Annotated in this window: 57 protein-coding genes, 1 tRNA gene and 1 riboswitch (2 of these 59 cut by a window edge); of the genes, 11 read left to right on the top strand and 47 right to left on the bottom strand. The window is 69.9% G+C overall.

The annotated features are described in order from the left end of the window. The 20 genes from argH to ACFY5A_RS18410 form a co-directional block, all read right to left on the bottom strand. On the bottom strand, positions 1–688 hold the start of the coding sequence (argH, locus tag ACFY5A_RS18505; protein WP_387236421.1) for an argininosuccinate lyase. Its footprint begins 743 nt before the window's first position; only the first 688 of its 1,431 coding nucleotides appear in the window; it begins with the start codon at positions 686–688; the stop codon falls past the left edge of the window. After that, complete coding sequence (gene argF, locus ACFY5A_RS18500; protein WP_341941770.1) at positions 688–1,623, bottom strand: ornithine carbamoyltransferase; 936 nt, start codon at positions 1,621–1,623, stop codon at positions 688–690. Before argF ends, argH begins: the two co-directional genes overlap by 1 nt. Continuing rightward, complete coding sequence (locus ACFY5A_RS18495; RefSeq protein WP_387236418.1) at positions 1,620–2,831, bottom strand: acetylornithine transaminase; 1,212 nt, start codon at positions 2,829–2,831, stop codon at positions 1,620–1,622. The genes argF and ACFY5A_RS18495 overlap by 4 nt, the downstream gene beginning before the upstream one ends. After that, positions 2,828–3,745, bottom strand: a complete 918-nt coding sequence (gene argB, locus ACFY5A_RS18490; RefSeq protein ID WP_105672379.1) for an acetylglutamate kinase — start codon at positions 3,743–3,745, stop codon at positions 2,828–2,830. Before argB ends, ACFY5A_RS18495 begins: the two co-directional genes overlap by 4 nt. Further along, the gene (argJ, locus tag ACFY5A_RS18485) at positions 3,742–4,899 is read right to left on the bottom strand and encodes a bifunctional glutamate N-acetyltransferase/amino-acid acetyltransferase ArgJ (protein ID WP_387236415.1); all 1,158 of its coding nucleotides are present in this window, start codon (positions 4,897–4,899) and stop codon (positions 3,742–3,744) included. Before argJ ends, argB begins: the two co-directional genes overlap by 4 nt. Continuing rightward, entirely contained in the window at positions 4,896–5,948 is a 1,053-nt protein-coding gene (gene argC, locus ACFY5A_RS18480; RefSeq protein ID WP_387236412.1) for an N-acetyl-gamma-glutamyl-phosphate reductase, read from the bottom strand. Before argC ends, argJ begins: the two co-directional genes overlap by 4 nt. 221 nt (positions 5,949–6,169) lie before the next feature. Then, positions 6,170–8,308, bottom strand: coding sequence for a bifunctional hydroxymethylpyrimidine kinase/phosphomethylpyrimidine kinase (locus ACFY5A_RS18475; protein ID WP_387236409.1), 2,139 nt, complete (start codon positions 8,306–8,308; stop codon positions 6,170–6,172). Continuing rightward, positions 8,305–9,153, bottom strand: coding sequence for a hydroxyethylthiazole kinase (thiM, locus tag ACFY5A_RS18470; RefSeq protein WP_387236406.1), 849 nt, complete (start codon positions 9,151–9,153; stop codon positions 8,305–8,307). The genes ACFY5A_RS18475 and thiM overlap by 4 nt, the downstream gene beginning before the upstream one ends. Then, positions 9,143–9,237, bottom strand: a riboswitch (TPP riboswitch). Its footprint overlaps the gene before it by 11 nt. Before the next feature lie 23 nt (positions 9,238–9,260). Beyond that, positions 9,261–10,226 carry an NAD-dependent epimerase/dehydratase family protein gene (locus tag ACFY5A_RS18465; protein WP_387236403.1) on the bottom strand — a complete coding sequence of 322 codons (966 nt, stop codon included), beginning with the start codon at positions 10,224–10,226 and terminating at the stop codon, positions 9,261–9,263. An 82-nt stretch (positions 10,227–10,308) separates the two neighbouring features. Then, the gene (locus ACFY5A_RS18460; RefSeq protein ID WP_341941763.1) at positions 10,309–11,025 is read right to left on the bottom strand and encodes a DUF402 domain-containing protein; all 717 of its coding nucleotides are present in this window, start codon (positions 11,023–11,025) and stop codon (positions 10,309–10,311) included. Between the two features lie 37 nt (positions 11,026–11,062). Beyond that, complete coding sequence (pheT, locus tag ACFY5A_RS18455; RefSeq protein ID WP_387236400.1) at positions 11,063–13,567, bottom strand: phenylalanine--tRNA ligase subunit beta; 2,505 nt, start codon at positions 13,565–13,567, stop codon at positions 11,063–11,065. Continuing rightward, on the bottom strand, positions 13,567–14,607 hold the full coding sequence (gene pheS, locus ACFY5A_RS18450; RefSeq protein WP_386954562.1) for a phenylalanine--tRNA ligase subunit alpha: 1,041 nt from the start codon (positions 14,605–14,607) through the stop codon (positions 13,567–13,569). The genes pheT and pheS overlap by 1 nt, the downstream gene beginning before the upstream one ends. Positions 14,608–14,649: 42 nt before the next feature. After that, complete coding sequence (locus tag ACFY5A_RS18445) at positions 14,650–15,576, bottom strand: amino acid ABC transporter permease (RefSeq protein WP_387236397.1); 927 nt, start codon at positions 15,574–15,576, stop codon at positions 14,650–14,652. Then, positions 15,573–16,220 (bottom strand): amino acid ABC transporter permease, encoded by a 648-nt coding sequence (locus ACFY5A_RS18440; RefSeq protein WP_341941759.1) that lies wholly within the window; start codon positions 16,218–16,220, stop codon positions 15,573–15,575. Before ACFY5A_RS18440 ends, ACFY5A_RS18445 begins: the two co-directional genes overlap by 4 nt. 80 nt (positions 16,221–16,300) lie before the next feature. Then, positions 16,301–17,218 carry a glutamate ABC transporter substrate-binding protein gene (locus tag ACFY5A_RS18435; RefSeq protein WP_387236394.1) on the bottom strand — a complete coding sequence of 306 codons (918 nt, stop codon included), beginning with the start codon at positions 17,216–17,218 and terminating at the stop codon, positions 16,301–16,303. A 40-nt stretch (positions 17,219–17,258) separates the two neighbouring features. Continuing rightward, entirely contained in the window at positions 17,259–18,005 is a 747-nt protein-coding gene (locus ACFY5A_RS18430; RefSeq protein ID WP_105672391.1) for an amino acid ABC transporter ATP-binding protein, read from the bottom strand. Between the two features lie 236 nt (positions 18,006–18,241). Further along, positions 18,242–19,204 carry a TAXI family TRAP transporter solute-binding subunit gene (locus ACFY5A_RS18425; RefSeq protein ID WP_341941757.1) on the bottom strand — a complete coding sequence of 321 codons (963 nt, stop codon included), beginning with the start codon at positions 19,202–19,204 and terminating at the stop codon, positions 18,242–18,244. Then, a complete protein-coding gene (locus ACFY5A_RS18420; protein ID WP_341941756.1) occupies positions 19,201–20,577 on the bottom strand; it encodes a HAMP domain-containing sensor histidine kinase in 1,377 nt (458 codons plus the stop codon). The genes ACFY5A_RS18425 and ACFY5A_RS18420 overlap by 4 nt, the downstream gene beginning before the upstream one ends. A 3-nt stretch (positions 20,578–20,580) precedes the next feature. Then, positions 20,581–21,249, bottom strand: a complete 669-nt coding sequence (locus ACFY5A_RS18415; RefSeq protein WP_105672394.1) for a response regulator transcription factor — start codon at positions 21,247–21,249, stop codon at positions 20,581–20,583. A gap of 53 nt (positions 21,250–21,302) precedes the next feature. Next, positions 21,303–22,115, bottom strand: coding sequence for an RNA methyltransferase (locus ACFY5A_RS18410; protein ID WP_105672429.1), 813 nt, complete (start codon positions 22,113–22,115; stop codon positions 21,303–21,305). Between the two features lie 57 nt (positions 22,116–22,172). On the opposite strand from ACFY5A_RS18410, the gene ACFY5A_RS18405 reads away from it, so the two are divergent. Further along, positions 22,173–22,625, top strand: coding sequence for a DUF2809 domain-containing protein (locus tag ACFY5A_RS18405; RefSeq protein ID WP_387236389.1), 453 nt, complete (start codon positions 22,173–22,175; stop codon positions 22,623–22,625). Between the two features lie 8 nt (positions 22,626–22,633). Here the strand turns inward: ACFY5A_RS18405 and rplT are convergent, their stop codons facing one another. From rplT to infC, 3 genes are all read right to left on the bottom strand, one after another. Further along, positions 22,634–23,020, bottom strand: coding sequence for a 50S ribosomal protein L20 (gene rplT / locus ACFY5A_RS18400; protein WP_017202428.1), 387 nt, complete (start codon positions 23,018–23,020; stop codon positions 22,634–22,636). Positions 23,021–23,053: 33 nt separating this feature from the next. Further along, on the bottom strand, positions 23,054–23,248 hold the full coding sequence (gene rpmI / locus ACFY5A_RS18395; protein ID WP_060927878.1) for a 50S ribosomal protein L35: 195 nt from the start codon (positions 23,246–23,248) through the stop codon (positions 23,054–23,056). Between the two features lie 73 nt (positions 23,249–23,321). After that, positions 23,322–24,020: a translation initiation factor IF-3 gene (infC, locus tag ACFY5A_RS18390; RefSeq protein ID WP_374197869.1), complete on the bottom strand. Its 699-nt coding sequence runs from the start codon at positions 24,018–24,020 to the stop codon at positions 23,322–23,324. A 179-nt stretch (positions 24,021–24,199) separates the two neighbouring features. Here infC and ACFY5A_RS18385 point away from each other — a divergent pair, with 179 nt between their 5' ends. Continuing rightward, positions 24,200–24,598, top strand: coding sequence for a DUF1844 domain-containing protein (locus ACFY5A_RS18385; protein ID WP_387236386.1), 399 nt, complete (start codon positions 24,200–24,202; stop codon positions 24,596–24,598). A 253-nt stretch (positions 24,599–24,851) separates the two neighbouring features. Here the strand turns inward: ACFY5A_RS18385 and ACFY5A_RS18380 are convergent, their stop codons facing one another. From ACFY5A_RS18380 to ACFY5A_RS18355, 6 genes are all read right to left on the bottom strand, one after another. Continuing rightward, positions 24,852–25,649 (bottom strand): SseB family protein, encoded by a 798-nt coding sequence (locus tag ACFY5A_RS18380; protein ID WP_387236383.1) that lies wholly within the window; start codon positions 25,647–25,649, stop codon positions 24,852–24,854. Next, positions 25,633–26,379, bottom strand: a complete 747-nt coding sequence (gene priA, locus ACFY5A_RS18375; protein WP_105672398.1) for a bifunctional 1-(5-phosphoribosyl)-5-((5-phosphoribosylamino)methylideneamino)imidazole-4-carboxamide isomerase/phosphoribosylanthranilate isomerase PriA — start codon at positions 26,377–26,379, stop codon at positions 25,633–25,635. The genes ACFY5A_RS18380 and priA overlap by 17 nt, the downstream gene beginning before the upstream one ends. 100 nt (positions 26,380–26,479) lie before the next feature. Beyond that, entirely contained in the window at positions 26,480–27,115 is a 636-nt protein-coding gene (hisH, locus tag ACFY5A_RS18370; protein WP_105672399.1) for an imidazole glycerol phosphate synthase subunit HisH, read from the bottom strand. After that, entirely contained in the window at positions 27,112–27,723 is a 612-nt protein-coding gene (gene hisB / locus ACFY5A_RS18365) for an imidazoleglycerol-phosphate dehydratase HisB (RefSeq protein ID WP_105672400.1), read from the bottom strand. Before hisB ends, hisH begins: the two co-directional genes overlap by 4 nt. Beyond that, a complete protein-coding gene (locus ACFY5A_RS18360) occupies positions 27,720–28,814 on the bottom strand; it encodes a histidinol-phosphate transaminase (protein WP_387236379.1) in 1,095 nt (364 codons plus the stop codon). Before ACFY5A_RS18360 ends, hisB begins: the two co-directional genes overlap by 4 nt. Before the next feature lie 93 nt (positions 28,815–28,907). After that, positions 28,908–29,270 carry a LysM peptidoglycan-binding domain-containing protein gene (locus ACFY5A_RS18355; RefSeq protein ID WP_341941752.1) on the bottom strand — a complete coding sequence of 121 codons (363 nt, stop codon included), beginning with the start codon at positions 29,268–29,270 and terminating at the stop codon, positions 28,908–28,910. Positions 29,271–29,561: 291 nt separating this feature from the next. Here ACFY5A_RS18355 and lexA point away from each other — a divergent pair, with 291 nt between their 5' ends. Beyond that, positions 29,562–30,248 carry a transcriptional repressor LexA gene (lexA, locus tag ACFY5A_RS18350; protein WP_105672403.1) on the top strand — a complete coding sequence of 229 codons (687 nt, stop codon included), beginning with the start codon at positions 29,562–29,564 and terminating at the stop codon, positions 30,246–30,248. A 73-nt stretch (positions 30,249–30,321) separates the two neighbouring features. Here lexA and metE read toward each other — a convergent pair whose 3' ends face one another. After that, positions 30,322–32,634 carry a 5-methyltetrahydropteroyltriglutamate--homocysteine S-methyltransferase gene (gene metE / locus ACFY5A_RS18345; protein ID WP_387236376.1) on the bottom strand — a complete coding sequence of 771 codons (2,313 nt, stop codon included), beginning with the start codon at positions 32,632–32,634 and terminating at the stop codon, positions 30,322–30,324. A gap of 29 nt (positions 32,635–32,663) precedes the next feature. Next, positions 32,664–33,605: a methylenetetrahydrofolate reductase gene (locus ACFY5A_RS18340; protein ID WP_105672405.1), complete on the bottom strand. Its 942-nt coding sequence runs from the start codon at positions 33,603–33,605 to the stop codon at positions 32,664–32,666. Positions 33,606–33,799: 194 nt separating this feature from the next. Between ACFY5A_RS18340 and ACFY5A_RS18335 the strand changes: the two genes are divergently transcribed. Further along, on the top strand, positions 33,800–35,635 hold the full coding sequence (locus ACFY5A_RS18335; protein WP_387236373.1) for a prolyl oligopeptidase family serine peptidase: 1,836 nt from the start codon (positions 33,800–33,802) through the stop codon (positions 35,633–35,635). Here ACFY5A_RS18335 and smpB read toward each other — a convergent pair whose 3' ends face one another. The 3 genes from smpB to ftsE are packed head-to-tail and all read right to left on the bottom strand — an operon-like array spanning position 35,636 to position 38,145. Then, positions 35,636–36,112, bottom strand: a complete 477-nt coding sequence (smpB, locus tag ACFY5A_RS18330; RefSeq protein ID WP_387236370.1) for an SsrA-binding protein SmpB — start codon at positions 36,110–36,112, stop codon at positions 35,636–35,638. A 51-nt stretch (positions 36,113–36,163) separates the two neighbouring features. Further along, positions 36,164–37,081, bottom strand: a complete 918-nt coding sequence (gene ftsX, locus ACFY5A_RS18325; protein ID WP_341941749.1) for a permease-like cell division protein FtsX — start codon at positions 37,079–37,081, stop codon at positions 36,164–36,166. After that, positions 37,078–38,145, bottom strand: coding sequence for a cell division ATP-binding protein FtsE (gene ftsE, locus ACFY5A_RS18320; RefSeq protein WP_341941748.1), 1,068 nt, complete (start codon positions 38,143–38,145; stop codon positions 37,078–37,080). The genes ftsX and ftsE overlap by 4 nt, the downstream gene beginning before the upstream one ends. A gap of 139 nt (positions 38,146–38,284) precedes the next feature. Between ftsE and ACFY5A_RS18315 the strand changes: the two genes are divergently transcribed. After that, on the top strand, positions 38,285–39,784 hold the full coding sequence (locus ACFY5A_RS18315) for a DUF2510 domain-containing protein (RefSeq protein WP_387236365.1): 1,500 nt from the start codon (positions 38,285–38,287) through the stop codon (positions 39,782–39,784). 19 nt (positions 39,785–39,803) lie between these two features. Continuing rightward, on the top strand, positions 39,804–40,868 hold the full coding sequence (locus ACFY5A_RS18310) for a DUF2510 domain-containing protein (protein ID WP_387236362.1): 1,065 nt from the start codon (positions 39,804–39,806) through the stop codon (positions 40,866–40,868). 6 nt (positions 40,869–40,874) lie between these two features. On the opposite strand, the gene prfB is transcribed toward ACFY5A_RS18310, so the two are convergent. Further along, positions 40,875–41,984: a peptide chain release factor 2 gene (gene prfB, locus ACFY5A_RS18305; protein ID WP_105672410.1), complete on the bottom strand. Its 1,110-nt coding sequence runs from the start codon at positions 41,982–41,984 to the stop codon at positions 40,875–40,877. 38 nt (positions 41,985–42,022) lie between these two features. On the opposite strand from prfB, the gene ACFY5A_RS18300 reads away from it, so the two are divergent. Then, positions 42,023–43,285: an MFS transporter gene (locus ACFY5A_RS18300; RefSeq protein WP_341941745.1), complete on the top strand. Its 1,263-nt coding sequence runs from the start codon at positions 42,023–42,025 to the stop codon at positions 43,283–43,285. 20 nt (positions 43,286–43,305) lie between these two features. Here the strand turns inward: ACFY5A_RS18300 and ACFY5A_RS18295 are convergent, their stop codons facing one another. Genes ACFY5A_RS18295 through ACFY5A_RS18265 form a run of 7 tightly spaced genes read right to left on the bottom strand, consistent with a single transcriptional unit; the run spans position 43,306 to position 47,741 of the window. Further along, entirely contained in the window at positions 43,306–43,725 is a 420-nt protein-coding gene (locus tag ACFY5A_RS18295; RefSeq protein ID WP_341941744.1) for a pilus assembly protein TadG-related protein, read from the bottom strand. After that, complete coding sequence (locus tag ACFY5A_RS18290) at positions 43,725–44,159, bottom strand: TadE family protein (RefSeq protein ID WP_341941743.1); 435 nt, start codon at positions 44,157–44,159, stop codon at positions 43,725–43,727. Before ACFY5A_RS18290 ends, ACFY5A_RS18295 begins: the two co-directional genes overlap by 1 nt. Then, the gene (locus ACFY5A_RS18285; RefSeq protein WP_341942561.1) at positions 44,149–44,532 is read right to left on the bottom strand and encodes a TadE/TadG family type IV pilus assembly protein; all 384 of its coding nucleotides are present in this window, start codon (positions 44,530–44,532) and stop codon (positions 44,149–44,151) included. The genes ACFY5A_RS18290 and ACFY5A_RS18285 overlap by 11 nt, the downstream gene beginning before the upstream one ends. A 7-nt stretch (positions 44,533–44,539) precedes the next feature. Then, a complete protein-coding gene (locus tag ACFY5A_RS18280) occupies positions 44,540–44,737 on the bottom strand; it encodes a hypothetical protein (RefSeq protein WP_341941742.1) in 198 nt (65 codons plus the stop codon). A gap of 21 nt (positions 44,738–44,758) precedes the next feature. Then, positions 44,759–45,697: a type II secretion system F family protein gene (locus ACFY5A_RS18275; protein ID WP_387236357.1), complete on the bottom strand. Its 939-nt coding sequence runs from the start codon at positions 45,695–45,697 to the stop codon at positions 44,759–44,761. Continuing rightward, positions 45,694–46,551, bottom strand: coding sequence for a type II secretion system F family protein (locus ACFY5A_RS18270; protein ID WP_387236354.1), 858 nt, complete (start codon positions 46,549–46,551; stop codon positions 45,694–45,696). Before ACFY5A_RS18270 ends, ACFY5A_RS18275 begins: the two co-directional genes overlap by 4 nt. Beyond that, the gene (locus ACFY5A_RS18265; RefSeq protein WP_387236351.1) at positions 46,548–47,741 is read right to left on the bottom strand and encodes a CpaF family protein; all 1,194 of its coding nucleotides are present in this window, start codon (positions 47,739–47,741) and stop codon (positions 46,548–46,550) included. Before ACFY5A_RS18265 ends, ACFY5A_RS18270 begins: the two co-directional genes overlap by 4 nt. Before the next feature lie 111 nt (positions 47,742–47,852). On the opposite strand from ACFY5A_RS18265, the gene ACFY5A_RS18260 reads away from it, so the two are divergent. Both ACFY5A_RS18260 and ACFY5A_RS18255 read left to right on the top strand, forming a co-directional pair. Then, a tRNA-Leu gene (locus tag ACFY5A_RS18260) sits at positions 47,853–47,934 on the top strand. Positions 47,935–48,009: 75 nt separating this feature from the next. After that, positions 48,010–48,753 (top strand): DedA family protein, encoded by a 744-nt coding sequence (locus tag ACFY5A_RS18255; RefSeq protein WP_341941720.1) that lies wholly within the window; start codon positions 48,010–48,012, stop codon positions 48,751–48,753. An 11-nt stretch (positions 48,754–48,764) separates the two neighbouring features. Here the strand turns inward: ACFY5A_RS18255 and ACFY5A_RS18250 are convergent, their stop codons facing one another. Beyond that, entirely contained in the window at positions 48,765–49,613 is an 849-nt protein-coding gene (locus ACFY5A_RS18250; RefSeq protein WP_341941719.1) for a Ku protein, read from the bottom strand. Positions 49,614–49,671: 58 nt separating this feature from the next. Between ACFY5A_RS18250 and ligD the strand changes: the two genes are divergently transcribed. Together ligD and ACFY5A_RS18240 are read left to right on the top strand one after the other, a co-directional pair. Further along, positions 49,672–51,621: a non-homologous end-joining DNA ligase gene (gene ligD / locus ACFY5A_RS18245; RefSeq protein ID WP_387236348.1), complete on the top strand. Its 1,950-nt coding sequence runs from the start codon at positions 49,672–49,674 to the stop codon at positions 51,619–51,621. Positions 51,622–51,681: 60 nt separating this feature from the next. Next, positions 51,682–52,038, top strand: a complete 357-nt coding sequence (locus tag ACFY5A_RS18240) for a DUF805 domain-containing protein (protein ID WP_223586176.1) — start codon at positions 51,682–51,684, stop codon at positions 52,036–52,038. Here ACFY5A_RS18240 and ACFY5A_RS18235 read toward each other — a convergent pair. The 4 genes from ACFY5A_RS18235 to murI all read right to left on the bottom strand — a co-directional run. Continuing rightward, the gene (locus ACFY5A_RS18235) at positions 52,035–52,955 is read right to left on the bottom strand and encodes a cation diffusion facilitator family transporter (protein WP_387236345.1); all 921 of its coding nucleotides are present in this window, start codon (positions 52,953–52,955) and stop codon (positions 52,035–52,037) included. The two genes, ACFY5A_RS18240 and ACFY5A_RS18235, sit on opposite strands and share 4 nt — an antisense overlap. Before the next feature lie 88 nt (positions 52,956–53,043). Then, complete coding sequence (gene rdgB, locus ACFY5A_RS18230; RefSeq protein WP_223586174.1) at positions 53,044–53,637, bottom strand: RdgB/HAM1 family non-canonical purine NTP pyrophosphatase; 594 nt, start codon at positions 53,635–53,637, stop codon at positions 53,044–53,046. Next, positions 53,637–54,371 (bottom strand): ribonuclease PH, encoded by a 735-nt coding sequence (gene rph, locus ACFY5A_RS18225; RefSeq protein ID WP_105675287.1) that lies wholly within the window; start codon positions 54,369–54,371, stop codon positions 53,637–53,639. The genes rdgB and rph overlap by 1 nt, the downstream gene beginning before the upstream one ends. 30 nt (positions 54,372–54,401) lie before the next feature. Beyond that, positions 54,402–54,707, bottom strand: the 3' end of a protein-coding gene (gene murI, locus ACFY5A_RS18220) for a glutamate racemase (RefSeq protein ID WP_105675289.1). It continues 531 nt past the right edge of the window; the window shows 306 of its 837 coding nt (coding positions 532–837); the start codon falls outside the window, past its right edge — the gene reads right to left on this strand; it ends in the stop codon at positions 54,402–54,404.

The following is a 54,707-nucleotide window of genomic DNA, read 5'->3' as shown; positions in this document are numbered from 1 at the left end:
CGAGTCCGAGCTCCGTCGCGACGAGCGCCGGGTCGAGGCCCAGGGTCGAACCCGCGAGCGCTCCGCCGCCGTACGGCGAGACGCCGGCGCGGCGACGCCAGTCGACGAGCCGCTCGAGCTCTCGCACCAGAGGCCAGCCGTGCGCCTGCAGGTGGTGGGCGAGGAGCACGGGCTGCGCGTGCTGCAGATGGGTGCGACCGGGGAGGATCGCATCGGGGTGCGCCTCGGCCTGGGCGACGAGCGCGTCGATCACGCGGAGGATGTCACGGGCGATCACCCGGGCGTGGTCGATCAGGTACATGCGCACGAGAGTCGCGATCTGGTCGTTCCGGCTGCGACCCGCTCGCAGGCGTCCGCCCAGCTCGGGCCCGAGCTCGGCGATCAGGGCCTGTTCCAGGGCGCCGTGCACGTCCTCGTCCGTCGGCTGCGGCCGCAGCGAGCCGTCCGCGACCTTGCGGGCCACGGCATCCAGTCCCTCGTGCATCCGCGTCGCCTCATCGGCTTCGAGGTACCCTGCGGCCTCGAGGGCCGTCGCATGCGCATGGGATCCGGCGATGTCGTACGGCGCGAGGATCCAGTCGAAGTGCGTCGAGCGGCTCAGCTCGACGAGCTCGGGAGAGGGACCGCTCGCGAACCGAGCTCCCCACAGGGCTCCCTCGTTCGTGCCCTCGTTCTTGTCCGCGCCCATCAGGCGGCCTCCCCGTTCTTGCGGAGCAGCCAGACCAGCAGCGCCTTCTGCGCGTGCAGGCGGTTCTCGGCCTCGTCCCACACGACGCTCTGCGGGCCGTCGATGACCTCGGAGTCGACCTCGTAGCCGCGGTCGGCGGGGAGGCAGTGGATGAAGATCGCCTCGGAGTCGGCGATCGTCATCGTCTCCGGCGTCACCTTGTAGCCCCCGAGATCGCGGATGCGCGCGAGCTTCTCCTCCTCCTTGCCCATCGACACCCACGTGTCGGTGACGACCACGTCGGCGCCGGCCGCCGCCTCCACCGGGTCCGTGTAGAGCGTGATCGAGCCGCCGGTCTCGGCGGCACGGCGGTCGGCGGCCTCGACGACGTCGGCGCGCGGCGCGTAGTCGGCCGGCGAGGCGATGCGCACGTGCATGCCCGCCGTGACGCACGCGAGCGCGTAGGAGTGCGCCATGTTGCTCTGCCCGTCGCCGAAGAACGTGAGGGTGAGACCCTTCAGCTCGCCCTTGTGCTCGCGGATCGTGAGGAGGTCGGCCAGCAGCTGGCAGGGGTGGAAGTCGTCGGAGAGCGCGTTGACCACCGGCACGCGGGTGCCGTTCGCCATCTCCTCGAGACCGGCCTGGGCGTAGGTGCGCCAGACGATCGCCGCGACCTGGCGCTCCAGCACCCGTGCGGTGTCGGAGGGGGTCTCCTTGCCGCCGAGCTGGCTGTTGGCCGTCGAGATGATCAGCGGGGAGCCGCCGAGATCCGCGATGCCGACCGCGAAGGACACGCGCGTGCGGGTGGACGACTTGTCGAAGATCACCGCGACGGTCTGCGGACCGGCGAGGCTCTTGTCCGCCCAGCGGTCCTTCTTCAGCTCCAGCGCGAGATCGAGGATCTCCGCCTGCTCGGCGGGGGTGAGGTCGTCGTCACGCAGCAGGTGGCGGGTCATGCGGGGGCCTTTCCGGAGTCGGTGAGGGATGCCTGGACGTCGGCGAGGGATGCCGTGAACAGCTCGCGGAACTCGGCGAGCTCGGCGGCGCCGATGGTGAGCGCCGGCGCGATGCGCACGGTCTCGGGGTTGGCGGCGTTCACGATGAGACCGCGCTCCTGGGCCGCGGCGACCACGGCGCCGGCGACGGGAGCGGTCAGCGCGACGCCGATGAGGAGACCGCGACCGCGGACGCCCTCGATCAGCGGGGAGTCGACGGCCTCGATGAGATCGCGCAGCTCAGCGCCCCGCAGCGCGGCGTTCTCGACGAGACCCGCGTCCTCGATCTCGGCGAGGACGGCATCGGCCACGGCGGTCGCCAGCGGGTTGCCGCCGAACGTCGAGCCGTGCGAACCGGGTGTGAAGAGCGCGCTCGCGGCCCCGTAGGTGACGAGGGCGCCGATCGGGAAGCCGCCGCCGATCCCCTTCGCGAGGGTGATCGCATCGGGCGTGATGCCCTCGTGGCTGAAGCCGAACCAGGCTCCGGTGCGCCCTGCGCCGGTCTGGATCTCGTCCACGATGAGCAGCGCGCCGTGCTTCAGGGTGAGCGAGCGCGCTGCGGCGAGGTACCCCTCGGGCAGCTCGACCACCCCGGCCTCTCCCTGGATGGGTTCGACGATGACCGCGGCGACGCGGTCGTCGATCGCGGCCTCGAGCGCCTCGATCGTCGCCGGGATGTGCTCGACGCCGCCGGGCATGGGCTCGAACGGCGCGCGCATCGACTCCTTCGCCGTCATGGCGAGAGAGCCCATCGTGCGCCCGTGGAAGCCGTTCTCCAGTGCGATGATGCGCGGCTTCTCCGCTCCGCCGTGCAGACGGGCGAGCTTGAAGGCCGCCTCGTTGGCCTCGGCGCCGGAGTTCGAGAAGAACACGCGGCCGTCGATGCCCGCACCTGCGAGCCGCTTCAGGCGTGCGGCGAGGGCGAGCTGCGACGGCGTGGCGAAGTAGTTCGACACGTGAGCGAGGGTCGCCGCCTGGCGGGACACGGCCTCGACGAACACGGGGTGCGCGTGGCCGAGAGAGGTCACCGCGATGCCCGCGAGGAAGTCCAGCAGGCGCTTGCCCTCGGAGTCCCACAGATACGAGCCCTCGCCGCGCGTGAGCATGGCGAGGCGGGGCCCCGCGTTGAGGACCAGATCGCTCGCCGCGTCATCCTGCCAGTTGCTCATGCCGTCGTCCCTGCGCTTCCCATGACCACTTCTGTTCCGATTCCCTTGCTGGTGAAGAGTTCGACGAGCACCGAGTGCGGCACCCGTCCGTCGATGATCGCCGCGGCGTCGACGCCGCCCTCGACCGCGTCCAGGCAGGCCCTCATCTTCGGGATCATCCCGGACTCCAGGCTCGGCAGCATCTCGACGAGCGCGTCCGATGTGAGGTGCGAGACGAGGGAGTCCCTGTTGGGCCAGTCGGCGTAGAGCCCCGGCACGTCGGTGAGGATGACGAGCTTGCGCGCCCCGAGCGCCACCGCGAGGGCGGCGGCGGCGGCATCCGCGTTGACGTTGAGCGACTGCCCGGGGTGGTCCAGATCGGGCGCGATCGACGACACGACCGGCACTCGCCCCGCGGCCAGGTGATCGAGCACGGGGGTCGGATCGACCTCGACGACATCGCCCACGCGACCCAGATCGACCTCCTCCCCCTCGATGATGACGCCGCGACGACGCCCGCCGAACAGACCGGCGTCCTCACCGCTGAGACCCGTCGCGATCGGGCCGTGGGAGTTGATCTTCGACACCAGCTGCGGGTTGACCTGGCCGGTGAGGACCATCCGCACGACGCTGATCGCCTCGGTGGTGGTGACCCGGTAGCCGCCCTTGAACTCGCTCGGGATGTCGAGACGATCGAGCATGTTCGAGATCTGCGGGCCCCCGCCGTGCACGACGACGGGCTGCACGCCGACGTAACGCAGGTACGCGATGTCCTGGGCGAACGCCTCCTGCAGCTCGTCGGAGACCATGGCGTTGCCGCCGTACTTGACGACGACGATCTGGTCGCGGAACTTCTTCAGCCACGGGAGGGATTCGATGAGGGTCTCGGCCTTGACCGCGGCGATCTCGGCCGGGGTGTCCTGGATGTCGGTCATGAGGCGTAGGCGCTGTTCTCGTGGACGTACTCGTGGGTGAGATCGTTCGTGAGGATGGATGCCGTGGCCTCGCCGACCTTGAGGTCGATGACGAGGTGGGTGGCCCGAGGGGTCAGGTCGACCTCATCGCGGGGACGGTCGGGGCCGCCCTCGCTGCACACGCGGACGCCGTTCATCCACACGTCGACGTCGTAGGGGTCGAACTGCGCGGCCGTGGTGCCGATCGCGGCGAGGACGCGCCCCCAGTTCGGGTCGTTGCCGAAGATCGCCGCCTTGAAGAGGTTGTTGCGGGCGACGGAGCGCCCGACCTCGACGGCGTCCTTCTCGGATGCCGCGTGCTGCACCTCGATCGTGATGTCGTGGCTCGCCCCCTCGGCGTCGCCCTGCAGCTTGACGGCGAGCTCCTGGCAGACCTCGGAGAGCGCGGCGGCGAAGTCGTCGAGGTCGGGGGCCACCTCGGACGCCCCGTTGGCGAGCAGCGTCACCTGGTCGTTGGTCGACATGCAGCCGTCGGAGTCGAGACGGTCGAACGTCTGACCGGTCGCCCGGCGCAGCGCCTCATCGGCCTCGAGCGGTTCGAGGACGGCATCCGTGGTGAGCACGACGAGCATGGTGGCGAGACCGGGGGCGAGCATCCCCGCGCCCTTCGCCATGCCGCCGATGGTCCAGCCGTCGCGGCTCACCACCGCGGTCTTGGCGACCGTGTCCGTGGTCATGATGGCCTGGGCGGCGGCGTCCCCTCCCTCGGAGGAGAGTTCGGCGATCGCCTGCGCGGTGCCGGCGAGGACCCTCGAGCGGAAGACCTCGTCACCGGTGCCGATGAGTCCGGTGGAGCACACGAGCACATCCCCCGCACTGACGCCGAGGAGCTCGGCCGCCTTCTCGGCGGTCTGGTGCGTGGTCTGGAAGCCGAAGCTGCCGGTGAAGCAGTTCGCCCCGCCCGAGTTCAGCACGACGGCCTCGACGACGCGGTCGGCGACGGCCTGCTGCGACCAGATGATGGGGTTGGCCTTGGCGCGGTTGCTCGTGAAGACGGCCGCTCCGACCTTGCGCGGGCCGCGGTTGACGACCACGGCGACGTCAGGCTTTCCCGTGCTCTTGAGGCCTGCGGCGACGCCGGCCGCCTCGAATCCTGCAGGTGCGGTGACACTCACGGTGCGACTCCGTTCACGGAGAGGGCGCGGTCTTCGGGGAAGCCGAGCGCGATGTTCATGGACTGGATGGCGGCACCGGCGGTGCCCTTGACGAGGTTGTCGACCGCGGTGACGACCGTGACGCGGTTCGCGGCGCGGTCGATCGCGAGTCCGATCAGCGCGGTGTTCGCCCCGAGCACGTCGGCCGTGCGCGGGAACTGCCCCTCGGGGAGCAGCTGGACGAAGGTCTCCCCCGCATAGGCGCTCTCCCACGCGTCGCGGATCTGCGCGTCGGTGACGCCCTCGGCGATCGGAGCGGTGGAGGTGGCGAGGATGCCGCGCGACATCGGGACGAGCACGGGCGTGAAGGAGATGCGGATGCCGTCGGCCTCTGCCCCGGACGCTGCGGCGAGCGCCTGCCTGATCTCCGGGATGTGGCGGTGCGTGCCGCCCACCGCGTAGGGGTTGGCGGTGCCGAGGATCTCGCTGCCGAGGAGGTTCGTCTTGAGGCTCTTGCCCGCGCCGGAGGGGCCGACCGCGAGCACGGAGACGATGTCTCCGGGATCGATCACTCCCGCGGCGACGCCGGGCGCCAGGCTGAGGCTCACGGTCGAGGCGTTGCATCCCGGTGCCGCGATGCGCGTGGCGCCGCGCAGGTTCGCCCGCTGCTTCCCCTCACCGACGGGCAGCTCGGGAACACCGTACGCCCACGGCTCGTGGAAGTCGCCGCCGTAGAAGGCGTCCCACGACTCCTTCGAGGTGAGCCGGTGGTCGGCGCCCGCGTCGATCACGAGCGGCACCGAGCCGAGCGCGTCGGTGTACTGCCCAGACTGCCCGTGCGGCAGGGCGAGGAACACGATGTCGTGCCCTGCCAGGATCTCGGGTGTCGTGTCCTGCAGCGTGAGATGGGCGAGCGAGCGCAGGTGGGGCTGATGCTGGATCAGCGGCTGCCCTGCGTTCGAGTGCGCGGTGACGGTGCGGATCTCGATGTCGGGATGGGCGGCCAGGAGGCGCAGAATCTCGCCGCCTGCGTAGCCGGATGCGCCGGAGACGGCGACGGAGTACGTCATGCTTCTACCTTAACGGTGGGAGGGTCGGAGGCCTGAGCGGCGACACCGGCACTCGACCGCCGTGCGTGCACAGGCAGGAGCGCGGGGTCGCCTAGAGTCGGCGGCCGCCGCGGCGTCGGCGCACAGCGATGACGCTCGGAGCGAGCGTCAGAGAAGCGGTGGCGGCCGAAGACATGTCGCGACAGTAGCGCGAGCGCCGCGGCATCCGCAAATCCTGCGCGTCACACGCCCTGCGGGATCGGCGCGGCGAAGAAGGCGAGCTCGTGCGCGCTCGCGATCTCGAAGGCGCGGAGCATCCTCCCTCTGCGCGAGGGCGACGATGCCGCCGCGGCCCGCGACACGTACGCGATCGCCGTCTCCGTCGCGGCTTCGAAACCGGGGTCGGCGTAGGTCGCGAGCCAGGACGCGTACGGATGCCGTGGATCGCGGGCGTACTCCCCGAACTCCCCCGCGTGCAGACGCCGACCGAGGTCGGTGTAGAGCCAGAAGCAGGGCAGGATCGCCGCGATGAGCTCGGCATAGTCGCCCCCGAAGGCGACGGAGCGCAGGTGATCGAGGTAGGCCGTCGTGGTCGGGGCGGGCGCGGCGGCGAACGTCTCCTGGCCGACGCCCGTCGCGGGGGTCAGCCAGGAGGCGTGCAGCTCGAGCTCCCCGACGATCGCCCCGTGTGCGGACTCCGCCCAGAACGCCTGCTCCGCCGACGACGGCGCCAGGCGGGACGCCTCCGCCAGCACTCTGGCGTACTCCCGCAAGTACAGCGCGTCCTGCGCGAGGTAGAACACGAAGGCATCGCGATCCAGCGTGCCGTCGGCGAGGGCACGGATGAACGGGAGCTCGTCGATGCCGGAACGGATGCCGGAGATGCCCTCCCACCAGTCCGCGCGGACCTCACCGGGGGTGGGTCGGGTGTCGAGACCACCGCGGGACCAGAGGCCTGCGAAGTGGTGCACCGGGCCGTGTCCGCGTCCGACACGGAGCGCATGGCTCTCACGCAGCGCCTCCCGCAGCCAGGTGCGCGCTCCGGCGACGGCATCCGCCGGGCTCTCCCCCCGCGCGAGCAGCGTAGCCAGCGCGGAGGACAGCGAGCAGCCGGTGCCGTGCGTGTGCGGGGTGTCGATGCGGGCGCCGGAGAACTCGCGCCGCACCCCGGCGCCGATCAGCGCGTCTGGGGTCTCCGCACCGGTGAGGTGCCCGCCCTTGACGAGCACCTGGGCGCCGATCTCGGCCGACAGCTCCTCCGCCGCGGCGAGTGCCTCCTCCCAACCTGTGATCCGACGGGAGGTGAGCACGGCGAGCTCGGTGAGATTGGGGGTGACGACGTCGGCACGGCTCAGCAGTCCGCGCAGCGCGTGCTCGGCCGCCGCGTCGAGCAGGCGGTCCCCGCTGGTGGCGACCATGACGGGATCGATCACGACGATCGGCGGGCGCACCCGGTCGAGCCAGTCAGCCACGGCGCCGATGACCTCCGCGTCGGCGAGCATGCCGATCTTCACGGCGTCCACGACGATGTCGGCGGAGATCGCGTCGAGCTGCGCGCGCAGGAACTCCGTCGGCGGCACGTGCACGGCGCTGACGCCCTGCGTGTTCTGCGCGGTGAGAGCGGTGAGGACGGCCATGCCGTATCCCCCGTTCGCCGCGATCGACTTCAGGTCCGCCTGGATGCCCGCCCCTCCCGACGGGTCGCTGCCGGCGATGCTGAGCACACGCGGCACCCCCGCTGCACGCCAGCGGCGGAGGAATCCTCGCGCCGCCGCTGCCGGATCATCGGCGGCGCACAGGGCCGACACGACCGCGAGACCGGCGGCGCCCGCCTCGCGCAGGGGCTCGGCGTCGTCGATGCCGACGCCGCCGATCGCCACGCACGGCAGCGGAGTGGCCGCAGCCACCGCCGCGAAGCCCTCGATGCCGAGTGCCGGCGGATGGTCGGGCTTGGTGCTGGTCGGTCGGATGACGCCGACGCCGAGGTAGTCCACTGTGCCCTCCGGCAGCTCTCCGAGTGCGGCGAGGTGCTCAGGGCTGTTCGCGGTGAGACCGATGAGGGCGTCGGGGCCGAGTGCGGCACGGGCGCGCAGCACCGAGGAGTCCCCCTGTCCGAGGTGCACGCCGTCGACGCGGGCGCCCGCGGTACGAGCGGCGAGCGCGGCGTCGAGACGATCGTTCACGACGAGGAGCGCTCGACCGTCGATCACCCGGGAGAGCTCGACGAGCTGCGCGGTCGTCTCGGCGTCCGTCGCCCGCTTGTCGCGCAGCTGCACGATGCGCACTCCCCCGTCGACGGCCATCCGCACGGTCTCGACGACGCCGCGTTCTCCGCACAGCCCCGGATCGGTGACGAGGTACAGGGAGAGGTCGGCGATCACAGCGCGCCACCCTCGACGCGCGCCGCTCCGGCGAGATCGTCAGGGTGCACGGCGGCGAGCGCATCGAGCAGTGCGACCGCGAAGCTGCCCGGGCCTGCGGATGCCGCAGCGGCGCGCTCGGCGGCGATCGTGTAGACGAGGCTGGCCGAGGCGACCGCCGTGAGCGCATCGGCTCCCGTGGTCCGTGCGGCCCCGAGGAACGCAGCCATGACGGCGCCGAGAGCGCAGCCGCCTCCCGTGACCCTGGTGAGCAGCTCGTGCCCGTTCGCGAGCCGCAGCACGCGCTCCCCGTCGGTGATCAGGTCCACCGGCCCCGACACCGCGACGATGCTGCCGAAGCGCGAGGAGAGCGCGACCGCGGCGTCGGCGGCGGCATCCGTGGTGTCGGTGGCGTCGACCCCTCGACCGCCTGCGCTGAGACCGGCCAGTGCCAGGATCTCCGAGGCGTTGCCGCGGATAGCCGTCGGGCGCAGCGCCACGAGCTCCTGCGCCAGCGCCGTGCGCACCGGGAGCGCGCCGATGGCGACGGGGTCGAGCACCCAGGGCGTGCCGGACGCCGCGGCTCCGGCCGCCGCCTCCAGGCTCGCCGCTCGCTGCTCGGGGTTCGGCGTGCCGAGATTCACGAGCAGGCCGGAGGCGACGCCGGCGAACATCCCGGCCTCGCCGACGATGTCGACCATCGCGGGGGCCGCGCCGACGGCGAGGAGCACGTTGGCCGTGAACCCGGTGACGACGGCGTTGGTGATGCAGTGCGTGAGAGGAGGCGTCTCTCGCAGCACCCCCAGCAGCGTGGCGGCCTCGGAGACGAGGTCGGAGGCGGATGCAGGACGCAGAAGATCGCTCATGCGACATTCCCTTCGCTAGTGCTAACTAGATCAGGTTCGACGGGTCTGTTCTCAGCCGCGGATGCGGCACCCCGTGTCACTGCTCGCAGTCTAGCGAAGAGCGCGGATCACCCGAGCTCGGCGAGCAGCTCCAGCTCCTGGGCCCGGGTGAGCCCCGCGCGCCGCTCGCGGTCGACGCCGCGTGCTCGTTCGTCCGCGAGAACCGCGTCCACGGTGTCCCCGAGCGGACGCAGCGTCCCGCCGTCGGAACGATAGGCGGCGTTCGAGCGCGTCATGAAACCGGTCATCTCCGCCGGCAGCCACAGCGGCAGCGAGCGCTCCCCCATCCAGTACTCGACACCGTGCTCCACGAGCCACTCCTCCTCGGCGGACACCGTGTCGCCGTCGTGCCCCGCCGCCGCGCGGAACAGTGCGAGCACCTCGCCGAGCGCATGCTCGTCGCCGACCGTGTTCACCGCACCGGTCGACGTCGTGGCGGCCACGTACGCCGCGAGGTCATCGACGTCGATCACCTGCGTCGTGCGCCCCTCGGTCGGTGGCAGCAGCACCGTGCCGTCGCCCGCGCGGTCGAACGCCGCGGCCCAGTATCCGAAGCGATCGCTGGGGTCGCCCGCGCCGACGATGAGTCCGGGGCGCACGATGAGCGTCCGGTCTGCGAGCGTGCGAACCGCGTCCTCCGCGGCGACCTTCTGCGGACCGTACTCGTACTCATCCCCCGGTTCCGCGGCGATGTGCAGCGGAGCGGACTCGTCGGCGCCGACCGTGACGTCGTCGGAGTAGGCGGACATCGACGAGACGTACGTCCAGCGTGCGGCTCTGTCTCCGAGCGCCGCGACGGCGGCGACGACATGGTCGGCACGGGAGGAGATGTCGATCACACGGTCCCAGTCACGCACGGCCGCCTCCGCGTACGCGTCGGGATCATCCCGGTCCGCCCGCACGAGAGCAGCCCCGCTCGGCCCCGTGCGTGTGCCACGGGCGAGGCACGTGACCTCGACGCCGTCGTCGATCAGCCGTCGCGCGATGCGCCCGGAGAGCCAGCCGGTTCCGCCGAGGATCAGAGCAGTCGTCATGCGTCCATGTCATCAGCATCCGCTTCCGCGCGGAAGCCCGTTCCGCCCAGAGCAGAGCACAGACACCGCAGCGGAGCCGACCTCAAGGGCGCCGCAGCTCCTCCAGGCCGCGAAGCTCGGGGAGGGTCCACGTCGGGTCGGGGCGCCACGCGACCCACTCCGGGTCGAAGGGCCAGTCGCCGTCGTGGAAGGACTGGATCGCGGCATCCGCATGCCTCTCGATCTGCGCGGCCTGCTCGCGGGTGAGGCGACCCTGCACGATCGCCGCGGCGACCTCGTCTTCGTCCTTGAGATGAACCGTGCGGTCCGCCGCGATCCAGACGTCGAGGATGTGATCCGAGGAGTAGGTGTCGCGGTCGGTGCGCAGATGGGCGTTCTCCAGATTCACGTACCAGCCGTCGAAGCGCCAGTCGCCGTCATCCGCGTGCGTCCAGAACAGGCACACCGACCAGGGTGCTCCGGCCGGAGCGATGCGCAGGCTGCCGCCGCCCCACCATGCCTCGACGATCCTCGTGCGGCCGTCGAGCCAGCGCCGCTCCAGCGGGATCGAGCGCACGCGCTCGCCCGTGACCGTCCCCTGAGCCTCCTGCAGCGTGCCGGAGGCGAGCCAGGCCACGAGCCCGCGCTCATCGTCGCGCACGACGCGCATGGGGCTGATCGTCGAGGGGTCTCCCGGCTGCCAGCCGGGCGCCCGGTAGTGCCAGTCGATCTGCTCTCCGGGCGCGAGGAACGGACCATCGCCGAGCGGGCGGACGCCCTCGGGAACGGCCGCCGGGGTGCTGTGCGGGAGGATGCTCATCCCGACACGCTACCCCGGCGCCGTACCGGAACCGGGCTCAGTCGCGCAGCGCGGCGCCGAACCGTTCCGCCGCGACCGCGACACCGGCGAGCTTGGCCTCCGTGGCCTCCGCCGCGGTCAGCGTGCGGTCGTCGGCGCGGAAGCGCAGCGCGAACGTGAGGCTCTTGGACCCCTCGGGAACGCCCTCGCCGCGGTAGTCGTCGACCAGGCGCAGGGACTCGAGCATGGGCCCCGCCCCTTCGATGAGAGCGGCACGGACATCCCCAGCGGGGACCTCCGCGGGCACCGTGAGCGAGACGTCCTGCGTCGCCGCGGGGAAGGTCGACAGCGAGGCCGCGACCGTTCCTCCCCCGGCGAGCGAGAGGATGCCGTCGAGATCGAGCTCGAGCACCGTCGCGCGACCGGGCAGGTCGGCGTCCTCGGAGACCGCCGGGTGCAGCTCGCCGACGTAGCCGACCTCCACATCCCCGATGCGGAGCGCACCGGCACGGCCGGGGTGGAGCGCGGCGCGCTGCGTCTGCACCACGTCGATCTCGACGCCCGCCGCCGCGGCGATCACGCGCACGGCGTCGAGGGCCTCGGAAAGACCGGCCGCCTCGGCCGCTCGGCCAGGCTGGCGCGCCGACACGTTGCCCGTGAACAGCGCCGCGACGTGACGGTGCTGCGGCGGGATCGACGCGTTCAGCTCTGCGAGCGTCTCGTCCGACGGACGCACGCCGAGCGGCGGCACCTCGTCGGTGCCGTAGACAACGCCGGGTTCGGGCAGGAAGACGACGCCGGTCTCGAAGATCGCGAGGTCCGTGAAGCCGCGCGAGATGTTGCGATGCGCGATCTGCAGCAGTCCGGGGATCAGCGAGCGTCGCAGGTACGGCGCCTGGCCGTCGAGGGCGTTCGCCAGGCGGATGCTGGGCAGGTGCTCGCCCGCGGCGGAGCCGTGCAGATCGTTCTGCGCCTCGTTCGTGAACGGGAACGCGGACGTCTCGACGAGTCCTGCGGATGCGAGCGCGTTCGCGACGCGGCGGCGACCCTGCTGGTGCGCGGTGAGTCCGCGGCCGGAGGGCGGCGTGGGCAGCACCGACGGGATGCGGTCGAGCCCGTGGATGCGCGCGACCTCCTCGGCCAGCGTCCACTTGTCCGTGAGGTCGGGGCGCCAGGTGGGCGGAATGACCGTCCAGCCGGCGTCGGTCGCGGTGACCTCGGCGCCGATCGTCTCGAGCGCGCCCGAGATCTCGGCATCCGTGTAGTCCACGCCGATGAGCCCCTCGACGAAGCCCGCGGGCAGGTCGATCTCGCCGACGAAGACCTCGGCGAACAGCGCGCCACCCTCCTCGGTGAGCGTGCCGCCGGCGAGCTCGACCATGAGGTCGGCGGCGCGGCGGGCCGCGACGAACGGGATCAGCGGGTCGACGCCCCGCTCGAAGCGCTTGGATGCCTCGCTGGGCAGCTTGTGACGACGTGCCGAGCGCGCGATCGTGACCGGGTCGAACGTCGCCGCCTCGATGAGGACGTTGCGCGTGGTCTCCGTCATCTCAGTCGTGCCGCCGCCCATGACCCCGGCGATGCCGATGGGGCCCGAGTCGTCGGTGATCAGCAGGTCAGAGGCGTCGAGCGTGCGCTCCTGGCCGTCGAGCGTCGTGATCTTCTCGCCCGCGGAGGCGCGGCGCACGGTGATGCCGCCGCTCAGGGCGTCGAGGTCGTAGCCGTGGAGGGGCTGGCCGAGCTCGAGCATCACGTAGTTCGTGATGTCGATGAGCACGCCGAGGGAGCGCATGCCGGCGAGGGTCAGACGCGCGATCATCCAGGGCGGCGTCGGACGCGACGGGTCGACCCCGCGCACCACGCGGGTGACGAACTCGCTCGCACCGACGCGTCCGCGCACGGGAGCCTGGTCGTCGATGATCGCGGTGTGACCGGTGCCCGGCTGAAGCTCGGCGAAGTCGCGCTCGGCGGGGTCGCGGAACGCCGCCCCCGTCGCGTGCGAGTACTCGCGAGCCACTCCGCGGAGCGAGAAGGCGTAACCGCGGTCGGGGGTGACGTTGATGTCGACGGCGACGTCATCGAGGCCGAGGAGCGCGATCGCGTCGGCGCCGACGGGCGCATCGATGCCGAGGTCGGAGAGCACGACGATGCCGTTGTGCTCATCACCCAGGCCGAGCTCGCGCGCCGACGCGATCATGCCGTCGGACACGTGTCCGTAGGTCTTGCGCGCCGCGATCGGGAATGGACCGGGCAGCACGGCACCCGGAAGCGTCACGATCACCTTGTCGCCGGCGACGAAGTTGTGCGCACCGCAGACGATCCCGCGGATGCCGCCGTTCGCCTCGCCCACGTCGACCTGGCACCAGTTGATCGTCTTGCCGTTCGACTGCGGCTCGCCCTCGAGCGAGACGACCTGTCCGACGACGACGGGACCGGTGATGTCGAAGCGGTGGACATCCTCCTCCTCGAAGCCGACGCGCACCATCGCCGCGAGGACGTCCTCGGGCGTGGCATCCGCTGCCAGATCGACGTACTCACGCAGCCACGAAAGCGGGACGCGCATCACACCACCATCCCGTACTGCTCGCTGAATCGGATATCGCCCTCTGCCATGTCGCGCATGTCCTGCACGTCGCTGCGGAACATGAGCCCGCGTTCGACGCCCATGCCGAAGGCGAAGCCGCTGTAGACGTCGGGGTCGATGCCCGCCGCCCGGAGCACGTTCGGGTTGATCATGCCGCAGCCGCCCCACTCGATCCAGCGCGCGCCGCCCTTGAAGGTCGGGTGCCACAGGTCGAGTTCTGCGGAGGGCTCGGTGAAGGGGAAGAAGTTCGTGCGGAAACGCGTCTTGGCCTCCGGTCCGAAGAGCTGACGCGCGACGTGGTCGAGCGTGCCCTTGAGGTGCGCCATCGAGATGCCCTTGTCGACGACGAGGCCCTCGAACTGCGTGAACACCGGCAGGTGCGTCGCGTCGAACTCGTCGGTGCGGTACACACGGCCGGGGCAGAGCACGTAGATCGGCACGTCGCGGTCGAGCATGGACCGCACCTGCACGGGGCTCGTGTGGGTGCGCATGACGAGGTGACGCGAGGCCGGGTCGACGTAGAACGTGTCCTGCTCCTGGCGCGCCGGGTGGTCGACGTCGAAGTTCAGGGCGTCGAAGTTGAACCACTCGTGCTCGAGCTCGGGGCCTTCCGCGATCTCCCACCCCATGCCGACGAAGATGTCGGAGATCTGCTCGCTGAGCAGGGTGAGCGGATGCCGGGCGCCGACGCGCGTGCGGGACGGCACGGCGGTGATGTCGACGCGCTCCGATTCGAGCCGAGCGGCGACCTCGGCCTCGGCGAGCTCGGCCTCCTTGGCGGCGAGCGCCTGGGTGACCTGGCCGCGGCCCTGGCCGACCAGCTTGCCGAACGCCGCCTTGTTCTCGGGGGCGACCTGCCGCATGGACGCGTTCAGGACCGCGAGCGGCGACCCCTCGGCGACGTGTGCGGCGCGGGCCGCCTTCAGCTCGGTGGTGTCGCGCGCCGCCCCGATGGCCTCGAGGGCTGCGGCGACGGCGGCTTCGACCGCTTCTGGGGTGATCTCTGGAGACTCAGACACGAGAGTCGAGTCTACCGGGGGCACGCCGCCGCGCCGTGCGGCTCACAGACCTTGGGCGCCGGAGTTGCTCCCGTCGTGCTTCCCGGCCCGGCTCTGCAGTGCGATCACCTCGGTCATCGTCGACTCGTCGTCTGCGGCCGCGTTGTGCGCGACCGCGACCTGCTTCGGCGAGCGCTTCGCGCGGCGCTGGAGCCGGTAGGCGATGTAGGAGAGCACGAGACAGACCGCCACGTACATCGAGCCGCCGACCATAGCGGCCTGGATCAGTGGAGATCCGTAGGGCGCCTGGTTGCCGATCTGGTTGATCACATACAGCAGCTCCTGATACGTGATGATGAACCCGAGTGCGGTGTCCTTCAGCGCGACGACGAGCTGAGCGATGATCACAGGCATCATCGCGCGAATGGCCTGCGGCAACAGGACCAGCTGCATCACACCGCTCTTGCGCAGGCCGATGGCGTAACCGGCCTCCCGCTGCCCCCTCGGGAGCGACTCGACGCCGGTGCGCAGCACCTCGGCGAGCACGGACCCGTTGTAGACGATCAATGCGATCACGACGGCGAAGTACGGCGGCATCTTCACGCCGATCACGGGAAGACCGTAGTACAGCAGCATCATGAGAACGAGCACCGGAACAGCTCGCAACACCTCGATGATCCATCTGACCGGCTCACGCACCCAGGCATGGTCGGAGAGACGCCCGATGCCGAGGATGAAACCGAAGACGAGCGATCCGACGCCCGCCGCGGCGAAAGCTCCGAGGGTGCTGAGCAGACCCTGCCCGAACCGCACCCAGACCGCGGAGAAGGTGAAGATGTTCCACTTCTCCGCGCTGAACTGCCCGGTGACGTAGAGCCGCCATGTCACCCAGCCGAGAGCGGCGAGAACGACGAGTACGGTGAGGACGCCGATGATCCGGTTCCGGGCGATCGCCCTGGGTCCAGGGACGTCAAAGAGTACAGAGCTCATCGAGCGATCCTCCACTTGTTCTCGAGGTAGCGCTGCAGCCAGCCGAGCAGCAGGACCAGTGCCACGAAGACCACCATGACCCAGAGCAGAACCACCAGCGCGTTCTCACCCACCTCACTGAGTGACGCGCGGATCGTGCCGAGATTGACGACCGAGAAGCCGGCCGCGACCGTGGTGTTCTTCATGAGGGCGATGAGCACGCTCATCATGGGAGGCACGACAGAACGCGTAGCCTGCGGCAGCACGACGAACCGCATGACCTGCCCGAAGTTCAGGCCGATCGCCCGCGCCGCCTCCGCCTGCCCGACCGGGACCGTGTTGATGCCGGCCCGGAGTGCTTCGGCGACATAGGTGGCGGTGTAGACGCCGAGCGCGACGATGGCGAGCAACGTGTAGTTCATCCGCTCGCCTACGAGGATCGGCAGGCAGAATGCGAAGAAGAACATCACGAGGGTCAGCGGCGTGTTGCGAATCCAGTTCACGTACACGCCGCCGACCGCCCGTGCGATCGGCACCGGGGACACCCTCGCTGCTCCTACGACCAGCCCGAGCACCAGGGCGATGAGCCCACCGCCCAGGAACAGCACGATCGTGCCCCCCAGTGCTTCTCCCCAGAGATCGAGGTTGTCTGTAATGACTCCCACTGCTGCTCCTGTCGATTCGTGTGCTCGTGCTGCCCCTGCCGATCAGCGGGCGGCCGAGGATATCGGCCGCCCGCGGGAACTCAGCCGACCGGGTCGATCTTGGGCTGAGTCGCCTTGACCCCGGATGCGCCGAGGTTGTTGTCGAAGATCTGCTGCCAGACGTCGCCGCCATCGGTCAGCTGCGTGTTGAAGTACTCCACCAGTGCGGTGTCGCCCTTGGCGACGCCGATGCCGTAGCGCTCCTCGCTGAACGGCTTGCCGACGACCTTGATCTTGTCGGGGGCCTGCGCCGCGTAGCCGATGAGGATGGCCTCGTCGGTGGTGACGGCATCCACCTGCCCGTTCTTCAGGTCCTCCACGCACTTCGAGTACGTGTCGTACTCCTTGGTCGGAACCTCAGGGTAGTTCGTCTTGATGTTCTGGATCGGCGTCGAGCCGGTCGCGGAGCACACCGTCGTCGACGAGCTCAGGTCGTCGACGCTCTTGATCTTGCTGTCGGAGGCGACGAGGAGGCCCTGCCCGGTGACGAAGTACGGGCCGGCGAAGGAGATCTGCTCCTTGCGCTTGTCGGTGATCGAGTAGGTGCCGACATAATAGTCGATGTCACCGTTCACGATCGCCTGCTCGCGGTTCGCCGACGCGATCGCCTGGAACTCGATCTTCTCGGGGTCGACGCCGAGGGATGCCGCCATCCAGCGGGCGATGTCGACGTCGAAGCCGGTGCGCTCCCCCGTCACCGGGTCGAGGTAGCCGAGACCGGGCTGGTCCTCCTTGACGCCGACCTTGACCGTGCCGGAGGACGAGATCCTGTCGAACGTCGGGCTGCCGTCGATCTTGACGTCGGTCGCCACCGTCCACGGCGTGCTGCTCGTCGACGGCTCCTCCTCGGTGCCTCCGCCGGTTCCGGTGCTGGTCGGGGTGCCGCTGTTGCAGGCCGTCAGCGCGAGCAGCGCAGCCGCCGCGATCCCGATTCCTGCCAGTGTCCGTGTGCGTCGCATGTGCGTCTCCTTCGTGTGCTGTGTGTGCAGGGTGGAAAGGTCAGTGGGTGAGGAGCTTCGAGAGGAAGTCCTTGGCGCGGTCGCTCTTCGGGTTCGTGAAGAACTCCTCCGGCGTCGCCTCCTCGACGATGCGCCCGTCGGCCATGAAGACGACGCGGTGGGCGGCCTTGCGGGCGAATCCCATCTCGTGCGTGACGACGATCATCGTCATGCCCTGCTGGGCGAGCTCGATCATGACGTCGAGCACCTCGTTGATCATCTCGGGGTCCAGCGCGCTGGTCGGCTCGTCGAACAGCATCACCTTCGGATGCATCGCCAGCGCACGGGCGATGGCCACGCGCTGCTGCTGACCGCCGGAGAGCTGCGCGGGGAGCTTCGAGGCCTGCTTGGCCACGCCGACACGCTCCAGGAGCTCCATCGCCTCCTTCTCGGCGTCGGCCTTCTTGATCCCGCGGACCTTGATGGGCCCGAGCGTCACGTTCTCCAGGATCGTCAGGTGCGCGAAGAGGTTGAACGACTGGAAGACCATGCCGACGTCGGCGCGGAGGGTCGCGAGCCCCTTGCCCTCGGCGGGCAGCTCCTTGCCGTCGATGCGGATGCTGCCGCTCGTGATCGTCTCCAGGCGGTTGATCGTGCGGCAGAGCGTCGACTTGCCGGAGCCGGAGGGCCCGATCACGACGACGACCTCGCCCTGATCGACCGTGAGGTCGATGTCGGTCAGCGCCTGGAAGTCGCCGTAGTGCTTCTGCACGTTCTCGACCACCACAAGGGCGTTACCAGAGGTCATGTGTTCTCCAAACTCGCAGGGTGGTCAGCGGTGCTCGATCGGGGGTGCTCTCCCAGAGAGCTCATGCGCGCCACCCGTCCCCACGGGCGTCTGAGTTCTCCATCGAATCGTGCGCGACCGACCTCACGATGGCAGAGCGCGACGAGCGGTGTCAGACTTCTTGAGGGTTTCTTGAGGCTCGTAACACGGGTGTTACCCAACGGACACAGAACGACGCGCGTGCGGCGCTCCGCGGCTCAGTTCCTGGTGTCCCGGTAGTACGTCAGCGCACCCGGATGCAGCTCGACGGGCTCGGTGAAGATCGCCTGCCTCCGGTCCAGTCGCGCGGCGACCGGCACCTCCTGAGCGATGCGGGAGCGGGCGTCGAAGAGGGTGGAGACGATGTCCTCCACCACGGCATCCGGCGTGTCCGTGGCGGTCATCAGGAAGTTCGGGACCGCCATCGTCAGCGTCGGCTCCTCGATGCCGTAGGTGCCGGCCGGGATGTCGGCTGGTCGATACGCTCCTGAGTGGCTCGCGTTCACGCTGTTGACCCAGGCCTGCTCCACCGGGAGCAGCCGCACGGGAGTGTTCTCCGCGAGCTGGGCGATCCCCGGAGTGGGCAGGCCGCCCACCCAGAAGAAGCCGTCGATGTCCGAGCCCTGCATGGCGTCGATGGACTCGGCGAGTCCGAGCTGCGGGTCGCTGATCGTCGTGGCATCCACCCCCGCGGCCTCGAGGAGCCTCGTGGCGATCACGTGCACGCCCGAGTTCTCGGCGCCCAGGGAGATGCGCATGCCGGCGAGGTCACGCACATCGTCGATGCGGGAGTCGGCGCGCACCACGATGTGCAGATACTCGTCGTAGAGCCGCGCCACGGCCTTCACGGCGAGGGGCTCCTGGAACACCCCGGTCCCGGCGACGGCGTCGGCCGCGGCATCCCCCTGCGCGAACCCGACGACGGCCCGTCCGGAGGCGATGCGCAGCAGGTTGTCCACCGAGCCGTTGGTCTCCGCGACGGTCACGGGAGTCCCGAGGCGGGTGGAGAGCTCTCCCGCGAGATGCTCCCCGTAGTCGTAGTAGACGCCCGTCGTGCTCCCCCCGGCGATCACGGTGCTGCTCGTGCTCCACTCGTCGCTCGGCGCGCTGCAGCCGCCGACGCCGACGGCGACGGCTGCAGCGGCGATCAGCGCGACGACTCCGCGCAGGCCTCTCCTCATCGGACGGCTCCGTCCGGGATCCACAGCGACACGAGCAGCCCCCCGTCGTCCGGCGCCTCCACGCTCAGCTCTCCGCCGATCGAGGCGAGGAGGTCGGTGGCGATCGCGAGCCCGAGGCCGGATCCGCTCACGGTCCCCGTCTCGGAGCTGCGCCAGAACCGCTCGGTCGCGCTTCCGACCTCGGACGCCTCGAGACCGGGGCCGTTGTCGCGCACGGCGATCCCCGTGCGACCGTCAGCCGCGACGGCGCGGACCTCGATGCGACCGCCCTCGGGCGAGTACTTCACGGCGTTGTCGATCACCGCGTCCAGAGCGCTCTCCAGCACCGTCCTGTCCGCCATCGTCGGCACGGCCCGATCGCCGGTCACCTCCACGGTCACCGAGCGACGGCCGGCCACCTCCCGCCAGGCCTCCGCTCGGCGTCGCGCGAGCCCGGCGAGGTCGACGGCGGCGAAGCTCGCATCGCCTCGGCCGCCCTTCGCGAGGCTCAGGAGGGTCTCCAGGATCCGCGTCATCCGCCGTCCCTCCTCCCTCGTCTCCTCGATGTCCTCTCGCCACTCGCGACCGAGCCCCGTCATCAGGTGCTCGACCCTCAGGAGCAGGGCGTTCAGCGGATTGCGCAGCTCGTGCGAGGCGTTCAGGGCGAACTCCTGCTGACGGGCGAGCACGCGTTCGATCTCGGCGGCCATGCTGTTGAAGAGCACCGTCATGCGACGCAGCTCTGGCGGCCCCGTGTCTTCGGAGACCCTGGCGTCCATCTCGCCGCGCTCGATCGCGACCATCGCCTGATCGAGTCGGCGCACCGGCGCCAGGACCCAGTTCGCCAGCCCGAACACGAGCAGCAGCCCGGCGAGGATCGTCGCGATCACGATGAGAGACAGCACGAACCAGTGCTGCAGGATCTCCGACCTCGGCGAATCGGTGCTCGACGAGATCAGCACGACGCCGATCACGTCGCTGTCGTCGAAGACCGGCTCGGCCATGACCGCATCGTTGTCGATCAGGGGGAAGGTGGGCTCCGGCGGCTCAGAGCGACGCCCGCTGAGGGCGAGCTGCACCCGTTCGGACTCCGCCTCCTCCAGCACCGCCGAATCCGGACCGCTCGCCGCCCACACCTCACCCGACACGTCGACGACCACCACGCGGATGCCGTACACGTCCTGGAACCTGCGGACCTCGCCCTCGAGCACCGCGGGGGTGTCGGCGCGCAGCGACTGCCGCGCACTGGTCACGAAGTAGGTGAGGTCGCCGAACTGATCGCTGTAGAAGGACTGCTGCACGCTGCGCGCCGCGCTCCAGGCGTACGCTCCGCTGAGTGCGAGGACGATCGCGATCAGGGGCACGAGGAAGACGATGACGAGGCGGTTCCGCATGGGTCAGCCGCCGATCAGCCGATAGCCGACTCCGCGGACGGTTTCGATGAGCGGCACTGCGACCTTGCGCCTGACCGCGCCCACGTGCACCTCGAGCGAGTGGCTGAAGCCGTGCCAGTCGGTGTTCCAGACCTCTCTGATCAGCCGGTCCCGCGGCACCGCGACACCGGGGTATCTCGCCAGCACGGCGATGATGTCGAACTCCTTCTTGGTGAGATCGACCGGATCGGCGCGCACCCGCAGCTGGCGCTTGACGAAGTCGACCTCGACGGCGCCCCCGTGCAGGCGCACGATCTCCTCCGACTCGACTCTCGCGGGCCGGGTCCTGCGGGTGACCGCCTCGATCCTGGCCAGCAGCTCCTGGATGTCGTAGGGCTTCACGACGAAGTCGTCGGCTCCCGCCCTGAGCCCCCTGATGCGCTCGTCGACCTGACTGCGAGCCGTCACGACGATGATCGGCACGTCCGTGCGCGCTCGGATCCGGCGGCAGAGGTCGATGCCGTCGACATCGGGGAGGCCGAGATCGAGCAGCACGACCTCGGTGTCGGCTCCAAGGGCGTCCAACGCCTCCTGACCGGTCGCCGCCCGGACCGTGGCGTATCCGGAGCGGCTCAGGAACGCATCGAGAGCCTTCGCGACGCCGGCGTCGTCCTCGACGATCAGAACTCGCATCGGCCCCCTGTCCCCACGTCAGGCGGGAACGGCGCCCTGCCGCTCCATCCGGATCAGTCTGCCACGGCTGCGCGCTGCGCGAAGGCGCTCTCGTACAGGCACACGCTGGCGGCGGTCGCGAGGTTCAGCGACTCGGCACGACCGAAGATCGGGAGCTTGAGGACGCGGTCGGCGAGTTCCAGCGCGCTGTCCTCGAGACCGCGGGCCTCGTTGCCGAACAGCCAGGCCGTCGGCTCGGCGAGCACGCCCTCCGCGCGGGCGGCGAGGAGGTCGTCGCCCTTCACATCTGCGGCGAGGATGCGGAGCCCGGCGTCGTGCGCCCGCTCCACGACCTCGGCGAGATCGCCCGCGACCGACACGGGCAGGTGGAACAGCGACCCCGTGGTCGCGCGGACGACCTTGGGGTTGTACGGGTCGACGGTGCGGCCGGTGAGCACGACGGCATCGGCTCCGGCGGCATCCGCTGCCCTGATGATCGTGCCGAGATTGCCCGGGTCGCGCACCTCCTCGCAGATCGCGACGAGACGAGGCGACGACGCGAAGACGTCACGCACCGACGTCGGCGTCTGCTGGACGACCGCGACGAGCCCCTGAGGGGTCACGGTGTCGGCCATGGCGTTGAGGACGTACTCGGTGACGTACTCGACGTCGACGTCGGCATCCACCGCCTTCGCCCTGATGTCCGGATGCTTGTCCCACCCCGTCGGGGTCGCGAAGAGCTCGACGATCGTCTCGGGTCGGTAGGTCAGCGCCTCGCGCACGGCCTGCGGGCCCTCGAGGAGGTACAGCCCTGTCTCTGTTCGCGCGCTGCGCTTGGTCAGCTTCGCGACGGCACGGACTCGGGGGGACCGGGGGTTCTCCAGCACGATCACAGTCTAGGGAACGTGGAGGTCCTTCTCGCGCCATCCGGATAAGGTGCGTGCATGATGACGGATGCCGCCCCGACGCCGATCCGCCGACGGCTCGTGCTCGCGGTGCTCGCCGCCGCGACCGTGGGACTGGGGCTGCTCGTGCACCGGTCGGCCTCGGGCCCCATCGGAGATGTCGTCGGCGATGCGCTCTACGCCGTGCTCATCTATCTGCTCGCGGCCGTCGTCGCCCCCCGTGCGCGACCGTTGCGGCCGGCCCTCATCGCCTTCACGATCTGCGCGGGGATCGAGCTGCTCCAGCTCACCGGGCTCCCCCGCCTCTGGGCGACGGAGTTCCCCCCGATCGGCCTGGTGCTGGGAGCCGGCTTCGACCCGCGCGACCTCGTCGTCTACGCCGTCGCCGTCATCGCGGCCGCCGTTGTCGACGAGACCATGGCGCGTCGTCGGGGCTCACGCGCTCCCGGAAACGCCACAGGGCGCCCTCCCGAAGGAGAGCGCCCTGTGTGAAGAGGTGCTTACGCAGCCGACTTCGGAGCGTTGACGTCGGAGGGCAGAGCCTTCTTCGCCGTCTCCACCAGCGTGGTGAAGGTCGCAGCGTCGTTGACCGCGAGGTCGGCGAGCATGCGACGGTCGACCGTGACACCCGCGAGGCCGAGGCCCTGGATGAAGCGGTTGTAGGTCATGCCGTTCTGGCGGGCAGCGGCGTTGATGCGCTGGATCCACAGACGACGGAAGTCGCCCTTGCGCTTGCGACGGTCCCGGTACGAGTAGACCAGGGAGTGGATGACCTGCTCCTTGGCCTTACGGTAGAGGCGCGAACGCTGACCGCGGTAGCCGGAGGCGCGCTCGAGGATGACGCGACGCTTCTTGTGGGCGTTTACCGCCCGCTTGACTCTTGCCATTTTCCTGTGTTCCTATTCGTGCGTTCGATCGCGTCAGCGACCGAGAAGCTTCTTCGCGACCTTGAAGTCTGCCTTCGACAGAACCTGGTCCTGGTTGAGGCGACGGGTGCGACGGCTCGACTTGTGCTCGAGGTTGTGGCGCATCCCGGCCTGCTGCTTCTTCAGCTTGCCGCTGCCGGTGATCTTGAAGCGCTTCTTAGCACCCGAGTGGGTCTTCTGCTTCGGCATCTTCTCTTCCTTCGTATGGCGCCTTCTCAGGCGACGGTGTCAACCCGCGGTGCGGGAGTATGTGGGGCGGGAGTTACTCCGCTGCGGCGCCTTCGGCGGGAGCATCGGTCTTGGCCTCGCGGGCCGCCTGCTTGTTCGCTGCGCGCTGCGCGTCGCGAACGGCGTTCTGCTCCTGCTTCGCCTCGGACTTGCTCTTGAGCGGAGCCACGATCATGACCATGTTGCGTCCATCGATGGTCGGGTTGGACTCGACCGTTCCGAGCTCGGCGACGTCCTCGGCGAACTTGCGGAGAAGACGGACACCCTGCTCGGGACGCGACTGCTCGCGACCGCGGAACAGGATCATGGCCTTGACCTTGTCGCCCGCCTTGAGGAAGCCCTCGGCGCGCTTGAGCTTCGTCGTGTAGTCGTGCGCCTCGATCTTCAGGCGGAAGCGGACCTCCTTGAGGATGGTGTTCGCCTGGTTGCGGCGAGCTTCCTTCTCCTTCTGGGCGGCTTCGTACTTGAACTTGCCGTAGTCCATGATCTTGACCACGGGCGGCTTCGAGTTGGGTGCGACCTCGACGAGGTCGAGGTCGGCTTCCTGCGCAAGGCGCAGCGCCGCCTCGATGCGGACGACGCCGATCTGCTCACCCGCGGGGCCGACGAGGCGGACCTCGGGGACGCGGATGCGCTCATTGGTGCGGGGATCGCTGATGCGGAACTCCTTAGACGATGGTTTCGGCCACCGGATGCTGTTCGCAATCCGGGCGAAATCAGAATCGTCTCCCACCCACCGGCATTCAGACGCCGGCTCCGCACCCAGTCTGCCGGCGGCATCTGTCGATGCGATCCGGTGGAGTGCAAGACCCGGTAGCCTGGAACGGCAAGCGCGGGTGGGAAGTGAATCCTCTTTCGTGCCGGAGCATGACGCTCCGGAGCCCGACAAAGTCTAACAGAAGGCAAGGCGAAGTGACGAACCAGGCATCGGACGAGGCTGCACGCGAGCGCGAAGAGCGCTGGGCCCGACAGGAGGAGGCCGCGTCATCCGCCACCCGGGACATCGCAGACGTCCCCGCCGTCGAGGTGATCACGACCGCGGCCGTGCACCTCATGAGCGCCGCGGCCGTCAAGCTCGGCCTCGCCGACGACCCGGATGCCGCAGCGCAGCTCGACCTCGACGAGGCGCGCAAGCTCATCAACGCGCTGGCCGGACTCATCGCGGCCGGCGCCCCCGAGATCAGCGACATGCACGCGCGGTCGCTGCGCGACGGACTGCGGTCCCTGCAGCTCGCTTTCCGCGAGGCCTCCGTCATCCCCGATCCGATCGGCAAGGGGCCGGGCGAGAAGTGGACGGGGCCGGTCAACTAGGCCTCTCGGGGGCGGGCTCCGGGTTGCCCTGTTCGGGTGAAGAGCGGGGACCCTCCCGCTTCGCGGGCCCCTCCCGATTTGCCTGACCAAGACATCCCTCCGTCCTCACGTTCTGTTGACGAACGGCTGGGGTCGAAGTCCGCAACCCGGACGTTGAGCGAGCGCAGCGAGACGACACGCAATCCCCGGGCGTTGAGCGAGCGCAGCGAGACGAAACGCGGCGAGGACCGCGCGACCGAGGTGCCGCTCGTCGTCAGGCGGAGCGGCGGAGCTTGACGGTGAGCGAGTCGGCGAGCACGGCGATGCGATCGTCGGCGGACCAGCGCTGGGCGAGACGCGCGAGGACCGCGTCGAGCATCTCGCGCTCGAGTCCGTCGACGAGCTCGAGGATCACGACGAGCTCAGGGCCGCGGAGCCTCGCGTCCGGGTCGCCCGCGGCGACGGCGACGTCGATCACCGCGAGCTCGTGCGCGACGCTCTCCTGGAGCGCACCGAACACCTCCGGCGAGAGGAAGCTCGGCTCCCACGCGTGCCCCTGAGCGATCGCCCACACCGCGGGCCGGCGGATCACGAACTCCGTGTCGGACGTCGGGTCCAGCACGATCAGATCGGTGTCGTCGGCGGAGGCCGCCAGCGCGGCGCGCACGGCCTCGACCGGGATGGGCCGGGCCGTGGCATCCCACCGCTGCATCGCGGTGACCGAGGAGAACACCGGCTGCACGCGACGGCCGTCGGGGGCCGCGACCGTGACGATCGACAGCTCCTGCGTCTTGTCGACGACCAGGCCGGTGGGACCAACGCCCTCATCGCCCTTCTCGGCGACGAGGGGGATCAGCACGCGCGCGGAGCGGAAGGCGTCGATGACCTCGGTCTGCGCGCCCTCACCCGCACGGAACCTCTGCAGCGCCTCGAGCAGCGCGGGGTCGGCGGAGCCGTCGTCCGCGGCGTGCGGATTCGGCTCGAAGCTGCGACCCTCCCACGGCACGCCCGCGGAGTCGCCGTGATTGTGCGACTCGGGCCCGCAGGAGTGCGCGTCAGTCTCCTGCGACATCCAGAGCCTCGGCCAGCGTGAACGCGCCGGCATACAGCGCCTTGCCGACGATCGCGCCCTCGACGCCCAGCGGCACGAGCTCGCGGAGAGCGGCGATGTCGTCGAGGTTCGCGATGCCGCCGGAGGCGACGACGGGCTTCGGGGTGCGCGAGGTCATCTCGCGCAGGAGCTCGAGGTTCGGTCCGCGGAGCGTGCCGTCCTTGGTCACGTCGGTCACGACGTAGCGGCTGCAGCCGGCATCCTCGAGACGATCCAGGACCTCCCAGAGATCGCCGCCGTCCTTCGTCCAGCCGCGGGCCGCGAGGGTCGTGCCGCGCACGTCGAGGCCGACCGCGATCGCCTCGCCGAACCGGCCGATGACGTCTGCCGCCCACTCGGGGTTCTCCAGCGCCGCGGTCCCGAGGTTGATGCGCGTGGCGCCGCTCTCGAGCGCCGCCTCCAGCGTCGCGTCGTCGCGGATGCCGCCGGAGAGCTCGATGTTGACGTTCTTGAACTGCTTGATCACCTTGCGCAGGATGGGGGCGTTGCTCCCCCGTCCGAAAGCGGCGTCGAGGTCGACGAGGTGGATCCACTTCGCGCCCTGCGCCACCCACTCCCCCGCTGCGTCGAGAGGATCGCCGTAGCTGGTCTCGCTGCCGGCCTCGCCCTGCGTGAGGCGGACGGCCTTGCCGCCCGCGACATCGACGGCCGGGAGCAGAGTGAGGGAGGGAGACTGCGCGAAGTCGTTCATGACGTCCTTGAGTGGTGGGAGTGCGCCGATGAGAGGCACGAGAACCGAGGTTACCCTCGCAATCGGCGCTCGTTCAAATGCGTGACGCCGATCGAGGAGGTCAGAGGCTGCCGACCCAGTTGCGCAGCAGCTGGATGCCCGCGTCTCCGGACTTCTCCGGGTGGAACTGGGTGGCCGAGAGCGGGCCGTTCTCGACGGCTGCGAGGAAGGGATCTCCGTACGTCGTCCAGGTGAGCACGGGCTGCGGGAACGGAGGGATGACGTCGAGCTCCCAGGACTGCGCCGCGTACGAGTGCACGAAGTAGAACCGCTCCTGCTCGATGCCGCGGAACAGCACGCTGTCGGCGCCGGGCTCGACCGTGTTCCAGCCCATGTGCGGCAGGACCGGCGCGTTGAGCTCCGTCACCGCGCCCGGCCATTCGCCGAGGCCCTCGGTGTCGTGTCCGCGCTCGACGCCGTGGGAGAACAGCACCTGCATGCCGACGCAGATGCCCAGCACCGGGCGCCCGCCGGCGAGCCGACGATCGATGATCTCGTCACCGCCGTGGGCGAACAGCGCGTCGCGGACGGCCTGGAATGCGCCGACGCCAGGAACCACGAGGCCGTCGGCCTCCAGCGCCTGCGTCTTGTCGCGGGTGAGCACAGCATCCGCTCCCGCGGCGACGAGTGCCTTGACGGCGGAGTGGACGTTGCCGGACTCGTAGTCGAAGACGGCGACCGTGGGCGCGCTGCTCATAGCGCGCCCTTGGTGGACGGGACGCCGTCGACCAGCGGATCGAGGGCCTTCGCCTGGCGGAAGGCACGCGCGAAGGCCTTGTACTCCGCCTCGGCGATGTGGTGAGGATCGCGGCCGCCCAGCACGCGGACGTGCACGGTGAGTCCGGCGTTGAACGTGATCGCCTCGAACGAGTGCCGCACGAGGGCGCCCGTGAAGTGACCGCCGATGAGGTGGTACTCGAATCCTGTGGGCTCACCCTCGTGCACGAGGTACGGGCGACCGGAGATGTCGACGACCGCCTGCGCGAGCGCCTCGTCGAGAGGGACCAGCGCGTCGCCGTAACGGGAGATGCCGGACTTGTCGCCCAGCGCCTCGCGGATCGCCTGCCCGAGCACGATCGAGACGTCCTCGACGGTGTGGTGCGCATCGATGTTCGTGTCGCCGGACGCCCGCACCGTGAGGTCGGTGAGGGAGTGCTTCGCGAACGCGGTCAGCATGTGGTCGAAGAACGGCACCGAGGTGTCGATGCGGCTCACACCCGTCCCGTCGAGGTTGAGCTCGAGCTCGACCGTGGACTCCGACGTGCTGCGCACGCGGCGGGCTGTACGCGGGGCGGGGGTGCTCATGATGCCGATCCTATCGAGGCGAGGGCGTCGAGGAACGCCGTGGTCTCGGCCTCCGTACCCGCGGTGACGCGGAGGTGGCCGGGGATGCCGACGTCGCGGATCAGCACGCCCCTGTCGTACAGCTGCTGCCACGTGGCCTTCGGGTCGACGACGCCGCCGAAGAGGACGAAGTTCGACCAGGACTCGTGCGGCGTGTACCCGAGGGCTTCCAGGGTCGCCGAGATGCGGTCGCGCTGCTCGACGATCTCGTCGACCATGCCGAGCATGACGTCGGCGTTGCGCAGCGCGGCGATCGCCGCCGCCTGGGTGAGGGCACTCAGGTGATAGGGCAGGCGCACGAGGCGCAGCGCGTCGATGAACGCGGGATCGGCGGCCAGGTAGCCCACCCGCGCTCCCGCGAAGGCGAACGCCTTGCTCATCGTGCGCGACACCGCCAGACGCGGACGCCCCTCGAGGAGAGAGAGGGCGGATGCCGCCTCCCGCGGTGCGAACTCCTGATACGCCTCGTCGACGATCACGATGCCTCTGGCCGCCTCGTAGACGGCCTCGACGACATCGAGCCCGAGGGGCGTGCCCGTCGGGTTGTTCGGGGAGCACAGCAGGATCACGTCGGGGTCGACAGCGCGCACCTGAGCAGCAGCGTCTTCCGCGGTGATCGTGTAGTCGGGCTCGCGGACGCCCGCCACCCAGCGCGCGCCGGTGCCCTGAGCGATCAGCGGGTACATGGAGTACGTGGGCGCGAAGCCGAACGCCGTGCGTCCGGGACCGCCGAAGGCCTGAAGGATGTGCTGCAGCACCTCGTTCGAGCCGTTGCCCGCCCAGATCTGCTCGGCAGTGAGGCCGTGTCCGAGATACTCGGCGAAGCCCTCGCGCAGAGTCGTGAACTCTCGATCCGGGTAGCGGTTCATGTCACGCAGCGCCACGGCGATGTCGTCGAGGATGTCGCTGGCGACGGCATCCGGAATGGGATGCGTGTTCTCGTTGACGTTGAGCGCGATGGGAAGCGGGGCCTGCGGAGCTCCGTAGGGAGTCAATCCGCGGAGGTCGTCGCGAAGCGGGAGGTCAGCGAGTGATGCGGTCACCCTTCCCATGCTAGGACGCGCGAAGGCCGATGATGCACCGGGTGACGCCGCATTGCGCATGCACCGCTCCCACGAGGGGCTTGCAGGACGCGCGCTCCGAGATCACTCGGAGTACTGCGCGGGGATGGCGAGCTCGTCGCCGATCTGCAGTGCGCCGCCCGTGAGCATGTTGAGCCGACTGATCTCGCCGATCACCTCGCGAGGGTCGGCGTCGGGAGCGACCGTGGTGGCGATCGACCAGAGAGTATCCCCCGGCATCACCGTGACGGTCTCGAAAGACGCCGCCGCGACGTGAGCGCCGGACGCCGCAGCGCTTCCACCGCTGAGCGCGGCGAAGGCGATGCCCGCCGCGAGAGGGATCGAGGCGAGCCCGAGGAGCACGCGGCGACCGCGGACCGTCAGACGCAGGCGTGCGGCCGGACGTGCCGGAAGGACTGCTGCGGTTCCGAAGGTGATGGTGCTCATGTCGTGCTCCCTTTCTGCCCTCCGACGGATCATCCCCGCCGGAGAAAGTTGGCGTAGCGTTCGCATCCAGGACTCGGCCGGGAGTCAGGAATGCGAAGCTACGTACCGAAGATATCTTCGAGTTCGAACATCTGTCAAGCGTTCTTCGAAACCTGATTCGAGAATCTGCCGACACGCTCGAACAGATCTTCCAGATCGGGCCGTTTCTCGGATACGGTTTCGATACGGATACCCCACCACGGACCTCCGACATTCGAACTGCGACGCCGGAATCGCGTACAAAGGAGCACGATGAGCGAGAACTCCGCCCCCGACACCGAGGCGCCGCGCACCCGTCGCCGCAAGAGCCTCAGCCCCAAGCAGATGGCGATCCTCGAGGTCATCCAGAACTCGATCAGCCGGCACGGCTATCCGCCGAGCATGCGCGAGATCGGCGACGCCGTCGGTCTCAAGTCGCTGTCCAGCGTCACGCATCAGCTCGGACAGCTGGAGCTCAGCGGCTATCTGCGCCGCGACCCCGGCAAGACCAGGGCCATGGAGGTGCTCATCGACCTCCCCGGCGCGAGCGGCGAGAACCCCGCCGACGTCGCCACCCCGGTCGGAGACGCCGCTCTCGTGCCGCTGGTGGGCCGCATCGCCGCCGGAGTGCCGATCACCGCGGATCAGCAGGTCGAGGAGATCTTCCCGCTCCCCCGGCAGCTCGTCGGCAAGGGCGACCTGTTCATGCTCAAGGTGTCGGGCGAGTCGATGATCGACGCCGCGATCTGCGACGGCGACTGGGTCGTGGTCCGCTCGCAGCACAGCGCGGAGAACGGCGAGATCGTCGCAGCCATGCTCGACGGCGAGGCCACGGTCAAGGTGCTCCGCCGCCGCGACGGGCACACCTGGCTCCTCCCCCGCAACTCCGCCTTCGAGCCCATCCTGGGCGACGAGGCCGTGATCCTCGGCAAGATCGTCGCGGTGCTGCGCGCGGTCTGACGACGGCTGACGACAGCGAACCGCCCTTCCCGAGCTCCGGGAAGGGCGGTTCGCTTCTCTCTTCGAGCGAGCGTCAGACCGCGACGACCACGTCCTCGCGCACCCGACGCGTGGCCTCGACGATGTTGCGCAGCGACGCCACGGTCTCGTCGTATCCACGCGTCTTCAGACCGCAGTCGGGGTTGACCCACAGCTGGCGCGTCGGGATCTCGTCCACCGCGCGGCGCAGCAGCGACTCGACCTCCTCCGTCGAGGGGACGCGCGGCGAGTGGATGTCGTAGACACCGGGGCCGATGCCGTGATCGAAGCCGACCTCAGCGATGTCCGCCACGACCTCCATGCGGCTGCGGGCCGCCTCGATCGAGGTCACGTCGGCGTCGAGGGCGCGGATCGCGTCGATCACGACGCCGAACTCCGAGTAGCAGAGGTGGGTGTGCACCTGGGTGCCCGCCGCCGCGCCACCCGTCGCGAGACGGAACGAGTCCACGGACCACTGCAGGTACGCGGACTGATCCGCCTTCTTCAGAGGCAGCAGCTCGCGCAGCGCGGGCTCGTCGACCTGGATGATCGCGATGCCAGCGGCCTCGAGGTCGGCGATCTCGTCGCGCAGGGCGAGCGCCACCTGGTTCGCGGTCTCGCCGAGCGGCTGGTCGTCTCTGACGAAGGACCAGGCGAGGATCGTGACGGGTCCCGTCAGCATCCCCTTCATGTGCTTGGTCGTGAGCGACTGCGCGTACGTCGACCAGTCCACCGTGATCGGAGCGGGACGGGAGACGTCGCCCCACAGGAGGGAGGGGCGGGTCGCGCGGGAGCCGTACGACTGCACCCAGCCGTTCTCGGTGACGTCGAAGCCGTCGAGGTTCTCGGCGAAGTACTGCACCATGTCGTTGCGCTCCGGCTCACCGTGCACGAGCACGTCGAGGCCCAGGTCCTCCTGCAGCGAGACGACGCTGGCGACCTCGCGGCGCAGGAACTCCTCGTAGTCCTCGGCGGGGATCTCGCCCCTGGTGAATCGCGCCCGGGCGCGACGGATGTCGCCGGTCTGCGGGAAGGACCCGATCGTCGTGAGCGGCAGCGCCGGAAGGCCGAGGGACTCCTGCGCGGACTCGCGCTCCTCATAGGACACGCGCGAGAAGTCCGCCTCGGTGAGTGCACGGGCACGAACGGCACCGTCGCGGACGCCCGGAGCCGAGAGACGGTCCTGCAGGGCAGCGGATGCCGCGTCGAGATCGGCGGCGACGGCCGCACGCCCCTCGGCGAGGCCCCGGGCCAGGGCCACGACCTGCTCGACCTTCTGGTCGGCGAAGGCGAGCCACGAGACCAGACGCGCATCGAGCTTCGTCTCGTCGGACACGTCGTGCGGCACGTGCAGCAGAGAGGTCGACGTGGAGGCGGAGACTCCGGCGGCGCCGAGCGCGCGCAGCGCCTCGAGCGTGTCGAAGGCCGAGGCGAGGTCGCCGCGCCAGATGTTGTGACCGTCGACGACGCCGCCCACGAGGGTCTTCCCCTCCAGGCCGGCTGCGGCCGCGGGCACGCCTCCGCGCACGAGGTCGACGGCGATCGCCTCGATCGGGGCAGCGGTCAGCACGGGGAACACCTCGCCGAGGTCGGCGTACGGCGCGGCGACCAGGATCGACGGTCGCGCCGCCGCTCCGCCCAGCACCGCGAGGGCACGGCCGGCGGCATCCGACAGCGCAGCGATCGACGCAGGGAGCGACTCGCTGACCAGAGCGGGCTCGTCGAGCTGCACCCACTCCGCACCGGCGTCCTTCAGCCGCGCGAGCAGCTCGACGTAGACGGGGAGCAGGTCGTCGAGACGCGACAGCGGATCGAACCCCTCGGGGGCGTCGTCCGAGGCCTTCGCCAGAGCGAGGAGGGTCACCGGGCCGACGATGACCGGGCGGGTCGTGAATCCGGCCGCCGCGCCCTCTGCGAACTCGCGGACGACACGGTCGCTGGACAGTGAGAACACCGTCTCGGGGCCGATCTCCGGCACCAGGTAGTGGTAGTTCGAGTCGAACCACTTGGTCATCTCGAGCGGGGCGCGCTCTCCCTCGCCGCGGGCGACGGTGAAGTACGCCGGAAGGCCGATGGTGCCGTCCTCCGACCGGAGGTCCTCGAACCGCGCGGGGATCGCGCCGACGGTCACCGCGGCGTCGAGCACCTGGTCGTAGTACGAGAACGACTCGGGGATGGCCGAGTCGGTGCGGCCGAGGCCGAGCGCGGCGAGACGTTCGCGCGTGGCTGCGCGCAGCTCGGCGGAGGTGGCCTCCAGCTCGGCGAGGTCGGTGCGGCCGGCCCAGAACGCCTCGACGGCCTTCTTCAGCTCGCGACGGCGACCGATACGGGGGTAGCCGAGGATGGTGCCCTCGGGGAATGCGGACATGGGTGTTCCTTTCAGCGGGGGTTCCGGGGTCAGCGGAGTCGGGACACCGGCAGGACGCCGGCCTCCTCGAGGACGGTGAGCACGGTGTCGTGCTGGTTGAACGCGTAGAGGTGCACGCCGGGTGCGCCGCCGGCGACGACCTCCCTGGCGAGGCGCGCGGCCCACTCGACGCCGATCTCGTGCCGGCCCTCGGGGGTCGGCTCCACGTCGAGGGCGATGGCGAGCTCGCTGGGCAGCGTCTCGCCGGTGAGCTCGAGCACACGAGCGAGCCGGACCGGCGAGACGATCGGCATGATGCCGGGGAGGATCGGGATCGTGACGCCGGCGGCGCGCGCCCTCTCGACGAACGTGAGGTAGTCGTCGGCGTGGAAGAACAGCTGCGTGATCGCGGAGGTCGCGCCGGCGGCCTGCTTCGCGAGCAGCGCGTCGACATCCTGCCAGCGGTGGACGGAGCGCGGGTGCCCGTTGGGGAAGGCGGCGACCGCGATGCTCGCCTTGCGGCGCGCGCTCACGCGTGCGGCGCCGGGGATGCCGGGCACCGGCGACTCTTCGTAGGGGGCGCGCTCCGCCTGCACGCGGTCGATGAGCTGCACGAGCTGCGCCGCGCTCTCCAGGTCGCCGAGGAACGGCTCGTCCTGTCCGACGGGCGGATCCCCGCGGAGGGCGAGGAAGCTGAGGATGCCGGCATCCAGGAACTCCCTGATGAGCGTCGCGGCGCCCGCGTAGGTGTTGCCCACGCAGGTGAGGTGCGCGAGGGGCTCGACGGCGGTGTGCTCGCGGATGAAGCGGAGCACCTCCAGGGAGCGTCCCCCGGTCGAGCCGCCGGCGCCGTAGGTCACCGAGATGAAGTCGGGCCCTGCGGCCGCCAGCCGACGGACGGTCTCGTGCAGCGCCTCGTGGCTGGACGCCGAGCGCGGCGGATAGAGCTCGAAGGAGAACGGCACTCGAGGGTTCGGCGTCTCGGAAGACATCTTCTTCTCCTGGGGACAGGGCGGGCACGGGGCCGCGAGCGGCGCAGGACTGCGTCGATCTCGCGGGCGGGTGCCGGGCTCGGCTGTCGCTCCACGCACCGGGGCGAACCGGGCGTTTCCAGAAACCTATGGCACGCCGACGCCCGCCCGCATCCTGTGTGACGTCGTGTGTCGCACGCCAATAGGCTCGAGGCATGTCGATGCCGTTCGGGTCCTGGCCGTCTCCCTTCTCCGCCGCCTCGGTCGCTGCGTCCTCGCCCCGCATCGACGGCGCCCGCTTCGTCGGCGACGAGATCTGGTGGGGCGAGTCGGTGCCCTCCGAGGGCGGGCGCGTGACCGTGCGCAGCTCAGAAGCGCGTGAGGTGCTTCCGGCGCCGTGGAGCGCGCGCTCCCGCGTGCACGAGTACGGCGGCGGCGCCTGGACGGCGAGCCCCGCCGGTTCGCTCTTCTTCGTGAACGCCTCCGATCAGCGCGTGTATCGGCTTGACGACGGCGCAGAGCCGCGCCCGCTCACCCCCGCCGGTCCTGCCCACGGAGGGCTGCGGCTGCAGAGCGGGAGGCTGTTCGCCGTACGAGAGGACCTCACCGCCGACCCTCATCTGCGCGCGATCGTGGATATCCCGATCGACGGCTCGGCCGCAGACGACGTCGAACGGGTCGGCACGGTCGTCGAGGGCTCCGACTTCTACGCCCACCCCGCGCTCTCCCCCGCCGGGGACCGGATCGCCTGGGTGCAGTGGAGCGGCGATCGGATGCCGTGGGACAGCGCCCGGCTGCACGTCCGTGGTGTGGACGGAGCCGAGCTGGTACTGCCGACGCGCGCGGCCCTCCAACCGGAGTGGGCCGGTGTGGACGAGCTCGTGTTCGCCGACGATCCCTCCGGTCGCTGGAACCTGCACAGGGTCGCGCTCGACGGCTCGACCCCCGAGCCGATCGCGCCCGCCGACGCCGACACGGGCTACGGACTGTGGGTGCTGGGCAACCGCTGGTACGGGCTCCTCGACGACGGCCGGATCGTCGCCGTGCGGACGAACGGACGCGACGAGGTCGTGCTGATCGACCGTGACGGGTCGGCACGTGCTCTCGCCGTGCCCTGCGACGGTCACGTGAGCGTCGACGACGTGTCGGGGTCCAGGGTGCTGCTGAGCGGCAACGGGTCGACCGTCGCTCCGGGAGTCTGGTGCGTCGACCTCGACACGGGCGCCGTGTCGACCGTCGCCGGAGGCGCTCCTTCGGACGCCGCGTGGATGCCGCCGGCGCGTGCGCTGGTGGTCGACGGGATGCACGGACCGGTGCACGCCTTCGCCTACGCTCCCGCCAACCCCGACGTCTCGACTCCGGCGGTCGGGCGTCCGCCCTATCTCGTGCTCGTGCACGGCGGCCCGACCGCCCACGTCACCGGCGCGGCGTCCGCGGCCATCGCCTTCTACACGAGTCGCGGCATCGGGGTGCTCGACGTGAATTACGGCGGGTCGACCGGATACGGCCGCGCCTATCGGGAGAGGCTGCTCGGCCAGTGGGGCGTCGTCGACGTCGACGACGTGATCGCCGCCGCACGCGGTCTCGCCGATGCCGGGCTGGCCGACCCCGCGCGCATCGCCATCCGCGGCGGGTCCGCCGGAGGCTGGACCGTGCTCTCCGCCCTCGTGCGCGGAGGAGCATTCGCCGCGGGGATCAGCCGCTACGGCGTGACCGACCTGCGCGGGCTCGTCGAGCACTCCCACGACTTCGAGGCGTCGTACATCGAGGGCCTCGTGGGGCCGCTCCCGGCATCCGACGCCCTCTACGTCGAGCGTTCGCCGCTCACCCACGCGGATCGGATCGACGTCCCCGTGCTGCTGCTGCAGGGTGAGGATGACCGTGTCGTGCCGCCCGCGCAGTCCGAGGCCATCCGCGACGCCCTGGCCGCACACGGCGTCGACCACGAGTACGTGCTGTATACCGGTGAGGGGCACGGCTTCCGCCGTGCCGAGACGATCGTCGACGCCCTGGAGCGCGAGATCGCCTTCCTGCGGCGCGTGTTCGGCTGACTACTCCCCGACGCGGTTGCGCAGCCGCATGGCGCGCTCCGCCTCGCGGGTGTCCTGCCGCTCACGCAGCGCCTGCCGCTTGTCGAACTCGCGCTTGCCCTTCGCGAGCGCGATCTCGACCTTGGCGCGGCCGTCGGAGAAGTAGAGCTTCAGCGGGATGAGCGTGTACCCGCCCGCCGACACGGCGTGCTGGAGCTTGGCGATCTCCTCACGGTGCAGCAGCAGCTTGCGGACCCGCTTGGCCGAGTGGTTCGTCCAGTGCCCCTGGGAGTACTCCGGGATGTGCACGGAGTCGAGGAAGACCTCGTTGCCCTTGACGAACGCGTAGCCGTCGCTGAGGTTCGCGCGTCCCTGACGCAGTGACTTGACCTCGGTGCCGGTGAGCACCATCCCCGCCTCGTACGACTTCTCGATGTTGTAGTCGTGACGTGCGCGACGATTGGTCGCGATGACCTTCTCCCCGCGTTCCCTGGGCATGATGCTCTCCTGATTCCGTGCCGTGCGGGCGCACGACAGCCTGTCAGCTTATCAGGTGCGCAGCCACCGGCGGATCGCGAAGCCGGCCGACAGCGCCGCGAGGAGCACGCCGATGCCGATGAGCACGGGCACGACATATGCGGCATCCTGCATGCTCACCCAGGTCGTGATGAACGGCACCCTGCCGCGCAGATATCCTTCGACCCCGAAGTGCACCCCTGCGACGACCGCCGCGCTGGCGAGCACGGAGCCGAGGAACGCCGCGAACACTCCCTCGAGCACGAACGGCGTCTGGATGAAGCGGTTCGACGCTCCGACGAGCCTCATGATGCCGATCTCCTTGCGCCGCGCGTACGCCGACAGCCGGATGGTGGTGCCGATCAGGAGGATCGCGGCGATCAGCATCAGCGCGGCGATGCCGACCGCGATGTACGTCGCCACGGTGAGCGCCGAGAACAGCGGTTCGAGGTACTGCAGCTGGTCCTTCACCTGCTCGACGCCGACCGTGCCGCTGAACGCCTCGACGAGGACCTGCGACTGGGTCGGGTCCTTGAGCGTGACGTAGAAGCTCTCCGACATCTGGTCGGCGGTGAACAGGCTGGCCTTGTCCTCGCCGAGCTGCGCGACGATGTTCGCGTAGGCCTCATCCTTGTTCTCGAACCGGACGTTCGAGATGAGTCGCGCGAGAGCGTCGCCTTCCAGGGTCGCCTTGACCGCGGCGACCTGATCCTCGTCGGCCGCGCCGCCGACGCAGGCTTTCGTGGGCTCGGACAGCGGCGAGCACATCGAGACCACCACCTGCGCGCGGTCGGTCCAGTAGCCGCGCATGGTGCCGATCTGAGCCTGCATGAGGATCGCCGCTCCGACGAACGTCAAGGACACGAAGGTCACCAGCACGACGGAGATCACCATCGAGATGTTGCGTCGAAGGCCGCCGAGGGCCTCCGTGAGGATGAGTCCGATTCTCATGAGGTCGGCCCCACTTCGTCGTCGCCGTCGTCGGAGAGTCCCAATCTGTCGGCGACGCCGAGTTCGGCGACGTCGACCTGCGGGAGGACGATGGGGTGCGTGCGGGGGCCCACCGCGGCGGGAGCCTCTGCGGGCTTCTCCTCCTGCGGCGCCGGCTGCGGCTCGATGGGTGCCGCCTGCGCTTCGGGGATCTCGGATGCCGCGGGCACGGCGTCGGGGGTCGAGGCCTCTGCCTTGCGCTGAGCACTCAGCTCCTCTGCCAGCGCCGCACGGACGACCGAGAGGTCGGCGGTCTGCCGCTGGACCTCCTGGACGGCGGTGAGGGCTGCGGCCGCCGCGGCTCCTCGCACCTCCTCGGGGACGAGACGCGGGATGTTCGAGGTGTCGCCGTAGCCGCCGTGGACCTCGTCGCGCACCATCTCGCCGTCGCGGAGCTCGATCACGCGACGCTGCATCGCGTCGACGAACGCGGCCTCGTGCGTCGCCATGAGCACCGTCGTGCCACCGGCGTTGATCCGGGCGAGCAGCTGCATGATGTCGACGGAGGTCGCGGGGTCGAGGTTTCCGGTGGGCTCGTCGGCGAGCAGCACCTGGGGCCGGTTCACGAGAGCGCGGGCGATGGCCACGCGCTGCTGCTCGCCGCCGGAGAGCTCATGGGGCATGCGCTTCTGCTTGCCGTCGAGGCCCACGAGCGCGAGCGCCTCCGGCACCGCCTGCTGGATGAAGCCGCGCGAGGATCCGGTCACCTGGAGCGTGAACGCGACGTTCTGGAAGACGGTCTTCGACGGGAGCAGGCGGAAGTCCTGGAACACCGAGCCGATGTGGCGGCGGAAGTACGGGACCTTGCGGTTCGCGAGGGATCGGAGGTCACGGCCGAGCACGGCGACACGGCCCGACGTCGGCACATCCTCTCGGAGGATGAGTCGCAGGCACGACGACTTGCCGGACCCCGACGCCCCCACGAGGAAGACGAACTCTCCTCGCTGGACCTCGAAGTCGACACCGGACAGAGCGGGCCTGGTGGTCCCGCGATAGCGTTTCGTGACGTTCTCGAACCGAATCATGGCGGTACGAGCCTAAGCGCCTGCTCCCGTCTGCCGTCGAGCGACACCCCGCGGCCATGAGCGTGTCACCGCTCACTGCTATACATGAAGGTGCTGATCCACGCCGCCCGCGTGGGCTCCGAGGTCCGAGGGGGACACGATGACCACACCCGCAGGCTGGTACGACGACGGCTCCGGACGCCAGCGGTGGTGGGACGGCGAGCAGTGGACGGAGCACTTCGCTCCGCTCGTCGAGCCCGAGGCGCCCGCGACGGACGCCGCCCCCGTGGCCGAGAGCGCCCCGGACACACAGCTCTCCTCGGAGACGCCCGTCGAGCAGACGCTGCAGACGGATGCCGCGGTCGAGGCCCCCGCAGCGGTCGACGCCGCCCCGACCGAGGCCGCCCCCGCCACTGACGACGCGGAGACGAGCACCGCTGCCGCTGCGCCGTCGGACATCGAGGGCACCGTCATCGCGTCCGAGGCCGTCGCATCCCCCGAGACGCCGATCGCCGCCCCCGAGGATGCGGTCATCGCTCCCGAGACTGTGGCCCCTGCAGAGACCACGGCGCCCGCTGAGACCGGGGTTGCAGCCGCGCAGGACTGGTCCGCCCCTGCGGCAGCCGCGCCCGCGGCAGCCACGCCTCAGGATGAGCAGCCGACGACACCCTTCATCGCACCGGGCGCGACGGCGCCGACGGCTCCGCTTCCGCCCTATGCCTCGGGAGCCCCGGCCCAGGGATACCCCGCCCCCGGCGCATACCCTGGCTCGGCATCCGCGCAGCCCTACCCCGGAACGGCCCCGACCTACCCCGGCGCTGCGCCGACGTACCCGGGAGCGGCTCCCGGGTACCCTGGAGCGGCTCCCACCTACCCCGGCGCCTACCAGGCCCCCTACGCGGCCGCCCCCACGGGCCCCGTGCCGCTCTCCATCCTGGGCCTCGTGGGCCTCGGCATCGCCGGACTCGGCACGATCCTCTCCTGCATCCCGTTCACGGCCATCTTCGGCTGGTTCCTGCTCTTCGCCGGATTCGTCGTGTCCCTGATCTCGGTGTTCCTCAAGGGACGCAAGTGGCCGGGAATCGCGGGAATCATCGTCTCGGTGCTGGGAACGATCCTCGCCGTCGTGATGGCCATCGTGTTCGCCGTCTCGGCCGTCGGCTCCGCGATCAGAGATCTGCCGACCGATCTCCCGTCGAGCAGCACCGACTCGGGAACGGACTCCGGCACGGACAGCAGCGACAGCGGCTCCGACTCCGGAACGGTCGTCGAGGGTGCGATGGGCGAGACGGTGACCGTCCCGCACTCGACCGGGACCGGCGACATCGTCATCGGCACGGCGACCTGGAGCACGTCCGACGGCAGCGGCATCGACGCCACCAACGGCGGATTCCTCACGATCGATGTGACGTGGACGGGCGTCGACGGCACCACGTACGTCGGCCCGTTCTACTTCACGGTCGAGACCGCCGACGGCACCGAGGGCACCTACGACTTCTTCGCCGACAGCCAGTTCGAGAACGCAGAGCTGGCGGCCGGGGAGACGGCGCATGGCACGGCGACGTTCGACATCGCGCAGAGCGACTCCTACACGGTCGTCGTGCTCGACGGCATCCTGCAGCCCGTGGCGCGCATCACCGTGACGCCGTCGGCCGGCTGAGCCAGACGGAGGACGACAGATGACGATTCCGGCAGGCTGGTACGACGACGGTTCAGGACGTCAGCGGTGGTGGGACGGCCAGCAGTGGACCGAGCACCTCGTGGAGGCGCCCACGCCGGCCCCCGGGCCGGCAGACTCCACGGCTTCCGCGCACCCCGTTGATGCCGCTCAGAGCGCAGACGCTGCCGCCGCCGCGTCTGTGGCGCCCACGCCCAGCGTCGACGCGACGGCGCCGAACAGCGACGCGGCGCCGTTCACCCCTCCCTTCGAGCTGCCCGGTCCCGGGGCGTCGGCCGCTCAGTTCGCCGCACAGCCGACCGTGTACCCCGGATACTCCGGATCCGCTCCTCCGTACGCACCCGCGACCGCGCCCGCGAAGAAGGGGTTGTCCGTCCTGGGGCTGGTGGGCCTCGTCGTCGCCGTCGTCGGCATCGTCGTCTCGTGCATCCCCCCGATCGCCGTCGGCGGCTGGGTGCTGCTCGGCCTCGGTTTCGTGCTGTCGATCGTCTCGCTGTTCCTCCGCGGCTCCAAGTGGCCGGGCTTCCTCGGTCTGGGCGCGAGCGGTCTCGGCGCGATCCTCGCGGTGGCCGTGGCGCTCCTCTCGTTCACGGGATCGGTCGACCCCACCGGTCCTGTCGCCGAGGAGAGCACGGCCCCCTCGAATGCGCCGAATGCGGAGCCGACCCCGGTCGATCCCGCCGACATCGATGGAGCGGTCATGAAGGGCGTGCTCGACCTGACGGTCGGAGACTGCATCCCCCTCATCGATTACGGGGATAAGGGGGTGTACGAGGTGCCCGTCGTCCCGTGCGATCAGCCGCACACCGACGAGGTGTACTTCGTGTTCGACGCCGCGGAGGAGCCGGAGTTCCCGGGCGACGATGCGCTCGAGACCGAGGCGATCACGCGCTGCGAGGCCGAGTTCGAGACGTTCGTCGGGACGACGTATGCCGAGTCCGAGCTGGACTACTACTACTACACCCCCACGAAACGCAGCTGGACGATGAGCCACGACCGGGCCATCCAGTGCGTCCTGTTCAGCTACGAGGACGTCACCGGCTCGCTCGCCGGCAGCGCGCGCTGAGCTCGATTAGTCTTCTTCTTTGCGCTTCCGCCAGCGGATGCCGGCGGAGATGAAGCCATCGAGGTCGCCGTCGAACACGGCGGCGGGGTTGCCGGACTCGTGCCCGGTGCGCAGGTCCTTGACGAGCTGCTGGCCGTAGAGGAAGTAGGAGCGCATCTGGTCGCCCCAGCTCGCCGTGATGTTGCCGGCGAGCTCCTTCTTCTTCGCTGCTTCCTGCTCCTTCTGCAGAAGCAGGAGGCGGGTCTGCAGCACGCGCATGGCCGCGGCGCGGTTCTGGATCTGCGACTTCTCATTCTGCATCGACACGACGATGCCGGTCGGGAGGTGCGTGAGGCGCACGGCGGAGTCGGTGGTGTTGACCGACTGCCCTCCGGGGCCGGACGAGCGGAACACATCGACGCGGATGTCACCCTCGGGGATGTCGACCTCGGTCGCCTCCTCCATGAGCGGGATGACCTCGACGGCGGCGAAGGACGTCTGACGCTTGTCGGCGGAGCCGAACGGGCTGATGCGAGCGAGCCTGTGGGTGCCGGCCTCGACCGACAGCGTGCCGAAGGCATAGGGGGCTTCGATCTCGAACGTGGCCGACTTGATGCCCGCACCCTCCGCGTAGGAGGTGTCCATGACCTTGACCGGGTACTTGTGCTGCTCGGCCCAGCGCAGGTACATGCGCATGAGCATCTCGGCGAAGTCGGTGGCGTCGTCGCCGCCCGCGCCGGAGCGGATCGTGATGATGGCGCTGCGCTCGTCGTACTCGCCGTCCATGAGCGTCTGCACCTCGAGCTGATTGATCAGCTCGGTGAGCGCGGCGAGCTCGGCGCGCGCCTCGGCGGCGGAGTCCTCGTCGTCCATCTCGTTGGCGAGGCCGACGAGCACCTCAAGGTCGTCGAGGCGGTTGCCGATGCCCTCAACCCTGGCGAGGGCCGACTGGCGGTGGCTGAGCGCGCTGGTCACCTTCTGGGCCCGCTCGGTGTCGTCCCAGAGGTCGGGGGCACCGGCCTCTTCGCTGAGGCGGGCGATGTCTGTGCGGAGCGCTTCGACATCGACGACCTCGCGGATGTCACCGTAGGTGACTCGCAGGGCCTGGATGTCGGCGGAGAGATCGAGTTCGAGCATGGCTCACCCAGCCTAGCCTGCCGAGTAGAGTCGCAGTGATGAGCAGCGCATCCGTGGTCCTGAGGCAGTTCGGGCCCATGGTGTACCTGCCGACGCTGCTGTTCTCGCTGGGCGAGGGCGCGGTGATCCCGCTGATCCCCGTTGTCGCGGCGTCGATGGGCGCCGATATCGCCCTCGCCGCGCTCATATCCTCCGCCCTGGTGGTCGGTCAGCTCTGCGGCAATCTGCCCGCAGGATGGGCCGTCGCCCGCATCGGCGAGCGGATGACGATGGTGATCGGCGGCGTCGTGGCGATCGCGGCGGGCGTGCTGATGCTGTTCGCTCCGACGCCCGCTGTGCTCGCGGCATCCGTCTTCCTGCTGGGCTTCTGCGCTGCGGCGTTCGGGCTGGCGCGGCACGCCTTCATGACGACGCGCGTGCCCGTGGACTTCCGCGCCAGGGCGCTGTCGCTCCTGGGTGGCAGTTTCCGCCTCGGGATCTTCATCGGTCCGTTCGTCGCTGCCGGGCTCCTGCAGCTGTTCGGCACCGAGGCGGCAGCTTTCTGGTTCTTCCTCGTCTGCCTCGTGGTGATGGTCGTGCTCGTCGTGTTCGGACCCGACCCGGAGAAGACCGTCCCTGTGCCGCCCTCCTCTGTGTTGACCGAGGACTCGGGCGAGGTGGTGAGCGGTTCGATCCCGACGATCGAGCGCGCCGGGGTCTTCCGCACGATGTGGCAGCAGCGTGCCGTGCTCGGGCGTCTCGGACTGGCCGCGGCGTCACTCTCGGCGGTGCGTTCGGCCCGCCAGGTGCTCCTGCCGCTGTGGGGTCTCTCCCTCGGTCTCGACGCGTCCACGATCGCCCTCGTGGTGGGTGTCTCCGGGGCGATCGACTTCGCCCTGTTCTACGCGAGCGGGCAGGTGATGGACCGGTTCGGTCGGCTCTGGGCGGCGATGCCCGCCATGGTGCTCATGGGAGCGGGGTTCCTCGCTCTCTCGTTCACGCACGACCTGGACGCCTCCGTGCTGTGGTTCGGCATGTTCGCGGCCATGCTCGGCGTCGGCAACGGCCTGTCCAGCGGCATCCTGCTCACGCTCGGCGCCGATGTCGCTCCGAAGCGCGAACCGGCGGCCTTCCTCGGTTCCTGGCGGACGCTGACGGATGCCGGGGGCGCCGTCGCCCCGTTGCTGATCTCCGGAGTCATCGCGGTCGCGTCCCTGCCGGTCGCCGCAGCCGCCATCGGGGTGGTCGGACTGCTGGGGGCTGTGGGCTTCATCCGCTGGATCCCGATGTTCGTGCCGCGGACGGCGGCCGACGAGACCTGATCGATCCGGCACGACCGCGTTCAGTGCAGTGCCGTGCGACTGGTGCCCGTCGCCTCGAGGCGGACGCCGTCCGGCAGGAACAGGGAGAAGAGCGGCGGACGCCACTCCGCCTCCACCGTCACGCGCGCGGACAGGCCGTCCGGGGTGCCGGCGGACACGAGACGCGCATCCGTCGGCAGCGCGGCGAGCAGTGCGTCGACCTGCGCGCGAACGCCCCCGTCGTCGAGTTCGGCTCGCGCCTCCTCACCGTCGAGGGTCAGCGTGAAGCCGTCCGCTCCGGCGAGCGCGGCGGAGTCGGCGAGCGCGTCGAGCCGCTTCTGGGTGACGTAGAGATCGGTCGCGCAGACGCATACGAAGATCAGGGCGAGCGCGAGGAGAGCGTAGCCGAGCGCCAGCAGAAGGACACTCCCCTCATCGTCGCCTGCCGTCCGACCGGCCATCAGCCGCCTGCCCACAGTTGGGAGATCTTCTGCACGGAGGCGGCCTCGACCGGGATCGCCGTGGACTCGTCGAGCCCCAGCACCGACGGCATCAGGGGCAGCTCGATGCGGGTGCGGACCGTGACCGTCAGCGTGACTCCCGCGGCTGGGCACTCCGCGCCGACCGGAGTGCATACGAGCGACACTTCGACGGACTCGGGGTCGAGGCCGTACTCCTCGACGACGGCCGCGAGCACCTGCTCACCCCGATCTGCGGCGCTCTCGGGGTCGGATGCCTGGGCGATCAGCCGAGCCGTGTGCCGCGCGGCCGCTTCTACCCCGAGGGTCTGCTCCTGGATGACCCCGAGCGCCGCGATCAGGTAGACGAGAGGCACGAGCAGGATGAGTCCGACCGTGATGAACTCGAGTGCGGCCGAGCCGTCTTCATTCTTCACCCAGCGACTCCACCGGCGCATGCGCTTCCACCTCCAGAGCGTGCGGGATGCCGAGCAGACCGATCACGGGGAGCGTGGTGCGAACTCTCACGGTGGCCTCCTGCTCCGTCATGGAGATCGTCACGTCCTCCGCGTAAGACGCTCCGACCGCGCGGTTCACGGCGATCCGAGTGCGCTCCACCCCCTCCTCGGGTTCCGTGTCGGCGAGTGCCGCGTGGTACGCACCCTCCACCGCGGCATCGTGCACGACATTGCGCACGTACACGGCGAGCGCGAGCTGCAGCACGGCGAGCGTGAGCACTGTGAGGAGCGTGCCCACCAGAACGAACTCCACCGCACTGGATCCGCGCTCATCGACGAGCACACGCCGCAGGGACACGTCAGAGCCCCGAGACCCGTTGGATGGCCTGCTCGAACAGGGCGCTCAACGCGGGCCCCGCGACCGCCCAGATGAGAACGACCAGTCCCGCGGTCATCAGCGTCACGAGCACCCAGCCCGGCACGTCGCCGGTCTCGTCAGCTGCGAGCTCGTTCGCCCACTCACCAGGGCGTCGCCACCATCGTCGAAGAGTCGTCATTGTCGTCCTTTCGTGGAGCGCTCAGCCGATGCCGAGGCGGAGGATGAAGAGGCCGGGGTAGATCGCGAAGAGAACGCTCAGCGGGAGGATGAGGAACACCAGTGGGAGGAGCATCAGGATCTCCTTGCGCCCCGCCTGCTCGATGAGCGTGCGCTTCGCGTCTTCGCGCGCATCGCCGGCCTGGGCGTGCAGCACCGCGGCGAGGGGTGCGCCGTGCTCCAACGCGGACACGACCTGGTCGACGGCTCTCGTGAGCCCGGGCAGCTGCAGCCGGGACGCCATCTCGCCGAGCGCATCTGCCAGAGGCGACCCCGTCCCCACGGCCAGTACGACCTGTCGCAGTTCGGCGGTCAGCTCACCGGAGCCGATCGCGGCGACGCGACGGAGCGAGTCGAGCAGTCCCTCCCCCGCGGAGAGGCACAGTGCGAGGAACTCCAACGTGGTCGGCAGCTCGTCGGCGAGCCGCACACGTCTGGCCTTCGCCCGCGCGGTCAGCTGCATGTCGTATCCGAGAGCGGCAGCACCGCCGCCGAGCAGAGGCAGCATCGCCACGGGCGCGGTCATCCGCCCGAGGAGGACCAGCGCGATCAACACCACCGCGCCCGCGCCGATCCCCGCCAGCATCCAGCCCAGCTGCCGACCGCGGAAGGCCGCCGGATCCGTGCGCAGACCCGCCTGGGCGATGCGCTGGCGCAGCGACTCCCCGCCCCCGAGAACCCGTTCGAACGCCGCCAGCATCCACTGCCAGGCCGTGCGTCGCGTCGCGGGCAGCACACCTACCCGCGGAAGAACGGCAGAGGGCAGGGCGTCATCGACGACGACGTCTCTCACGTACGGCGCGATCCGCACCGTCAAGGAGGCCGCACGCCATCTCGGAAGGGTCGCGAGGATGCAGAGCGCTCCGATCGCGAAGCCGCCGCCGGCGAGGATCGCGACCGCGATCGCGGAGAACCCGCTCATCCGAACCACCGCCCCGGCTCCGGCAGCCGTCCGATCCGGACCATGATGCGGTAGGCGCTCACCGACACCGCGGCTCCGACGCAGATCACCAGCATGCCCTCCGGGGTGCCGTATGCCGATGCGCCCTCCGGTCTCATCACGAGAAGCCCGAGGATGATCCACGGAGCGACGGAGCCGAGGACGGCGGCTCCTCTGATCCACGACTGACGAGCCTCCACCTCGCCGCGGAGTGCCGCGTCCGCCCGCACGGATGCGGAGAGAGCTCGCAGCACACCGGTGAGCTCCGTTCCTCCGACCTGTCTCGCCATCCGCAGCGTCTCGACGATGCGGTCGGCGATCGGATCGGCGAGCGAGTCCTTCAGCCGGTCGAGGCTGCTCTCGAAGCGCCCGGTCGCGCGAAGATCCCTCTCGAACACGATGAAGGCCGGACGAAGCATGGACGGCGCCGACTCGGCGAGGTTCGCCACGGCGTCAGGCAGCGACAGCCCCACCCTGATCGAACCGATCAGCAGGTCACAGACATCGGGCCAGAGCAGCCGTCGAGCTTTGCGCAGGCGAAGACGCCGCGAACGCAGGAACGCGACCGGGACTCCCGCGCCGGCCGCGCCGGCGAGAGCGGAGAGCGCGGAGAGCCCGGTGAGCAACCAGGCGACCGACGCCGCCGTCAATGCCGTGGCCACCGTCGCCGCGACGATCGCCCGCGTGCCCAGCGACGCGAACCCCGCTTCGCCGGCGAGGCGAGCGAGTCTCCCCCGCCCTTCCGGTCGGAGTGTCTCCGTGCGGCGAGGCCACAACCACGGCGAGGCGCAGAGCAGCACCCCGGCGGCCAGGACGGCCCCGAGCAGCACGGTCATGCACCGACCTCCACGCTTCGCAGCTCCCCGCGGGTGCGGGTATGCCGGGTCGCGTCCACACCATGCTCGTATAGGGTCCTCGAGACGATCCGACCGTCGACGATCTCCCCCGTCGGCGCGATCACCTCTCGCACCCTTCGTGTGCCATCGAGGTCACGACCGCAGTGGACCACGAGATCGACGGCCATCGCCAGCGCCGGCGCGATGAACGACCGATCGATGTTGCGTCCGGCGAGCAGCGGCAGCAGGGTCAGCTTGTCGAGAGCGTCGGCGGCCGAGTTCGCGTGCACCGTGGCCGCTCCGGGCACGCCGGTGTTGAGGGCGAGGACGAGATCGAGCGCTTCGGCGTCGCGCACTTCGCCCACGACGAGCCGATCGGGGCGCATCCGCAACGCCTCCTTCACCAGTCGCCTCAGGGTGATCTCGCCCGTTCCTTCGAGACTGGCCTGACGCCCTTGCAGCGCGACGAGATCGGGGCCGTCCACCGCGAGCTCGAAGGTCTCCTCCACGGTGATGATGCGCTGCCGGTCTGCGCAGGCGGCAAGCAGGGCCGCGAGGAGAGTCGTCTTGCCCGCGTGGGTCGCCCCGGACACGATGACGCTGCGTCCCTCGCGCATCGCCCGCCTCAGCGTCGTCGCGAGCCCTTCCGGAAGCGCTCCCTGCGCAGTCAGCGACTCCAGCGTGCGGTGACCGGGGAGGAACTTGCGGATGTTGAGCGCCCAGGATCCGCGCACCACGTCGGCGATCGCGACGTGCAGCCGCGAGCCATCGGGAAGGGAGGCGTCGACGAACGGCTGGCCGATGTCTACCCGGCGCCCCGTCGACTGCAGCATCCGCTCCACGAGATCGCGCAGCGCCGTCTCCGTCAGGCGCAGATCGACGCGCTCGGCGACGCCGCCGCGCGCGACGTGGATCCGTTCGGGGCCGTTGCACCAGATCTCCTCGATCTCGGGGTCGTCGAGCAGCGGCTGCAGAGCCCCGAAGCCGCTGACGGCGGCGAGCACCTCGCGCACGCACCCGGGCTCGTCGTCGATCATCGCCTCGCCGCGTGACAGCGCGGCATCGTTGAAGCGGCGGACCTCGGCGAGCGCCACTCGGCGGGCCGCATCGGGATCGATCGACGGATCGGTGCCCTCGGCGCGCAGCCGCATGCGAAGGCGTTCGGCGACGAGGACAGAGGGTGGGAGCACCCGAGCATCCTCGCAAGATTCGCAGAACGGCCGCGGAAGTTATCCACAGCCCGGGTCCGGGCGGATGCTCAGGATCGCTCTGGACGGCGGTCAGTAGACTGATTCCACCGCGCGGGAGTGGTGAAATTGGCAGACACGCAGGATTTAGGTTCCTGTGCCCTAGGGCGTGTGGGTTCAAGTCCCACCTTCCGCACAACGGATGCTGCCGCATTCGGATAGTCGACCGCCGACCAGCAAAGACCGACGGGAATCATCAATGTTCGAAACCATGCTCCACGCCCCCACCGCGTTCCTGCCGGACTGGCTCAGCCCGGCGAACATCATCGATTGGGCCGGCCCTTGGGCGCTCCTGGTCGTGTGCTTCATCATCTTTGCGGAAACGGGCCTGCTCGTCGGCTTCCTGCTACCCGGTGACACCCTGCTGATCATCGCCGGGCTGCTCACCCACACGAGCAACGTGTTCGGGATGAACATCTGGGTCGTCTCGCTCCTGATCGCCCTCTCCGCGTTCATCGGCGGCGAAGTCGGCTACTTCATCGGCCACAAGGGAGGACCGGCGATCTTCGAGCGCAAGGAATCGGGGCTCTTCAGCAAGAAGAACGTCGAGCGCACGAATTCCTTCTTCGAGCGCTTCGGCGGCATCACGGTCATCCTCGCCCGTTTCGTGCCCATCGTGCGCACGTTCGCACCGGTCGCCGCAGGTGTCGGCCACATGCCATGGCGCCGCTACACGCTCTACAACTTCATCGGCGCGATGATCTGGGGCTTCGGTCTCACGATGATCGGCTTCCTCATCGCCTACATCCCGTGGATTCGCGACATCGTCGTCGAGTACATCGACTTGATCCTCCTCGCCGCGGTCGCCGGAACTGCACTGGTCACGCTCTACCACTACCTGTCCGAACGGTACAAGGCGAAGAAGGCCGCCGCGGCCGGCGAGGACGTCGTGACGGATGCCGCCGAGGCCCGGGCGCTGGCGCTCGACCTCGACGGCGACGACAAGAAGAACTGAGCCGGGCCGGTTCAGCCGACTTTCTTCTTGCCCTTCTCGGGTTTCTCCTCGGCCTCTCCGCCGCTGGCGCGCGCTTCCTTCGACCGCGCGACGCTGGCGCGCAGCGCCTCCATCAGGTCGATGACCTCTCCGCCTGCCGCCTCGGCATCCGATTCTCCGAACGTCACGGCCGCGTCGAACGTGTCGCCCGCCTCGATCTTGGCGTCGATGAGGGTGCGCAGCTCCTTCTGGTACTCGTCGACGAACGCCTCGGGGTCGAAGTCGGCCGAGTAGCTCTCGACGAGAGACGAGGAGAGCTCCAGCTCCTTCTTCGAGATCGTCACGTCCTCGTCGAGGACCGGGAACTCGGCCTCTCTGACCTCGTCCGCCCAGAGCAGAGTCTGCAGCACCAGCACCTTCCCGCGCACGCGCAGCGCCGCCAGCCGAGTCTTCTGACGCAGCGTGAACCGCACGATCGCGGTGCGATCGGTCTGCTCGAGCGTCTTGCGCAGCAGCACATACGCCTTCGGCGACTTCGAGTCGGGCTCGAGGTAGTACGGCTTGTCGAGGGTGAGCAGGTCGACCTGGTCGGAGGGGACGAACTCGACGACGTCGATCTCCCTGCTCTTCTCGGCGGGGAGCGCGGCGAGGTCATCCTTCGTGAGCACGACGGTCTGCCCCTCGTCGACGTACGCGCGATCGATGTCGGCGTACGCGACGGTCTCACCGCACACCTCGCAGGTGCGCTGGTAGCGGATGCGTCCGCCGTCCTTCTCATGCACCTGATGCAGCGGCACATCGTGGTCCTCGGTCGCGGAGTACACCTTGACCGGCACGTTCACGAGACCGAAGGTCAGTGCGCCCTTCCAGATCGTCCTCATCACACCAGTAGACACCAGTCACACCCGTCACGACCAGTCCCTTGACTACGCTGACGTCATGGTCGCGGATGCTCAGCTGGTGCAGGTCGACGGCCGCCGCCTGCGCGTCACCAACCTCGACAAGGTCGTCTACCCCGAGACGGGCACCACCAAGGGCGAGGTCATCGCCTACTACACGCGGATCGCACCGCTCCTGCTCCCCCAGCTCGCGGGCCGTCCTGTCACCCGCAAGCGCTGGGTCGAGGGCGTGGGCACCGCCGCACAGCCCGCCGACGCCTTCTTCACCAAACAGCTGGAGCGGGGAGCGCCGTCGTGGATCCCCCGGCAGGAGATCCGTCACTCGGACGGCCCCAAGGAGTACCCGCTCGTGGATGAGGTGGCGACTCTCGTGTGGCTCGCGCAGGTGGCCGCGATCGAGCTGCACGTCCCGCAGTGGCGCTTCACTCCCGACGGACTCCCCGGTCGCCCCGACCGTCTCGTCCTCGACCTCGACCCCGGTCCCGGCGTCGAGCTCGCGCAGTGCGCCGAGGTCGCCCGGATCGCGCGCGGCATCCTGTCGGGCATGGGCCTCGACACCGTCCCCGTCACGAGCGGCAGCAAGGGTCTCCACCTCTATGCGGCACTCCCCGGAGCGCAGACGAGCGCGGAGATCTCCGAGGTCGTGAAGGAGCTGGCCAGGATGATCGAGAACGAGCACCCCGAGCTGGCGACGAGCGTCATGGCGAAGGCCGCCCGCGGCGGCAAGGTGTTCCTCGACTGGAGCCAGAACAACGGCAAGAAGACGACGATCTCCCCCTACTCGCTGCGCGGCCGGGCGCAGCCGTGGGTCGCGGCGCCCCGCACCTGGGACGAGCTCGACGATCCGGCTCTCGCCCAGCTCGACCTCGACCAGGTCCTGGAGCGCGCGGCAAACGGCCTCGACCCCTTCTCCGGGTTCCGCCCCGCGAGCGCGGGCCCCGCGGGTGCGGTAGCGGCTCCGATGCCCGCCCCCGCCCCACGCCGCGCGCACGTGCGCATCCCGCGCCCCGCAGAGCCGGGCACTCCGGCGCCCGTCGCCCCCATGCTGGCCGAGAACGGCACCCCCGCCATCGCGAGAGGGCTGAGCCCGCAGCCGTGGGTGGAGGTGAAGTGGGACGGCATCCGCGCCCTGGGCACGTGGACCGGCGGACGGATGCTGCTGCACGCCCGCAGCGGCACCGACATCACGGCCCGCTACCCCGAGCTCACCGCCGACGGCGCCCCCTTCCTGCCCGTCGCCGACGCCGTGCTCGACGGCGAGATCGTCGCCTTCGACGGCACGGGGCGCCCCAGCTTCTCCCTGCTGCAGAATCGGATGCACCTGACCAGGCCGCGGGAGATCGAGCGGGAGGTGGTGCGGACGCCGGTGCTCTACCTCGTGTTCGACCTCCTGCGCCTCGACGGGCACGACCTCACCTCGATGCCGCTCGCACAGAGACGCACGCTCCTGGAGGACGTCGTCGCCGATCTCCACGCCCCGGTGCAGGCCCCTCCGGTCTTCGACGACATCGACGCGGCCCTCGCCGCCAGTCGCGAGTTCGGGCTGGAGGGCGTCGTCGTGAAGGATCCCTCCTCCCGCTACCGTCCAGGGCAGCGGTCGCCGTCGTGGCTCAAGCTCAAGCACACGCGGATGCAGGAGGCGGTGATCGTCGGCATCCGCCCCGGCAAGGGCGACAGGGAGGGCACGATCGGCTCGCTGCTGCTCGCCGTGCCCGATCCGATCGCACTGCGCTACGTCGGCCGGGTCGGCACCGGTTTCACCGAGCGGATGCTGCACGATCTGCTCTCGCAGCTCACCCCGCTGCGCGTCGACGCTGCGCCTCTGGACGGCGTTCCGGCCCTCGACGCCTCTGACGCGCTCTGGGTGCGTCCGGATCTCGTCGGCGAGGTGGAGTTCGCGAACTGGACGCCCGACGGCATCCTCCGCCACGCGCGGTGGCGCGGCCTGCGCCCGGACAAGACCCCCGCAGAGGTCGTCGTCGACGCGTGATCCTCCGCGCGAGTGGCGGCGCGCTCTAGGATGGGCGCGACCACCAGGAGGAGGACGCCCATGTCATTCGGCGAAGCGATCACGACCGTGCTGCGCAAGTACGCGGACTTCACCGGCAGAGCCGCCCGCCCCGAGTTCTGGTGGTGGATCCTCTTCTCCGCCCTCGTCGCCGCCGCTCTCGGCGTCTTCGAGGTGCTGCCGGTCGGCGACGGCTCGAGCCTCGGAGCCATCCTGTCGAGCCTGTGGGGCATCGCCGTGCTGCTGCCGACGCTGGCCGTGCTCGTGCGCCGCCTGCGCGACACGGGCCAGGGCTGGGGCCACGCGTTCTGGCTGCTCGTCCCGATCGCGGGGCTCATCGTGCTCGCGATCATGCTGTCCCGGCCGGGCATCCCCGACACGGGCGCCGTGACCGCCTAGGCGTGGTGCGGTTCGCAGTCGGACTGCTCGGCCGGCTCGATCTGGAACGTCGAGTGCTCGACGTCGAAGTGCTCGGCCAGGCACGACTGCATCTCGTTCAGCAGGGCCGCTGAACGGCCGTCCGCGAACATCTCCGGAGCGACGGTGACGTGCGCGGTGAAGACCGGTGCACCTCGCGTGAGCTGCCACACGTGCACGTCGTGCACGCCGACGACGCCCTCGTAGCCGAGCAGATGCGTGCGGATCTCGCCGACCGCCGTGCCCTTGGGCGCGGACTCGGCCAGCACGGAGAAGACCTCGCGCAGCAGGGAGATCGCACGCGGGATGATCATCACGGCGATGAACATCGAGGCGATCGCGTCGGCCGGCATCCATCCGGTGGTGACGATCACGATCGCGGCGACGATGACCATGGCCGAGCCGATCAGGTCGCCCATGACCTCGAGGTACGCCCCGCGCACGTTGATGCTGGTGCGCTGCGCCCGGCTGAGGAGCCACATCGAGATCGCGTTGGCGATGAGTCCGACGGCCGCGACGACGAGCATGAGGCCGCCGGCGACCTCGACCTCCCCCGGATCGATCAGTCGTCCGATCGCCTCGACGCCGACCCATCCGGCCAGCGCGATGAGGATGACCGCGTTGATCAGGGCGCCGAACACCTCGGCGCGCTGATACCCGAAGGTGCGCCTGTCATCGGCGGGGCGTGCGGCGACGGCCGCGGCGATGAGGGCGATCAGGAGCGCCGAGGCATCCGTGAACATGTGCGCCGCATCGGCGAGGAGCGCGAGAGAACCCGTGAGGATGGCGCCGATGACCTGCACGACCATGATCGTCGCCGTGAGGCACAGCGAGATCGTCAGCAGACGTCGATGGCCTGCCGAGCGGATGCCGCCTGCAGCGGGTGCGTGATCGTGCATACGACCAGGCTAGACCGGGCCCACGCCCCGAGGACGTGGTTCCGGCTAGTCGGGAATGGTGATGATTCTCAGTTCGCCCGGTCGTCCGTCACAGCTGCGCGAGCAGCGGTCCGAGCTCCATGAAGGCGCGGGCGCGGTGCGACTGCGCCTGCTTCTCCTCCGCGGTGAAGTCGCCCACCGTGCGCTCCTCGCCCGCCGGCTGACCGTCCGGGATGAAGATCGGGTCGTAGCCGAAGCCGCCCCCGCCGGTCGCCGTGTGCGCGAGCCGCCCCGGCCACTCCCCTACCACGACGTGCTCGGCGCCCTCCGGGGTCACCAGCGCGATCGCGGAGGTGAAGTGCGCCGCGCGGTGCGGGTCGGCGATGTCGCGCAGCTGGTCGAGCAGCAGCTCGAGGTTCGCCACGGCATCCTTCTTCTGCCCCGCCCAGTACGCCGAGAACACGCCGGGCGATCCGCCGAGCACGTCGACGCAGATGCCGGAGTCGTCGGCCAGCGCCGCGAGCCCCGTGTGCGCAGCAGCAGCACGCGCCTTCAGCAGCGCGTTCTCGGCGAACGTCACGCCGTCCTCGACCGGCTCAGGGCCGTCGTAGCCGATGATCTCCAGGTCGGGGCGGGTCGACGCCGTGATCTGCTGGAACTCCGCCACCTTGTGCGGATTGTGCGTGGCGAGGACGATCTGCATCAGCCCGCGAGCGCCTTCAGCTGGAGCTCCTTGAGGTCTGCGCAGCCGGCGACGCCGAGGTCGAGGAGGGCGTCGAGCTCGCGCTTGTCGAAGGGCGCGCCTTCGGCGGTGCCCTGCACCTCGACGAACAGGCCCCGACCGGTGACGACGATGTTCATGTCGGTCTCGGCGCGCACGTCCTCGACGTATGCCAGATCGAGCATGGGCTCTCCGTCGATGATGCCGACGGACACCGCGGCGACGGAGTCGAGCAGCGGCGTGGAGTTCCGGCCGATGAACTTCTTCTCCCGGCCCCACTCGATCGCATCGGCCAGCGCGACGTAGGCGCCGGTGATCGCGGCGGTGCGGGTGCCGCCGTCAGCCTGCAGCACGTCGCAGTCGATCACGATCGTGTTCTCGCCCAGGGCCTTGGTGTCGACGACGGCGCGCAGCGCCCGGCCGATCAGACGGGAGATCTCGTGGGTGCGGCCGCCGATGCGACCCTTCACGCTCTCGCGGTCGTTGCGGCTGTTCGTCGCCCGCGGGAGCATGGCGTACTCGGCGGTGACCCAGCCCTTGCCCTTGCCGGTGAGCCAGCGGGGCACGCCGTTCGTGAAGGATGCGGTGCACAGCACCTTGGTCCCGCCGAAGCTGATCAGGGCAGAGCCCTCGGCCTGAGCGCTCCAACCCCGTTCGATGGTGATCTCGCGGAGCTGGTCGGTGGAGCGGCCGTCGGCGCGGACGATGGATGACATGGACTTCCTTCGGTCAGGGGATTCGGTGGTTCAGAGCGATTCGATGACGGATGCCGGAAGGTCGATGACCCCGGTCTGCACGAGCTGGACGTCGCGGACCTCGCGACCCATCAACCGGTTCGCGAGTGCGGTGAACTCGACCGTCGAGTCTCCGGTGGCCTCGTAGACGTAGGTCGCCGTGGCGTCCGGCGGCGCGAGCAGGTCACCGCGCACGAGCTGGCGGTAGACGTCTCCGGCGGTCTCGTCATCGCTCGACACGAGCGTCACGCCCTCGCCCATCACGTAGCTGATCGCTCCGCGCAGGAAGGGGTAGTGGGTGCAGCCGAGGACGAGCGT

The sequence above is a fragment of the Microbacterium sp. NPDC012755 genome, assembly GCF_042901325.1.
In the GTDB taxonomy this organism is placed as follows: Bacteria; Actinomycetota; Actinomycetes; order Actinomycetales; family Microbacteriaceae; genus Microbacterium; species Microbacterium natoriense.
Note: the sequence above shows the minus strand (reverse complement) of the source record. Positions and strands in the feature narration are given on the sequence as shown.

Coding starts and splice junctions, on each gene's coding strand:
- argF (WP_341941770.1), bottom strand. CDS start 1,623: ATGACCCGCCACCTGCTGCGTGACGACGACCTCACCCCCGCCGAGCAG.
- ACFY5A_RS18495 (WP_387236418.1), bottom strand. CDS start 2,831: ATGAGCAACTGGCAGGATGACGCGGCGAGCGATCTGGTCCTCAACGCG.
- argB (WP_105672379.1), bottom strand. CDS start 3,745: ATGACCGACATCCAGGACACCCCGGCCGAGATCGCCGCGGTCAAGGCC.
- argC (WP_387236412.1), bottom strand. CDS start 5,948: ATGACGTACTCCGTCGCCGTCTCCGGCGCATCCGGCTACGCAGGCGGC.
- thiM (WP_387236406.1), bottom strand. CDS start 9,153: ATGAGCGATCTTCTGCGTCCTGCATCCGCCTCCGACCTCGTCTCCGAG.
- ACFY5A_RS18465 (WP_387236403.1), bottom strand. CDS start 10,226: ATGACGACTGCTCTGATCCTCGGCGGAACCGGCTGGCTCTCCGGGCGC.
- ACFY5A_RS18460 (WP_341941763.1), bottom strand. CDS start 11,025: ATGAGCATCCTCCCGCACAGCACCCCGGCGGCCGTTCCCGAGGGCGTC.
- pheT (WP_387236400.1), bottom strand. CDS start 13,567: ATGCGCGTCCCGCTTTCGTGGCTGCGTGAGTACGTCGATCTGGCAGCG.
- ACFY5A_RS18445 (WP_387236397.1), bottom strand. CDS start 15,576: ATGAGCTCTGTACTCTTTGACGTCCCTGGACCCAGGGCGATCGCCCGG.
- ACFY5A_RS18435 (WP_387236394.1), bottom strand. CDS start 17,218: ATGCGACGCACACGGACACTGGCAGGAATCGGGATCGCGGCGGCTGCG.
- ACFY5A_RS18430 (WP_105672391.1), bottom strand. CDS start 18,005: ATGACCTCTGGTAACGCCCTTGTGGTGGTCGAGAACGTGCAGAAGCAC.
- ACFY5A_RS18425 (WP_341941757.1), bottom strand. CDS start 19,204: ATGAGGAGAGGCCTGCGCGGAGTCGTCGCGCTGATCGCCGCTGCAGCC.
- ACFY5A_RS18420 (WP_341941756.1), bottom strand. CDS start 20,577: ATGCGGAACCGCCTCGTCATCGTCTTCCTCGTGCCCCTGATCGCGATC.
- ACFY5A_RS18415 (WP_105672394.1), bottom strand. CDS start 21,249: ATGCGAGTTCTGATCGTCGAGGACGACGCCGGCGTCGCGAAGGCTCTC.
- ACFY5A_RS18405 (WP_387236389.1), top strand. CDS start 22,173: ATGATGACGGATGCCGCCCCGACGCCGATCCGCCGACGGCTCGTGCTC.
- rplT (WP_017202428.1), bottom strand. CDS start 23,020: ATGGCAAGAGTCAAGCGGGCGGTAAACGCCCACAAGAAGCGTCGCGTC.
- rpmI (WP_060927878.1), bottom strand. CDS start 23,248: ATGCCGAAGCAGAAGACCCACTCGGGTGCTAAGAAGCGCTTCAAGATC.
- ACFY5A_RS18380 (WP_387236383.1), bottom strand. CDS start 25,649: ATGTCGCAGGAGACTGACGCGCACTCCTGCGGGCCCGAGTCGCACAAT.
- priA (WP_105672398.1), bottom strand. CDS start 26,379: ATGAACGACTTCGCGCAGTCTCCCTCCCTCACTCTGCTCCCGGCCGTC.
- hisH (WP_105672399.1), bottom strand. CDS start 27,115: ATGAGCAGCGCGCCCACGGTCGCCGTCTTCGACTACGAGTCCGGCAAC.
- hisB (WP_105672400.1), bottom strand. CDS start 27,723: ATGAGCACCCCCGCCCCGCGTACAGCCCGCCGCGTGCGCAGCACGTCG.
- ACFY5A_RS18360 (WP_387236379.1), bottom strand. CDS start 28,814: ATGGGAAGGGTGACCGCATCACTCGCTGACCTCCCGCTTCGCGACGAC.
- ACFY5A_RS18355 (WP_341941752.1), bottom strand. CDS start 29,270: ATGAGCACCATCACCTTCGGAACCGCAGCAGTCCTTCCGGCACGTCCG.
- lexA (WP_105672403.1), top strand. CDS start 29,562: ATGAGCGAGAACTCCGCCCCCGACACCGAGGCGCCGCGCACCCGTCGC.
- metE (WP_387236376.1), bottom strand. CDS start 32,634: ATGTCCGCATTCCCCGAGGGCACCATCCTCGGCTACCCCCGTATCGGT.
- ACFY5A_RS18340 (WP_105672405.1), bottom strand. CDS start 33,605: ATGTCTTCCGAGACGCCGAACCCTCGAGTGCCGTTCTCCTTCGAGCTC.
- ACFY5A_RS18335 (WP_387236373.1), top strand. CDS start 33,800: ATGTCGATGCCGTTCGGGTCCTGGCCGTCTCCCTTCTCCGCCGCCTCG.
- smpB (WP_387236370.1), bottom strand. CDS start 36,112: ATGCCCAGGGAACGCGGGGAGAAGGTCATCGCGACCAATCGTCGCGCA.
- ftsX (WP_341941749.1), bottom strand. CDS start 37,081: ATGAGAATCGGACTCATCCTCACGGAGGCCCTCGGCGGCCTTCGACGC.
- ftsE (WP_341941748.1), bottom strand. CDS start 38,145: ATGATTCGGTTCGAGAACGTCACGAAACGCTATCGCGGGACCACCAGG.
- ACFY5A_RS18315 (WP_387236365.1), top strand. CDS start 38,285: ATGACCACACCCGCAGGCTGGTACGACGACGGCTCCGGACGCCAGCGG.
- ACFY5A_RS18310 (WP_387236362.1), top strand. CDS start 39,804: ATGACGATTCCGGCAGGCTGGTACGACGACGGTTCAGGACGTCAGCGG.
- prfB (WP_105672410.1), bottom strand. CDS start 41,984: ATGCTCGAACTCGATCTCTCCGCCGACATCCAGGCCCTGCGAGTCACC.
- ACFY5A_RS18300 (WP_341941745.1), top strand. CDS start 42,023: ATGAGCAGCGCATCCGTGGTCCTGAGGCAGTTCGGGCCCATGGTGTAC.
- ACFY5A_RS18295 (WP_341941744.1), bottom strand. CDS start 43,725: ATGGCCGGTCGGACGGCAGGCGACGATGAGGGGAGTGTCCTTCTGCTG.
- ACFY5A_RS18280 (WP_341941742.1), bottom strand. CDS start 44,737: ATGACGACTCTTCGACGATGGTGGCGACGCCCTGGTGAGTGGGCGAAC.
- ACFY5A_RS18275 (WP_387236357.1), bottom strand. CDS start 45,697: ATGAGCGGGTTCTCCGCGATCGCGGTCGCGATCCTCGCCGGCGGCGGC.
- ACFY5A_RS18270 (WP_387236354.1), bottom strand. CDS start 46,551: ATGACCGTGCTGCTCGGGGCCGTCCTGGCCGCCGGGGTGCTGCTCTGC.
- ACFY5A_RS18255 (WP_341941720.1), top strand. CDS start 48,010: ATGCTCCACGCCCCCACCGCGTTCCTGCCGGACTGGCTCAGCCCGGCG.
- ACFY5A_RS18250 (WP_341941719.1), bottom strand. CDS start 49,613: ATGAGGACGATCTGGAAGGGCGCACTGACCTTCGGTCTCGTGAACGTG.
- ligD (WP_387236348.1), top strand. CDS start 49,672: ATGGTCGCGGATGCTCAGCTGGTGCAGGTCGACGGCCGCCGCCTGCGC.
- ACFY5A_RS18240 (WP_223586176.1), top strand. CDS start 51,682: ATGTCATTCGGCGAAGCGATCACGACCGTGCTGCGCAAGTACGCGGAC.
- ACFY5A_RS18235 (WP_387236345.1), bottom strand. CDS start 52,955: ATGCACGATCACGCACCCGCTGCAGGCGGCATCCGCTCGGCAGGCCAT.
- rdgB (WP_223586174.1), bottom strand. CDS start 53,637: ATGCAGATCGTCCTCGCCACGCACAATCCGCACAAGGTGGCGGAGTTC.
- rph (WP_105675287.1), bottom strand. CDS start 54,371: ATGTCATCCATCGTCCGCGCCGACGGCCGCTCCACCGACCAGCTCCGC.